At 63.1% G+C, this 56,683-nt stretch carries 49 protein-coding genes, 1 tRNA gene, 1 other RNA gene and 2 pseudogenes (1 of these 53 cut by a window edge); 31 read left to right on the top strand and 22 right to left on the bottom strand.

Annotated features, from left to right (window positions below):
• Complete coding sequence (locus F7R11_RS14055; protein WP_064804508.1) at positions 1-417, top strand: hypothetical protein; 417 nt, start codon at positions 1-3, stop codon at positions 415-417.
• A gap of 28 nt (positions 418-445) precedes the next feature.
• On the opposite strand, the gene F7R11_RS14050 is transcribed toward F7R11_RS14055, so the two are convergent.
• On the bottom strand, positions 446-1,342 hold the full coding sequence (locus F7R11_RS14050; RefSeq protein ID WP_064804505.1) for a LysR family transcriptional regulator: 897 nt from the start codon (positions 1,340-1,342) through the stop codon (positions 446-448).
• A gap of 130 nt (positions 1,343-1,472) precedes the next feature.
• Here F7R11_RS14050 and speB point away from each other — a divergent pair, with 130 nt between their 5' ends.
• The 4 genes from speB (at position 1,473) to F7R11_RS14030 (ending at position 5,594) form a co-directional block, all read left to right on the top strand.
• Positions 1,473-2,432, top strand: a complete 960-nt coding sequence (gene speB / locus F7R11_RS14045) for an agmatinase (RefSeq protein ID WP_064804503.1) — start codon at positions 1,473-1,475, stop codon at positions 2,430-2,432.
• Between the two features lie 54 nt (positions 2,433-2,486).
• Positions 2,487-3,791, top strand: a complete 1,305-nt coding sequence (locus F7R11_RS14040) for an MFS transporter (RefSeq protein WP_064804501.1) — start codon at positions 2,487-2,489, stop codon at positions 3,789-3,791.
• Positions 3,792-3,883: 92 nt separating this feature from the next.
• The gene (locus F7R11_RS14035; protein WP_064804499.1) at positions 3,884-4,297 is read left to right on the top strand and encodes an AAA family ATPase; all 414 of its coding nucleotides are present in this window, start codon (positions 3,884-3,886) and stop codon (positions 4,295-4,297) included.
• Positions 4,290-5,594: a replication-associated recombination protein A gene (locus F7R11_RS14030; RefSeq protein ID WP_064804497.1), complete on the top strand. Its 1,305-nt coding sequence runs from the start codon at positions 4,290-4,292 to the stop codon at positions 5,592-5,594. Before F7R11_RS14035 ends, F7R11_RS14030 begins: the two co-directional genes overlap by 8 nt.
• On the opposite strand, the gene F7R11_RS14025 is transcribed toward F7R11_RS14030, so the two are convergent.
• A complete protein-coding gene (locus tag F7R11_RS14025; RefSeq protein ID WP_390624422.1) occupies positions 5,533-6,396 on the bottom strand; it encodes a relaxase family protein in 864 nt (287 codons plus the stop codon). The two genes, F7R11_RS14030 and F7R11_RS14025, sit on opposite strands and share 62 nt — an antisense overlap.
• Before the next feature lie 241 nt (positions 6,397-6,637).
• Here F7R11_RS14025 and F7R11_RS27525 point away from each other — a divergent pair, with 241 nt between their 5' ends.
• The gene (locus F7R11_RS27525; protein WP_390624425.1) at positions 6,638-6,874 is read left to right on the top strand and encodes a type IIL restriction-modification enzyme MmeI; all 237 of its coding nucleotides are present in this window, start codon (positions 6,638-6,640) and stop codon (positions 6,872-6,874) included.
• On the opposite strand, the gene F7R11_RS14020 is transcribed toward F7R11_RS27525, so the two are convergent.
• Positions 6,760-7,083 (bottom strand): hypothetical protein, encoded by a 324-nt coding sequence (locus F7R11_RS14020; RefSeq protein WP_064804489.1) that lies wholly within the window; start codon positions 7,081-7,083, stop codon positions 6,760-6,762. The two genes, F7R11_RS27525 and F7R11_RS14020, sit on opposite strands and share 115 nt — an antisense overlap.
• 193 nt (positions 7,084-7,276) lie before the next feature.
• Here F7R11_RS14020 and F7R11_RS14015 point away from each other — a divergent pair.
• The 3 genes and pseudogenes from F7R11_RS14015 to F7R11_RS14005 form a co-directional block, all read left to right on the top strand.
• Positions 7,277-8,275: pseudogene (locus F7R11_RS14015) on the top strand (replication-associated recombination protein A); the annotation flags it as partial.
• 75 nt (positions 8,276-8,350) lie between these two features.
• Positions 8,351-9,667: a serine--tRNA ligase gene (serS, locus tag F7R11_RS14010; RefSeq protein WP_064804487.1), complete on the top strand. Its 1,317-nt coding sequence runs from the start codon at positions 8,351-8,353 to the stop codon at positions 9,665-9,667.
• A gap of 80 nt (positions 9,668-9,747) precedes the next feature.
• A tRNA-Ser gene (locus F7R11_RS14005) sits at positions 9,748-9,837 on the top strand.
• 119 nt (positions 9,838-9,956) lie between these two features.
• On the opposite strand, the gene F7R11_RS14000 is transcribed toward F7R11_RS14005, so the two are convergent.
• Positions 9,957-10,859 (bottom strand): LysR family transcriptional regulator, encoded by a 903-nt coding sequence (locus F7R11_RS14000; protein WP_064804485.1) that lies wholly within the window; start codon positions 10,857-10,859, stop codon positions 9,957-9,959.
• A 171-nt stretch (positions 10,860-11,030) separates the two neighbouring features.
• Between F7R11_RS14000 and F7R11_RS13995 the strand changes: the two genes are divergently transcribed.
• The 3 genes from F7R11_RS13995 to F7R11_RS13985 all read left to right on the top strand — a co-directional run bounded on the left by F7R11_RS13995 (position 11,031) and on the right by F7R11_RS13985 (position 14,902).
• A complete protein-coding gene (locus tag F7R11_RS13995) occupies positions 11,031-12,803 on the top strand; it encodes an adenine deaminase C-terminal domain-containing protein (protein WP_167317190.1) in 1,773 nt (590 codons plus the stop codon).
• Between the two features lie 139 nt (positions 12,804-12,942).
• On the top strand, positions 12,943-13,653 hold the full coding sequence (locus F7R11_RS13990) for a YczE/YyaS/YitT family protein (protein ID WP_064804483.1): 711 nt from the start codon (positions 12,943-12,945) through the stop codon (positions 13,651-13,653).
• Positions 13,654-13,822: 169 nt separating this feature from the next.
• The gene (locus F7R11_RS13985; protein WP_064804481.1) at positions 13,823-14,902 is read left to right on the top strand and encodes a porin; all 1,080 of its coding nucleotides are present in this window, start codon (positions 13,823-13,825) and stop codon (positions 14,900-14,902) included.
• Positions 14,903-15,273: 371 nt separating this feature from the next.
• On the opposite strand, the pseudogene F7R11_RS27305 reads toward F7R11_RS13985, so the two are convergent.
• The 3 genes and pseudogenes from F7R11_RS27305 to F7R11_RS13970 all read right to left on the bottom strand — a co-directional run.
• Positions 15,274-15,465 (bottom strand): annotated as a pseudogene (locus F7R11_RS27305) (hypothetical protein); the annotation flags it as partial.
• Between the two features lie 273 nt (positions 15,466-15,738).
• The gene (locus F7R11_RS13975) at positions 15,739-16,461 is read right to left on the bottom strand and encodes a haloacid dehalogenase type II (protein ID WP_064804479.1); all 723 of its coding nucleotides are present in this window, start codon (positions 16,459-16,461) and stop codon (positions 15,739-15,741) included.
• A gap of 31 nt (positions 16,462-16,492) precedes the next feature.
• Positions 16,493-17,287 carry a MipA/OmpV family protein gene (locus tag F7R11_RS13970; protein ID WP_064806384.1) on the bottom strand — a complete coding sequence of 265 codons (795 nt, stop codon included), beginning with the start codon at positions 17,285-17,287 and terminating at the stop codon, positions 16,493-16,495.
• A gap of 216 nt (positions 17,288-17,503) precedes the next feature.
• Between F7R11_RS13970 and F7R11_RS13965 the strand changes: the two genes are divergently transcribed.
• Positions 17,504-19,240: an alkaline phosphatase family protein gene (locus F7R11_RS13965; protein ID WP_064804477.1), complete on the top strand. Its 1,737-nt coding sequence runs from the start codon at positions 17,504-17,506 to the stop codon at positions 19,238-19,240.
• Positions 19,241-19,304: 64 nt separating this feature from the next.
• Here the strand turns inward: F7R11_RS13965 and F7R11_RS13960 are convergent, their stop codons facing one another.
• Positions 19,305-19,580, bottom strand: coding sequence for a hypothetical protein (locus F7R11_RS13960; RefSeq protein ID WP_021195584.1), 276 nt, complete (start codon positions 19,578-19,580; stop codon positions 19,305-19,307).
• Between the two features lie 394 nt (positions 19,581-19,974).
• On the opposite strand from F7R11_RS13960, the gene F7R11_RS13955 reads away from it, so the two are divergent.
• The 3 genes from F7R11_RS13955 to F7R11_RS13945 all read left to right on the top strand — a co-directional run bounded on the left by F7R11_RS13955 (position 19,975) and on the right by F7R11_RS13945 (position 21,282).
• Entirely contained in the window at positions 19,975-20,193 is a 219-nt protein-coding gene (locus F7R11_RS13955; protein WP_021195583.1) for a hypothetical protein, read from the top strand.
• Between the two features lie 143 nt (positions 20,194-20,336).
• Complete coding sequence (locus F7R11_RS13950; protein WP_064804474.1) at positions 20,337-20,867, top strand: MerR family transcriptional regulator; 531 nt, start codon at positions 20,337-20,339, stop codon at positions 20,865-20,867.
• Complete coding sequence (locus F7R11_RS13945) at positions 20,797-21,282, top strand: carboxymuconolactone decarboxylase family protein (protein WP_064804472.1); 486 nt, start codon at positions 20,797-20,799, stop codon at positions 21,280-21,282. Before F7R11_RS13950 ends, F7R11_RS13945 begins: the two co-directional genes overlap by 71 nt.
• On the opposite strand, the gene paeA is transcribed toward F7R11_RS13945, so the two are convergent.
• A complete protein-coding gene (gene paeA / locus F7R11_RS13940) occupies positions 21,222-22,538 on the bottom strand; it encodes a polyamine export protein PaeA (protein ID WP_064806382.1) in 1,317 nt (438 codons plus the stop codon). The two genes, F7R11_RS13945 and paeA, sit on opposite strands and share 61 nt — an antisense overlap.
• Before the next feature lie 501 nt (positions 22,539-23,039).
• Between paeA and F7R11_RS13935 the strand changes: the two genes are divergently transcribed.
• From F7R11_RS13935 to pelG, 7 genes are all read left to right on the top strand, one after another.
• Complete coding sequence (locus F7R11_RS13935) at positions 23,040-25,868, top strand: bifunctional glycoside hydrolase/polysaccharide deacetylase family protein (RefSeq protein WP_064804470.1); 2,829 nt, start codon at positions 23,040-23,042, stop codon at positions 25,866-25,868.
• Positions 25,855-29,877 (top strand): tetratricopeptide repeat protein, encoded by a 4,023-nt coding sequence (locus F7R11_RS13930; RefSeq protein WP_064804468.1) that lies wholly within the window; start codon positions 25,855-25,857, stop codon positions 29,875-29,877. Before F7R11_RS13935 ends, F7R11_RS13930 begins: the two co-directional genes overlap by 14 nt.
• 83 nt (positions 29,878-29,960) lie before the next feature.
• The gene (locus F7R11_RS13925) at positions 29,961-30,524 is read left to right on the top strand and encodes a hypothetical protein (RefSeq protein ID WP_064806380.1); all 564 of its coding nucleotides are present in this window, start codon (positions 29,961-29,963) and stop codon (positions 30,522-30,524) included.
• Positions 30,524-31,978, top strand: coding sequence for a PelD GGDEF domain-containing protein (locus tag F7R11_RS13920; RefSeq protein WP_064804466.1), 1,455 nt, complete (start codon positions 30,524-30,526; stop codon positions 31,976-31,978). The genes F7R11_RS13925 and F7R11_RS13920 overlap by 1 nt, the downstream gene beginning before the upstream one ends.
• A 17-nt stretch (positions 31,979-31,995) precedes the next feature.
• Positions 31,996-32,982, top strand: coding sequence for a tetratricopeptide repeat protein (locus F7R11_RS13915; protein ID WP_021195576.1), 987 nt, complete (start codon positions 31,996-31,998; stop codon positions 32,980-32,982).
• Entirely contained in the window at positions 32,979-34,586 is a 1,608-nt protein-coding gene (gene pelF, locus F7R11_RS13910; RefSeq protein WP_064804464.1) for a GT4 family glycosyltransferase PelF, read from the top strand. Before F7R11_RS13915 ends, pelF begins: the two co-directional genes overlap by 4 nt.
• Positions 34,586-35,956 (top strand): exopolysaccharide Pel transporter PelG, encoded by a 1,371-nt coding sequence (gene pelG / locus F7R11_RS13905; RefSeq protein WP_064804462.1) that lies wholly within the window; start codon positions 34,586-34,588, stop codon positions 35,954-35,956. Before pelF ends, pelG begins: the two co-directional genes overlap by 1 nt.
• 577 nt (positions 35,957-36,533) lie before the next feature.
• Here pelG and F7R11_RS13890 read toward each other — a convergent pair.
• The 3 genes from F7R11_RS13890 to F7R11_RS13880 all read right to left on the bottom strand — a co-directional run bounded on the left by F7R11_RS13890 (position 36,534) and on the right by F7R11_RS13880 (position 39,699).
• The gene (locus F7R11_RS13890; protein ID WP_064804458.1) at positions 36,534-37,283 is read right to left on the bottom strand and encodes a slipin family protein; all 750 of its coding nucleotides are present in this window, start codon (positions 37,281-37,283) and stop codon (positions 36,534-36,536) included.
• A gap of 20 nt (positions 37,284-37,303) precedes the next feature.
• Positions 37,304-38,704 carry an NfeD family protein gene (locus F7R11_RS13885; protein WP_064804451.1) on the bottom strand — a complete coding sequence of 467 codons (1,401 nt, stop codon included), beginning with the start codon at positions 38,702-38,704 and terminating at the stop codon, positions 37,304-37,306.
• Positions 38,705-38,778: 74 nt separating this feature from the next.
• Positions 38,779-39,699 (bottom strand): LysR family transcriptional regulator, encoded by a 921-nt coding sequence (locus tag F7R11_RS13880; RefSeq protein WP_064804449.1) that lies wholly within the window; start codon positions 39,697-39,699, stop codon positions 38,779-38,781.
• Positions 39,700-39,801: 102 nt separating this feature from the next.
• Between F7R11_RS13880 and F7R11_RS13875 the strand changes: the two genes are divergently transcribed.
• The 6 genes from F7R11_RS13875 (at position 39,802) to F7R11_RS13850 (ending at position 44,171) form a co-directional block, all read left to right on the top strand.
• On the top strand, positions 39,802-41,043 hold the full coding sequence (locus F7R11_RS13875) for a YbfB/YjiJ family MFS transporter (protein ID WP_064804447.1): 1,242 nt from the start codon (positions 39,802-39,804) through the stop codon (positions 41,041-41,043).
• 153 nt (positions 41,044-41,196) lie between these two features.
• Entirely contained in the window at positions 41,197-41,991 is a 795-nt protein-coding gene (locus F7R11_RS13870) for a class II aldolase/adducin family protein (RefSeq protein ID WP_064804445.1), read from the top strand.
• A gap of 41 nt (positions 41,992-42,032) precedes the next feature.
• A complete protein-coding gene (locus F7R11_RS13865; RefSeq protein WP_021195568.1) occupies positions 42,033-42,221 on the top strand; it encodes a 4-oxalocrotonate tautomerase in 189 nt (62 codons plus the stop codon).
• Between the two features lie 40 nt (positions 42,222-42,261).
• On the top strand, positions 42,262-43,299 hold the full coding sequence (locus tag F7R11_RS13860; RefSeq protein ID WP_064806378.1) for a threonine aldolase family protein: 1,038 nt from the start codon (positions 42,262-42,264) through the stop codon (positions 43,297-43,299).
• Positions 43,300-43,314: 15 nt separating this feature from the next.
• On the top strand, positions 43,315-43,896 hold the full coding sequence (locus tag F7R11_RS13855; protein WP_021195566.1) for an NUDIX hydrolase: 582 nt from the start codon (positions 43,315-43,317) through the stop codon (positions 43,894-43,896).
• Between the two features lie 47 nt (positions 43,897-43,943).
• The gene (locus tag F7R11_RS13850) at positions 43,944-44,171 is read left to right on the top strand and encodes a sulfurtransferase TusA family protein (protein WP_021195565.1); all 228 of its coding nucleotides are present in this window, start codon (positions 43,944-43,946) and stop codon (positions 44,169-44,171) included.
• 56 nt (positions 44,172-44,227) lie between these two features.
• Here the strand turns inward: F7R11_RS13850 and sorB are convergent, their stop codons facing one another.
• From sorB to F7R11_RS13830, 4 genes are all read right to left on the bottom strand, one after another.
• A complete protein-coding gene (sorB, locus tag F7R11_RS13845; protein ID WP_231973093.1) occupies positions 44,228-44,572 on the bottom strand; it encodes a SorB family sulfite dehydrogenase c-type cytochrome subunit in 345 nt (114 codons plus the stop codon).
• A gap of 10 nt (positions 44,573-44,582) precedes the next feature.
• Complete coding sequence (sorA, locus tag F7R11_RS13840; RefSeq protein WP_064804442.1) at positions 44,583-45,833, bottom strand: SorA family sulfite dehydrogenase catalytic subunit; 1,251 nt, start codon at positions 45,831-45,833, stop codon at positions 44,583-44,585.
• Positions 45,834-45,947: 114 nt separating this feature from the next.
• On the bottom strand, positions 45,948-46,580 hold the full coding sequence (locus F7R11_RS13835) for a LysE family translocator (RefSeq protein ID WP_064804440.1): 633 nt from the start codon (positions 46,578-46,580) through the stop codon (positions 45,948-45,950).
• A 117-nt stretch (positions 46,581-46,697) separates the two neighbouring features.
• On the bottom strand, positions 46,698-47,123 hold the full coding sequence (locus tag F7R11_RS13830) for a universal stress protein (RefSeq protein ID WP_021195561.1): 426 nt from the start codon (positions 47,121-47,123) through the stop codon (positions 46,698-46,700).
• A gap of 424 nt (positions 47,124-47,547) precedes the next feature.
• On the opposite strand from F7R11_RS13830, the gene F7R11_RS13825 reads away from it, so the two are divergent.
• Positions 47,548-47,895, top strand: coding sequence for an RcnB family protein (locus F7R11_RS13825; protein WP_064804438.1), 348 nt, complete (start codon positions 47,548-47,550; stop codon positions 47,893-47,895).
• Positions 47,896-48,491: 596 nt separating this feature from the next.
• On the opposite strand, the gene F7R11_RS13815 is transcribed toward F7R11_RS13825, so the two are convergent.
• The 5 genes from F7R11_RS13815 to ubiG form a co-directional block, all read right to left on the bottom strand.
• Positions 48,492-49,565, bottom strand: coding sequence for a porin (locus F7R11_RS13815; RefSeq protein ID WP_064804436.1), 1,074 nt, complete (start codon positions 49,563-49,565; stop codon positions 48,492-48,494).
• 325 nt (positions 49,566-49,890) lie between these two features.
• Positions 49,891-50,248, bottom strand: a transfer-messenger RNA (tmRNA) gene (gene ssrA / locus F7R11_RS13810).
• Positions 50,249-50,279: 31 nt separating this feature from the next.
• Positions 50,280-54,050 carry a DUF748 domain-containing protein gene (locus tag F7R11_RS13805; protein ID WP_064804434.1) on the bottom strand — a complete coding sequence of 1,257 codons (3,771 nt, stop codon included), beginning with the start codon at positions 54,048-54,050 and terminating at the stop codon, positions 50,280-50,282.
• A 113-nt stretch (positions 54,051-54,163) separates the two neighbouring features.
• Positions 54,164-54,853 carry an HAD-IA family hydrolase gene (locus tag F7R11_RS13800; protein ID WP_064804430.1) on the bottom strand — a complete coding sequence of 230 codons (690 nt, stop codon included), beginning with the start codon at positions 54,851-54,853 and terminating at the stop codon, positions 54,164-54,166.
• On the bottom strand, positions 54,850-55,566 hold the full coding sequence (gene ubiG, locus F7R11_RS13795) for a bifunctional 2-polyprenyl-6-hydroxyphenol methylase/3-demethylubiquinol 3-O-methyltransferase UbiG (RefSeq protein ID WP_064804428.1): 717 nt from the start codon (positions 55,564-55,566) through the stop codon (positions 54,850-54,852). The genes F7R11_RS13800 and ubiG overlap by 4 nt, the downstream gene beginning before the upstream one ends.
• A 162-nt stretch (positions 55,567-55,728) precedes the next feature.
• Here ubiG and F7R11_RS13790 point away from each other — a divergent pair, with 162 nt between their 5' ends.
• Complete coding sequence (locus tag F7R11_RS13790) at positions 55,729-56,220, top strand: outer membrane lipoprotein (protein WP_021195526.1); 492 nt, start codon at positions 55,729-55,731, stop codon at positions 56,218-56,220.
• Between the two features lie 182 nt (positions 56,221-56,402).
• Here F7R11_RS13790 and ompA read toward each other — a convergent pair whose 3' ends face one another.
• Positions 56,403-56,683, bottom strand: the 3' end of a protein-coding gene (gene ompA / locus F7R11_RS13785; protein WP_021195525.1) for an outer membrane protein OmpA. It continues 373 nt past the right edge of the window; the window shows 281 of its 654 coding nt (coding positions 374-654); its start codon lies off the right edge, out of view; its stop codon occupies positions 56,403-56,405.

The following is a 56,683-nucleotide window of genomic DNA, read 5'->3' as shown; positions in this document are numbered from 1 at the left end:
ATGCCTTTGCCGTCCGCCACATCGCTGCAGCGTGCAGCCGTTGTTGCCGCCACAGCGGTGGTGTTTGCGGGATGCGCCGCCACGGGTGCGTCCCGTTTTGACGTCGATTCGTTCCTGACCGCGCCCGACACGGTGCTGCCGGAGGTGCTGGTCAACAAGGATTTCCTGCGGGTCACGAAGCTATCGGATGCGGAGTGCGCCGCGTTGGTCAAGGGGCATGCCGCGCAGGTTGTCGCATTGCCCAATGCGCAAGACCCGCGTATTCCTGAGGCCGCCTTGCGTAAGCCGTTTGTGATTCAGCCACCGGGTAGCGAGAGCGTGTGGTTGCTGCTGCGCGAGGCAGACGGCACGCAGTCGTGCCACGGCCCGCTGCCCGCCAAGGAATTCATGGGACTGGCGCAGCGCGCGTCGAACTGAGCGCGCTGTCTGCCCACACGTCCATCCCTTATGCGTGTGCCGCCTTCATGTCCGCAATGAAGGCGGCCAGCAGATCGTTGCGCCGAGCGTCTCGGCGTACCACCATGTCGAACGGCACGTCGTAGCGCATCGCCTTCGGTGCAAGCGGGGCCAGCAGGCCCTGCGCCACATACGGTGCGGCAAAGTGCTCAGGCAGATAGCCGAGATGCCGACCTGACAGCACCAGCATCGCCACCGCTTCCATGTTGTCCGCCACCGCGGTCACCAGCCGCTCGGCCGGTGAGCCTGCCGCCTCGGGCAATGGATAGCTGCGCCACGCCCAGGCGTGGGTGAGCGTTTCTGCAGGTGACACGCCCCCAGCCCTGTTGAACAGCGGATGCCCACGTCCCACATACGCAAGCTGCGTCTCGTGAAAGACCGTCGTGTACTCCAGTGTCGGCATGCGATGCCAGAAATAGCCGATGGCCATGTGGATCTTGCTATCGAGCAGCAGCCCTTCCAGCTCGCCCGGCGGCCGCACCGACACCGTGAAATGCACCGATTCATCCCGTTGGCGAAAGCGCTCGATGGCCTGGCTGATGCGCGCATTGGCATTGACGGGCGCATGGCCGATCAGCCCCAGATTGAGCGTACCGACCAGCGTACGGCCGACCTTGCGCGCCTCTGCGCCGAACGTGTCCAGCGCGGCCAGCAGCTTGCGGGCCGAGTCCACGAACTGTTCGCCGCGTGCAGTCAGTCGGAAGCCGCTGCGCCCGCGCTCGCATAGGCGATAACCCAGGCGCGTTTCCAGCGTTGAGAGCTGCGTGCTGATGGTCGATTGGCCGACATTGAGCGTGGCCTGCGCAGGCGTCACTCCGCCCGCGTCCACCACGGCGAGGAAGACGCGGATCAGCCGCAAATCCAGATCAGAGGGTTGTCCAAGCACGGTCGATACATCGACAGAAATCGATGTTTGATTCGGAGATTTCGCATTCTATGTGCAGAGTTGATCAGCAAGAATGCACGCAACCTCCACAAATCGCATCGCTGTAACGCGATGTGACGAATCGACTGCCATGAACGACCACGCCGAACCCCTCCAGCCAATGTCCGGCAATGCCATGCCGCGCTTTGGCGGTATCGCCACCATGATGCGGCTGCCCGCTGCTGAATCGACCACCGGATTGGACGCCTGCTTTGTGGGCGTGCCGTTCGATCTGGGCACGTCCAACCGTAACGGCGCGCGCCTCGGGCCGCGCCAGATCCGTGCAGAATCCGTGCTCCTGCGCCCGTACAACATGGCCACGCGCGCGGCGCCGTTCGATTCGCTGCGCGTGGCGGATATCGGCGATGTGGCGACCAATCCGTACAACCTGCACGACTCCATTGATCGCATCGAGGCCGCGTACCGCGACATCATTGCCGGTGGCTGCCGGCCCATCGGCCTGGGCGGCGATCACACCGTCACGCTGCCGATTCTGCGCGCCATGCACGCCAAGTACGGCCGCATCGGGCTCATCCACATCGATGCCCACGCCGATGTGAACGACACCATGTTCGGCGAGAAGATCGCGCACGGCACGCCGTTCCGCCGAGCGGTGGAAGAGGGGCTGCTCGATTGCAACCGCGTCGTGCAGATCGGTCTGCGCGGCACCGGCTACGAGGCAGAGGATTTTGACTGGTGCCGCCAGCAGGGCTTCCGCGTGGTGACCGCCGAGGAATGCTGGCACCGTTCGCTTGTGCCGCTCATGGAAGAGGTGCGCGAGCGCGTGCAGGGCGGCCCCGTCTACATCAGCTTCGACATCGACGGCATCGACCCCGCCTATGCGCCCGGCACCGGCACGCCCGAGATCGGTGGGCTGACCGTGCCGCAGGCGCTGGAGATCGTGCGCGGCGCGCGTGGGCTCGACATCGTGGGGGCGGATCTCGTTGAAGTGTCGCCGCCGTATGACCCGTTCGGCACGACTGCACTGCTGGGGGCCAACCTTGCGTTCGAGCTGCTGTGTGTGTTGCCGGGCGTCGAATATCGCGCCTGACGTATCGACCAGATAGCACCCAGACAGCACCCATAACAACAACGAGGAGACATGATGGCCACCCCTCAATCCGTTGCCCAGCCACGCCGCGCCGCGATGGCATCCTTCATCGGCACCACCATCGAGTGGTACGACTTCTACAGCTACGCTACCGCCGCGGCGCTCGTATTCGGGCCGCTGTTCTTTCCCGGTGAGAACCGTCTGCTGGGTTTGCTCGCGTCGTTCGGCTCATTTGCCATCGGCTTTCTTGCAAGGCCGATCGGCGGCATGCTGTTTGGCCGCATCGGGGACCGCCTTGGCCGCAAGCGCGCGCTCATGGGCACACTCACCTTGATGGCGATTGCGACCGTGCTGATCGGCTGCCTGCCCACGTACGCGCAGGCCGGCTGGATCGCGCCGGTGGCGTTGGTGGTGCTGCGCGTCCTGCAAGGCATTGCCGTCGGCGGTGAATGGGGCGGGGCGGTGTTGCTGGCAGGCGAGCACGCGCCCAAGGGGCGCCGCACGTTCTTCGCGTCGTTCGCGCAACTGGGTAGCGCGGGTGGGCTGATTCTGTCGATGCTGGCGTTCTCCGCCGTCAGCCGGCTGGAGCCCGATGCCTTCATGGCGTGGGGCTGGCGTTTGCCGTTCCTGGCCAGTGCGGTGCTGCTGGCGGTGGGTTTCGTAATCCGCATGTCGGTCAATGAATCGCCGGAGTTCGAGGCGATGCAGGCGACGGGTGATGTTGCCAAGCAGCCGTTGGCCGAAGCGCTCAAAGTATGGCCGCTGATCGTGCTGGCCATTGGCGCCAACGTGTATGGCATCGCAGGCGTGTACTTCAGCAACATCTTCATGATCTCGTACGCCACGCAATACCTGCAGCTGGATCGCGCGATGATTCTCGACTGCATGTTCTGGGTGGCGGTGCTGCAGTTCTTCGTGCAGCTGGGTGCGGCATACCTGGCTGACTGCTTCGGTACGCGCCGCATGCTGACGATTCTCGCGGCCTTTGCCATCGTTGTGCCGTTCATCATGCTGCCGCTGGTGCGTATGGGGCAGCCGGGTACCGTGTTTGCAGGTGTTGCAATCGCCACGCTGGCTGAATCGGGCTACTACGCGATCATCGCGGGCTTTGTGACCGGAATGTTTGCGGCGCGCATCCGCTACACAGCGATCTCGCTGTCGTATCAGGTGTGCGGCGCATTTGCTGGCGGCCTGACGCCGCTGCTGGCGACCGTGCTGGCGGACCAGTTCTTCCCGCAGTGGTGGCCGATGGCGGTGTTCTATGCAGGGTTCGCGGCACTGTCGTTGGTGTGCGTTGTTTGGATTGGGCGGCGTCAGCCGGCGGTCACTGAGCCGCCCCTTGGCGTCCGTGCTGCCTGATTCAACGGGGTGGGTCCGGCGCCAGAGCGGTTTCTGCGACAATCCCTCGCATGAACGCTTCTGCTTCTCTCTTCCCGGACGCGCCCGCTCACATGCCGCTGGCCGAGCGCCTGCGCCCGCATACCGCTGACGATGTGATCGGCCAGCAGCATTTGCTGGGGCCGGGCAAGCCGCTGCGCGTGGCCTTTGCTTCCGGCGAGCCGCATTCGATGATCCTCTGGGGCCCGCCCGGCGTGGGTAAGACCACGCTGGCGCGGCTGATGGCGCACGCCTTTGATGCCGAGTTCATCGCGCTGTCCGCCGTGCTGTCGGGCGTGAAGGACATCCGCGAGGCCGTCGAGCGCGCAGAGCAGTTCCGCGCCAACGGCCGCCGCACGCTGGTGTTCGTCGACGAGGTCCATCGATTCAACAAAGCTGTCAAGTCATTTATAAATCAACGGCTTACAAGGCTCGTTGTGCAAATTTTTGGGCTTCCCCATTGTTCTGAGGGGGCAAGCCATGCCTGATCTGTTCGCACAAGAGCCCTCTGCACCACTGGCTGAAGCCCTTCGTCCCAAGACCTTGGACGAGGTCATTGGGCAGTCGCATCTGCTGGGTGAAGGCAAGCCGCTGAGACTCGCTTTCCAGTCGGGCAAGCCGCACTCCATGATCTTCTGGGGGCCTCCCGGTGTGGGCAAGACCACATTGGCACGCCTCACTGCCAGTGCCTTCAAGTGTGAGTTCATCGCTCTGTCTGCTGTCTTGTCTGGTGTCAAAGACATCAGAGAGGCAATGGAACAAGCAAGGCAATATCTTGCACAGGGCAAGAACACGATCTTGTTCGTAGACGAAATTCACAGGTTCAATAAGTCTCAACAAGATGCTCTGTTGCCTCATGTTGAATCAGGCTTGTTCACCTTCATTGGTGCTACGACTGAGAACCCTTCTTTTGAAGTGAACTCGGCTTTGTTGTCGCGGGCTCAGGTCTATGTCTTGAAGTCGCTGACAGATGAAGAATTGAAGCTGCTGCTCAAGCGGGCACAAGAGAAAGCTCTTGGTGATTTGGAGTTTGAAGAGAAAGCTGTAGATACCATTGTTGGCTATGCAGACGGTGATGCAAGAAGGTTCTTGAACCTGCTTGAACAATGCAAGACGGCTGCTGGTGCCGCTGGTGTTCAGAAGATTGATGCTGACTTCATACAGAACGCCTTGTCACTCAATGCAAGGCGTTTTGATAAAGGTGGCGACAACTTCTATGACCAGATCTCCGCCCTTCACAAGTCTGTTCGTGGCTCCCATCCTGATGCTGCCCTCTACTGGTTGACTCGCATGTTGGACGGTGGTGCTGATCCTCGGTATCTGTCCCGCCGCATTGTGCGCATGGCGTGGGAAGATATTGGCTTGGCTGATCCAAGAGCCATGCAGATAGCAAACGATGCAGCCCTAACTTACGAACGGCTAGGTAGTCCTGAAGGTGAGTTGGCCCTTGGTCAAGCGGTCATCTATCTGGCTGTAGCTGCCAAGAGCAATGCTGGATACATGGCCTATAACCAGGCTCGTGCTTTTGTGAAGCAGGACAAGAGCCGAGAGGTGCCGGTACATCTTCGCAATGCTCCGACAAAACTGATGAAGGAACTAGGTTATGGGCATGAATACCGTTATGCTCATGATGAACCTAATGCCTATGCGGCTGGTGAGTCTTACCTACCCGAAGGCATGCAAGAGCCCGGTTGGTATCAGCCTGTTCCCAGAGGTCTTGAGATCAAGATTGGTGAGAAGCTGGCTCTTCTGCGGAAGTGGGATGATGAAGCGGAGACAGAATGAGCAGCATAACGGATAAAACGATTTCTAGGCTGTTTGGTTTGGCTGCCGGGCGATGCAGTATGTGCAAGGAGCCAGTGGTAGAAAGAGACGTCACCGGCTTGACCTTCTGATCCTGTTCATCCTGGCGGCGTGCCACTCGGTGTGGGAGATTCGCAGTCGGTAGCTTGCTGGCACTATGAGTGCGTTTCGCGCCAGGCTTAGGGGTCAGGTAGCGGCGTTGATTGAAAACTGTTCTGGCGCGGATACCGACGATCAGCTTCTCCTGCTGATCCTTGGCTTCTGCCGGGGTTAGGAACTTCGAAATCTTGGACTGGTGGTGCTCTGCCACGAGTGCGGCGTAATCGCTGTCCTTGGAAAACAGAGGTCCCTTCAGACGGGTGTTCCTGCCAGCACCAGGTAGGCGAACGGTGACGAACTCGCTACCAACAGCCTGCACATCAAGCCCGTGGCGTTTCATGTAGCCGATCAACTGATTGCGGTTGCTGATGGCGCCATTGACGATCTCGCTATGAAGCACTTGGGCAAAGTCATTCTTTGCTTTCTTATCCTTCTTCCCATTGGGTGACTTGGCCTCAAACGGTTTCAAGGCGATCTTAAGTGGATCGGGGACCACCTGAGCAAAACCGAAGTTGTCATTCATGACCGCACTGAAAGCATTGAAAAAATCGATGTTCTTCTGGCCGGGGGGATGGATGTTCAGTTGCTGGCCGGTTTTCAACTCGGTATTTGCAACAAGGAAATGCAACTCAACGTTGGATTTGTCGCGGTGCAGAACCCAGAAGTCAGCGAAATTCTTGTCCACCTCAAGGCCTGGCATGAAGGTAGAGCGGAAGGTTTCGATCAGTGTGGTGATCTGTTCTGGTGTGACAGATTTGGATTCAACACCATCACGAAAGGCGATAACACCAGAGGTGTACTTGTGCTGCCTTTTCGTGGCATTGGCAATCTCTGTGAAGGTGGTTGGATCGCGGCCTGAAGGAGCCTTCTTCCAAACGAGTCAAGGACATCATTGAGTCCGACCTAATCCACGCCAGTGCCTATGGATTGAGGACGAGCAGCTTGAGCTTGCCAGGTCGATCCCTCCCATCAAAGCACGCATCGATGCGTGCTATGACTTCCGTGTGAAGTCCAAGGCAAAGACTACCAATGGCTATGCCAAGATCGCTCATAAGTTCGCCCAGCGTGTCCAGATTAAGGGCGGCTCCATCATCGTTCCTGCAACCTCTTCTGAGAGACGGGAATCCTTGAGAAGCTGCCGCATGTTCGGCATCTCAAGTTGATACTTCATGTCAAAAATGAGATTCTGAGGAACACCAGTGTTGATGCGGTGAAGTTCCTGCTCTTCCCATGACCTAGCGGTAGACTCTTCATCAAAGAGCTTGGAGATGTTCTCACCTCCCTTGCGAATCTGGACACGCCACTTGGTGACGCTGACCTTGCGGCCAGTCTCCTTGTTCAAAACTTTGTACTTGATTGGGTAGACCGACACAGTGACTCCTTTCTATTTTTGTGAGTCCCAAGCACCTAACTTTGGGCGAGTGTGCAGGCCCCGGCGGCCCCGTTCTGCACAATCAAAATCCGTGGTGCAAAAAATTGTGCATGAAAACGGGTTATTTGTGCGAAAAATCCGCAGGCATGCACGCCAAGCCATTGATTTAAAACGGCTGCAAAGGATCGTACTTGTCTTCAACAAGAGCCAGCAGGACGCCTTTCTGCCGCACGTGGAAAGCGGGCTGTTTACCTTCATTGGTGCGACCACCGAGAACCCGTCGTTCGAGGTGAACGGCGCGTTGTTGTCACGTGCCGCGGTGTACGTGCTCAAGAGCCTGTCGGACGACGAGCTCAAGCAGTTGGCCGAACGCGCACGCCAGGAGCTGGGCGGCCTGGAATGGACGCCCGCCGCACTCGACGCCATCGTCGCTTCTGCCGATGGCGATGGCCGCAAGCTACTCAACAACGTCGAGATCGTGACGCGCGCGGCGCGCGCGCAGGCCGACGGCGATACCGCCCCGGTGATCGACGAGGCGCTGCTGGCGTCTGCGCTGTCGGAAAACCTGCGCCGCTTCGATAAGGGTGGCGATGCCTTCTACGATCAGATCAGCGCGCTGCACAAGTCTGTGCGCGGCTCCGATCCGGACGGGGCGCTGTACTGGTTCTGCCGCATGCTCGACGGTGGTGCCGACCCGCGCTACCTTGCTCGCCGCATCGTGCGCATGGCGTGGGAAGACATCGGCCTGGCCGACCCGCGCGCGGGGCGCATCACGCTGGATGCCGCCGAGACGTATGAGCGCCTCGGCTCACCGGAAGGGGAGTTGGCGCTGGCCCAGGCGGTGATCTACCTGGCCATCGCGCCCAAGTCCAACGCCGGCTACAACGCCTACAACGCGGCGCGCGCGTTCGTGAGTCAGGACAAGTCGCGCACCGTGCCCGTGCACCTGCGCAACGCCCCAACCAAGCTCATGAAAGAGCTCGGTTACGGCCATGCCTACCGCTACGCCCACGACGAGCCCGAAGCCTACGCGGCCGGCGAAACCTACTTCCCCGACGATCTGCCCGCGCAGAACTGGTACGTGCCGACGCCGCGCGGCCTGGAGGGCAAGATCGGCGACAAGCTGCGGCACCTGCGTGAGCTGGATGCGCAGTGGCACGCCGAGCAGGACAAATCCTCCCGCAACAAATAAGACCCACGGGCCGGTGCGATAAAATCGGTCTTTTCGATCCTCCGGATCGTTCGTTCCCACAGTTTTCTCCCCACCATGCTTGATATCCAACTGCTGCGCAAAGACATCGACGCCGTCGCCGCGCGCCTCAAAGACCGCGGCTACGTCCTCGACGTGGCAGGCTTTGCCGCGCTCGAGGCCGAACGCAAGGCCATCCAGACCCGCACCGAAGAGCTGCAGGCGCGCCGCAACAGCCTGTCCAAGCAGATCGGCATGCTCAAGGGCAAGGGCGAGGACGCATCGGCGGTGATGGCCGAGGTGTCCGGCATTGGCGATGAGTTGAAGGCATCTGCCGCGCAGCTCGACGTGGTGCAGACCAAGCTGCAGGACCTGATGCTGTCGATCCCGAACGTGCCGCACGAAAGCGTGCCGACCGGCCGCGACGAAACGCAGAACGTGGAAGTGCGCCGTGAAGGCACGCCGCGCGCGTTTGACTTCCCGGTCAAGGATCACGTGGATCTGGGCAGCGCGCTGGGGCTGGATTTCGACGCCGGTGCCAAGCTGTCGGGCGCGCGCTTCACCGTGCTCAAGGGCCAAGTGGCGCGTCTGCATCGTGCGCTCGCGCAGTTCATGCTCGACACGCACACGCTGGAGCATGGCTACACCGAGGCGTACGTGCCGTACATCGTCAATGCTGCGTCGATGCGTGGTACCGGCCAGTTGCCGAAGTTCGAGGAAGACCTGTTCCGCGTGCCGCGCAAGATGGGGCACGGCGCGGAAGGAGAGACCGGCGAGCACGTCGAGAACTTCTACCTGATCCCGACGGCCGAGGTGCCGCTCACGAACCTCGTACGCGACGAGATCGTTGCCGGTGATGCGCTGCCGATGATGTTTGCCGCGCATTCGCCGTGCTTCCGTTCCGAAGCCGGCTCGTATGGCAAGGACACACGCGGCATGATCCGCCAGCACCAGTTCGACAAGGTCGAGATGGTGCAGATCGTGCAGCCCGAAACCTCGTTCGCCGCGCTGGACGCCATGACCAACTGCGCCGAGAACATCCTGCGCAAGCTGGAGCTGCCGTTCCGCACCGTCGTGCTGTGTACGGGCGACATGGGCTTCGGCAGCACCAAGACCTACGACATCGAGGTGTGGATTCCGGCGCAGAGCACGTACCGCGAAATTAGCTCGTGCTCGAACATGGGCGACTTCCAGGCACGCCGCATGCAGGCCCGCTTCCGCAACGCGCAGGGCAAGCCGGAGCTGGTGCACACGCTCAACGGCTCGGGTCTCGCTGTGGGCCGCACGCTGGTGGCCGTGCTGGAGAACTACCAGAACGCAGATGGTTCGGTTACGGTGCCGACGGCGCTGCGCCCGTACCTGGGCGGCCAGGAAGTGCTGAAACCGGCAGTTTGATGGAGTTGAGCCGACCCTCTTGATCCGGCCGGCAAAATTCTGTTATAGTCGCGGTTTCGCGATTCAGCGACCCAGTTACCGGAGAGGTGGCAGAGTGGTCGAATGTACCTGACTCGAAATCAGGCGTACCGGCGACGGTACCGTGGGTTCGAATCCCACCCTCTCCGCCAGCAAGTCCAGCGCCCCGGTCAAACGGAGCCTGGTTCGAACAAAGCCCCGCCACTGGCGGGGCTTTGTCGTTTACGCGCCATGGCGGCGCCATCGGATGATGTGTTGGCAATCCACCAACTCACCCGCTCATCGCCCCCAACACGCTCATGATTTCCTCAGCGAGCAACAAGCTCGCAAGCCCATGCCCGTGCTTCTCGCGGCGGACCAGTGACAGGGCGTTCTTGCTGAAGGCCCGGTCGCGAATCTGCCGGTAGGTCAGCAGTTCCTGGCGGTGCTCCTCGGCAATGTCGAATCGGCTGAGAAACGCGATGCCCTCGCTCGCGGCAGCCAGGCGCTTCATCGTCTCGATCGAGTTGGTTCGGAAGGCCGGCTCGACATCCAGCCCCGCCTCCGCGAACGTATCCGCAACGATGCCGTGCATCAGCATGGAGCGGTCCGCGAAGATCAGCGGATACGAAGTGCAGAAGGCGAGCGGTATCGACTCCATACGCGCCAATGCGTGTTTAGTTGAGACCACGGCCCCGAGGCTCGTGTCCATTTCCCACAAGCTCTCGAGTTGCGGCGAAGGCGGCAGGTTAAAGCCGAGCCCCAGGTCAGCCTCGCCGCTGATGAGCGCATCAGCGATTTCGCGGGTGGACATCACCCGGATCGAAATCTGGATGTGCGGGTGGCTCGCACAGAAGTTCGTTGCGGAGGTGGAGGCAATACCGCTGGCCAGACCGGTCACCGTGGCAATGATGACTTCGCCTTTCTGCAGCGTTTTCAGGTCACGTATCTCGGCTTCGACCTGGCGATATTCGAGGATGGTCTTGCGCACATGGGCAAGGAGGATTTCTCCTGCCGGCGTGGGCCGCAGCCCGCGCGGCAAGCGCTCGAACAGCGGCTCGCCGATCTCCTCCTCAAGCAACAGCAGATGCTTGTTGATCGCCGATGGGGCGATGTGCAGTTTTTCGCCCGCGGCACGGATTGAGCCGGACCGTGCGATCTCGTCGATGTACCGCAGCAACCGTGAATGCAGCATATGAGCCCGCTCCTAGATTCGGATTGAGCGTACTCGAAAAGTGCACACTCTGTGCGAAAAACGCTTCTTTTTGGAAACGCTGACTTCGGTCTTAATGGCACCAGTCGCAGCCGCAAGAGTTCGTTGCAGTGCGGCACGGACAAGTCAAAACCAATTGAGGAAGCGTCAATCATGTACCAAGAAGTCAGCGGACGAGGCATCACGGCGGCGGACACAACGCAGAGCGAGGTCGATGCCCACTACGATCAGGTGAAAGCAATCTTTGATGTGCTCAACGGCAAGAAGGAGGCCGATCTTCTCCTGAAGAACCTGAACATCCTCGATGTGCATAGCGAGTCGGTGTATCAAGGGTCCATCCTTGTCTACAACAAGCGCATCGTTGCGTTGAACCCGGACGAGACGGCCATCAAGGTGCGCCAAGTGTTCGACGGCGAAGGCCTGTACGCCATTCCGGGCCTGATCGACGCGCACGTTCACTTCGAAGCCCAGTTGGCGCATCCGGCTGCGTTTGCTGAAGCGATCGTCCCCTGCGGCACGACCACCATCTTCTCCGAGTGCCTCGACTTTGTGAGCGCGGCAGGTGACGAAGCGGTGCAGGCCACCGAGCAACTGTTCAGGCACCACGAGCGCTTGCCGTACCGGGTGTTTGCGTTTGCGCCGGGCAAGAAGACGTCGGTGGAAGTCACCGATGCGTTGCTGAAGATGGATCCGGTGATCGGCCTGGGCGAACTGGCGCATTTGACCTACAGCGTGGGCAACGACGACGACTTCCGAAAATCGGCCCTGGGCCGCGCGAAGGGCGGATTCATGAACACGCACTGGGGCGTGACGACGCTGTCGGACATGATGCTGAACTACATGCCCGCCATCGGCGCCTTCGCCAACCACGATGTGTGGAAAGAGGACGACATCGAGAAAAGCGTGCGCTATGGCCTGCAGACGCAGATCAAGTTTGGCGTGGGCAGCCCGGAAGTGATCAAGATCATGCTGCGCTCCATCGTCAAGCGGAAATGGCCCGCCGAGAACTTCCAGCTCTGCGCCGACAACATCTCGGTCGACCGGTTGCTGACCAAGGGCCACATGGACTGGATCGTCTCGTTGTGTGCGGAGATGGGCATCGAGCCGATCAAGGCGATCAAGATGGCCACGCTCTACACGGCACGCGCATTCCGCATGGACAACAAGTTCGGCTCGCTCACGCCGGGCCGCTTCGCCGATATCGTGCTGACTGACAGTCTGTCGAAGATCAACCCGCGCTTCGTCTTCAAGGATGGCGAACTGGTGGCGAAGGATCGCAAGCTGCTCAAGCAGGCCGACATCGACTATTCCGGCATGGTGAAGAAGGCGGTGCCGGGTCTGGCTGACTTGACGCCGGAACAACTGGATCTGGTGCCGATGGAAATCTCGGCGGACGGCCAGCAGGCGAAGGTATACCTGTTCGACGTCTACGGCCGCGGCCACGAAAAGTTCTTCCAGGAAGTGTGGGTGCCGTACCGCGATGGCAAGGTCGTGCCGGAATTCGGTGGCGTCAATCTCAACCGCATTTCGGTTGTGCAGCGTTACGCCAACGGCAAGCGCCACGTCGTCAACGGCCTGTTCAAGGGCGTGCATATCGATCGCGGCGCGGTGGCGACCTTCTGGCCGGCACCTAAGGCGTACTTCGTTGCAGTGGGGCAGGACAGTGCGGAGATGTGCCACTGCCTGAAGGAGGTCGACGGTTATGCGGGCGGCTGTGCGGTCACCGAGAACAAACAGGTGAAGGCCTCGCTGCCGCTGGAGATCTACGGTGTCCAGGCCAACATGAACCTCGACGAACTGCTGAAGGCCACCCGCGACATTGACGCGGCGCTGGCGGCGATGGGCAACCACAACGAAGGCGAGCCCGTGGTGAACAAGTTGCTGACGCTGTTCATCTCGCTCGACCGCTTCGGTTTCATGGTTTGATGAGGCGCCGATAGAAGGCGCGTATCTGCCGGGGGCTCAGGCCCCCGGCGGCCTGGGGAGCTAAGAACAAGAAGCGGCGACCGTCGTCGACAGTCACGAACGGCACCGCACAAGGCAGGCAGACAACGGAGGGACAACCATGGCACACCACGCAAGGGAAGCGGAAGTCATTGATACCGGCAGCCTGACACGGCGCTGGATTACATACGTCGTTGGCATTTACATACTGACCCTGGGGATCAGCCTGGCCATCCGAGCCGGCATCGGCATCTCGCCGCAAAGCAGTCTGACCCGCACCATGACGCTGGTGTATCCGCCGCTCAGCCAGGGCACCTACAACTTCATGCTCGAATTGTTGATGTTGCTCCTCACGTACCTGGTCGCGCGCAAGGACTTCACAGTGAAGAACTTTGCGGCGTTGATTCCCGCCTTTGTGCTGGCGAGCTGCCTGGACCTGAACCTGCTGCTGACGAAGTCGATCGGGTTCCAGGACTACTACATGAAGTTCCTGCTGTTGGTGTTTGCCGATGCGTTGCTCGGGTTCGGCCTGTTCCTGATGATCCGCGCCAACCTGGTGCTCATGCCGATCGACATGTTCGTCAACACGCTGTTCAAGCGGACGGGCTTCAAGTGGGGCGATATCAAGACCAGTTTCGATTGCGCGCTTCTGGTAATCAGCGCGGCAATTGGCTTTGCGCTGCTAGGCGGTCCCAAGTTCATTCGTGAAGGCACCTTCATGAACGCGATCCTGGTGGGGCAGTACATCAAGCTCTATTTCTTCCTGTTCCAGAAGGCCAAAGTCGCGGTGTCTTCCTATCAGCAGCGATCGCTGGAACATCGAAGTTACTGACCTCATCCCACGGGCTACGTGATCAGCCGCGCATCGCTGTAGGCGTCTAGCGGTACCTGATCTGCGGCAGTACGACCGGCATTGCCGCCCCTTTCCATGATTCCGATTTCGAGGCGTCGACCCAGACGTCGGCGTTCACTCGTCCTTTGAAAAGAGAAGAGACCTCACCATGCTCAAGCAACGCGCATTGATCACGCTGAAAAACATCTGCCGAGTTGCCACACCCCTTGCGCTCATGACGATGGGAACCCAGGCAATCGCGCAATCCAGCGTGCAGTTGTATGGCATCGTCGACACCTGGGTCGGCGTTCAGCGGTACCCCGGAAAATCCGCCGTCTGGCAAGAGGGTAGCGGCGGCATGTCGACGTCGTTCTGGGGGTTTGGCGGTAAGGAGGATCTGGGCGGCGGCAACAAGGCCATCTTCGCGATCGAGGGATTTTTCCGCGCCGATACCGGTGCCTCCGGTTCCTTCAACGGCGATCCGATGTTCTCGCGCAATGCCTATGTCGGGCTCTCGACTCTGGCTGGCACGATCACGCTCGGGCGGCAAAGCAGCCTGCTGTATCTGCAGGCGTGTCAGTTCAACCCGTTCTACGCGTCGTTCACGTTCTCGCCGACCATCGTCCAGATGTACGCCGGGCTGGGGACGTATCCGGCGTACAAGACGGACCAGGGGATTGTTGGCGGAACCGCCTGGAGCAATGCAGTGCAGTACGCCACGCCCGACTTGCACGGTTTGACCGGTCGCGTCATGTACGCGTTCGGCGAGGGCAGCACGGGCAATGGAAGCAAGCAGTATTCGGCGCAGCTTTCTTACCAGAACGGTGGCTTCGCAGCCGGTGGCGTTTATCAATACGCGAACTTCAATTCGGCAGCGGGTGATCTGAATGGGTTGATCAATGGACTGCACAGCCAGTCAGTGGCCCAGTTGGCTGCGTCGTATGAATGGTCGGTCGCCAAGTTCTATGGCGAATACACGTACACGAACAACAACGTGATCAACAAGAACTTCCACGTGAACATGTTCGAGGGTGGGGTGACGATAGCGCTTGGCACCGGAAAGGTGCTTGCGGCCTACGCGTATTCACGCGATTCCGGTGGACTCAACCAGACGCGCCGGACCGCCTCGCTCGGATATGACTACCCGCTTTCCAAGCGCACCGATCTCTATGCGGTGTATATGGTCGATCGGTTTTCCGGGCTGTCGACGGGTGAGACCGCGGGCGTCGGGATTCGCGCCCGGTTTTGAGTGAGCGCTACCGTCGGCAGTAGAAAAAGCCCCTTGGCTTTGAGACCAAGGGGCTTGTGTTGATCCGGTGTTTCGACGGGGCAGGCGGGGCAGCGCTACAGCTTCTCAGAAGCGACGTGCTTGGCCTGCGGTAACGGGTTGCTGTCGAAATGCGAGCCCGCGGCAAGCTCCGAGAGGTGATGAATCTTCGGGTCTCGGTGCGTGTCGGGCCCGTCCTGCGGATCGAGGAACGACATTGCCGTGCGCCGCCGCAGCAGATGTGAATCGCGCGACTGCGCTTGCGACTCACGCCACAGTTCGGCCGTGAACTTGAGACCGGCGCGCAGCGCGTGCGCGCTTTCCTGCTTGCCCTTGCGTTGATCGGAGACGCGCTCAATGCCTTTCTTGACGACCTCTTCCAGGAAGGTGATGCGCGCGCGGTAGTAGTCCGCATGCATCTGCGCGTCCATCACGCGCTGTTCCGCGTGATACAGCTCCATGCGCAGCTCGTTCAGCGCACGTTCTGCCTGCTTCTCCGGAGACGGAGCATGGTTCATCGCCCAGTGTGCAATCCATCGCAACATGGTGAGGCCCTCCTGCCTTGCAAGTGTTCATCCACTTGTTTGAAGACATCGGTCGCTGTCCGCGCGCGTTGATCGGAAGCGATTGTCTGCCTGCAAAACAGACTACCAAAAAAATTGGCGACGGTTGAGGGTGATTGCAAACACGCCTGTTGCGAAAAGGAGGCATGGTCCTTTTGGGGGAGAGGCGCGTGGCTGGTGTTCTGGTCTGATAGGTGTTTGTCTCATGCCGAAGCCGCTGCCACGGCAGGTTCGGCGCTAATGCAACCGATTGCGCTAGGCGCCAAGCCGGGTTGCGAGTTCTTCCATGTCAGCCACGTTACAGTCGAACGTCGGATCTGGCGTGATATCGACGGCAACACCGGGCCCAAACTCCAGCGGCCGCGCGATGAATGCCGTCCGAAAACCCTGTGCACGGGCCGCCACCAGATCGTATTTGTGTGATGCGACCATCATGATTTCGTGGGGTGCCACACCGAGCGACCGGACGGCGAGGGCATAGACCTTCGGGTCGGGTTTGAACGACTGCACAAGTTCGCCCGTGAGGATGGCGTCGAAGGGCAGGGCGCCATGCCGCGCAATGCGGATCACCGAAGCCATGCTGCCGTTCGATAGCGCTGCCGTCAGATAACGCGAGCGCAACCGGCTGAGGCCGCGCTGGGTATCCGGCCAGGGGCGCAAGCGGCTCCAGGTTGTGTTGAGCGCATCGCGGTCTTCCGCGCTGACCTGCTGGGCCCACGGGTAGTTGGCCAGCAGCGTATCCAGCGCTTCGCGATAGATCGTGTCGGTGGAGATCCAGGCGCGCTGTCCGGCCAAGAACGCGTCCATGCCGGCGCGGTAGCCGGCGCGCCAGCGCGTGATGACTTCCGGCCAGTCGGCGACGAATCCACGCTGCGTCGCCAATGCTTCACCGGCTTCGATGAGCGGCGTGGTGAAGTCGACCAGCGTGCCTTGCACGTCAAAGCACAGCGCTTTCAACGAGGATGGGTCGAAGGTCATGCGTGGCTCCCTGGAAACACGCGCGGCAGGGTTAACGGAACCGGTACGTGAGTGATGCCATGGCGGTGGTCTGCTGGCGGCGCTGCGTGATCGGGCTGTCGGCGGCATCACCGCGCAGACGCGCCACGGTGACGGAGCCGTTGGCGGTCCAGCGGTCATCCAGCTTGCACGTGACGATGGCGTTGAAGTGGATGTCGCGCACACCGGCGTGCGTGGCGAACACCGGCAGACCCGACGCCGCGCTTTGGCCGCCGTCCACGCCAAAGAAGGTGCGCATGTACTGGCCGTTGGTCCACGACACGCCAGAGCCAAGGCTGAAGAGCCAGCGGCCGAGCGGGGCGCTGGCGTACACGTCGGCATTGGCGATCAGGCCCTGGCGGTTGCCCAGGATGTCCTGCTCGGCGTCGGTGGACAGCGTCAGGAACGACACCGTGTATTGCGCGAAGGCCTTGGCGCGCACCGTGGCGTTGACATTGCCGAGACCATTCAAGCGCGCGTCGTCATGTGCGTGGCGCCAGGTCGGATCGAATTGGAAGTTGCCGCCCACCTGCCATGTGTCGTCGTTGGCGAGGTAGGCGCCCAGGAAGTCCATGCCCTTCGAGAAATACCGGTGCTTGTACTCGATCTCCTGATCGATCCACGGGAACACAAAGCTCGACTTCGCGCCCGGATACTTCGGTGCCACATAGATGGACGGGCCGACGGCGACGCTCCAGTCGCCGGGTTCCGCGCTCGCGGCGGGCGTGGTCTGGGCCCTGGCAATGGAGCCGGTCAGGGCCAGCAGGCAGGCAAGCGCGAAGCAGGGCAGGGCACGCGAAGAGAGCATGGAATCGAGCAAGTGAGCATCAAGGAAAAAGCGATGGGCACGCCATTCTAGAGGAATCATCCGTACGGCCGATGACAGTGCAAACGTTGGCTCAACCGGGTGGTGGAGGCGACGTTACATTTGTCACCGGGTCGACATACGCGGGTCGCTGCACAGACATACGGTGGGCATAGCGTGACCGGGCCGCCTCATGGCGGTATCCCAGAGGAGAATCCCGTGTCCCCCAAGAAATACCTCGCGCTCGCTGTACTCTCCACGCTTGCATGCGGTCTGTCTGCGCATGTGTATGCCGATGACGATGATGCGCATGATGTGCGGCAGGCGCACGCCAAGCATGTCCTGCTGATCTCGGTCGATGGTCTGCATCAGTCCGATCTCGACTGGTATGTCGGCAACCATCCGGGCTCCACGCTCGCGCGCCTTGTGCACCAGGGCGTGAGCTATCGCAACGCCCGTACGCCGTTTCCGTCCGACTCGTTTCCCGGCATGGTCGGCCAGGTGACCGGCGGCAATCCCAAGACCACCGGCATCTACTACGACGACGCGTACAGCCGGAGCCTGCTGCCGGCCGGTACGACGGCCGCCAACTGCCACACCACCAAGCCGGGCGCCGAGGTGTTCTACGCCGAGGTCATTGCCAAGGATCTGAACCGCCTCGACAGCGGCCAGGGCATCCCCGGCCTCTATGCTGATCTCTCGAAGATCTCGCAATTGACCGGCCATGCGCAGGACCTGATCGACCCGGCCTTCCTGCCGGTCTCGCCCATCACGTGCGCGCCGGTCTATCCGCATCAGTACCTGAAGGTGAACACCGTGTTTGAAGTCGCGCGCAAGCACGGTCTGCACACGGCCTGGTCGGACAAGCACGCGGCATATGAAATCCTCAACGGCCCGAGCGGGCAGGGCATTGATGACTTGTTCGCGCCCGAGATCAACAGCTCGGTGACCGACCCGTCGCGGCCTGGTGGCCCCGGCCCGGACTGGACCAAGGACAACACCGACACACAGCGCTACGACAGCTTCAAGGTGCTGGCCGTGCTGAACTGGCTCAAGGGCCACGACCACGCCGGCAACGGTACGCCGGGTGTGCCGGCCATCCTGGGCATGAACTTCCAGGCCGTGTCGACTGCGCAGAAGCTGAACAAATCAGCGTACTACCCGGACCCGTCCAACACCGCCAACAAGGTGAAGGGCGGCCTGGGCGGCTACACCAACAACGGCACGGTGCCGGGGCCGGTGCTGCAGAGCGCGCTCACCTTCGTCGACAACAAGTTGGGCGAGTTGGTCAAGGCGACGGACCCGTCCAACACGGTCGTGATCGTGTCGGCCAAGCATGGTCAATCGCCCAACAGCCGCGCAGACCTGACCATCGTCAACGACGGCGACATGATCGACGCGCTCAACTGCGCGTGGGAAAAGTACGCCGCCACCTGCAAGGATGCGACCAAGCCGCACCTTGTCGCGCATGCAATGGATGACGACGGCATCCTGCTATGGCTGAACGACCGCTCGCCAGCCGCGCTGCGGTTCGCCAAGCAGTTCCTGCTGGGCTATTCGGGCACGGGCGTGGGTTCGGATGCGGCGGGCAATGCAACCGCCAAGCCATTCACGCAGGCCGGCGCGAGCCGCTTCGTGATCGGTGAGGAGGTGGCCGACTTCTTTGGTGTGAAGCCCAGCGACGATCGCTTCCCCGATGTGGTCGGCATCGCGCAGCAGGGCACGGTGTGGGCGGGCAGCAAGCTGTCGAAGATCGCCGAACATGGTGGCTTCCGTCCGGAGAACCGCCACGTGCCGATCGTGGTGTGGGGCGCAGGCATCGGCTCCGATGTGGTGGACGAGCATGTCGACACCAACCAGATCGCACCGACGATCTTGAGCGTGCTGGGGCTCAAGCCGCATGAGCTGCAAGCCGTGCAGATCGAAGGTACGAAGCGTCTGCCGCACCTGCATTGATGCGGTTTAAGCAGGCATAAAAAAACGCCGGGGAATTCCCGGCGTTTTTCACTGCACGATCGCCTTATTGCTTGGCGGGTTCAGCGGCCTTCGGTGCCGAAGCGGCATCTGTCTTGGCTTCCGACTTGGCTGCAGCCTTGTGCGCCTTCTTGTGGGCGTGGTGCTTCTTCTCGTGCTTGGCTTCGGCCTTCGGAGCGGAAGCGGCATCGGTGGCAGTCGCCGCAGCGGCCGGTGCCGGTGCGGGAGCAGCAGCCGGTGCGGACGCGGTGCCAGCTGCGAACACGGGGGCGGCAAAGGCACCAGCAACGATCAGAGCGGCCAGGGATTGAGCGACTTTCATGTGAGACTCCTTGAGGATATAGCGGGACTTCAGATACATGGATCTCGTCCAATGTGCGATCCATGCCTCCAAAAACGCTTCATATCGTGAGGCCGTGTACCGCTGTTTGTAAGCGTTCTTCCCACGATGTAAGCGCGCGTAACAATGTAGAAAGTGTGTCACGCAATATTTGTCAATTTTTGTTGAGACGTATCAACGTGCCGATCTGCACATCGGCGTATCGTCAGGCTTCAGGTGGACATTGGCCAGCGCCTGCACCACACTGCCCGGTGATGCGCGGGTCATCCCGATGCTGGGGTCGCGCGTTGAATGGCAGTGGCGAGGGACGCATTGGGTCACGTTCCATCCTGTTACCGGGTGCGCCGCATCTCCGTATTTTCATAAGGACAACACGATGAACAAGCTTCTGGCTGCCCTCGTGGCAGCAGTCTTCAGCGCCGGCGCATTTGCGCAGGCTTCCGCCCCGGCCGCTCCGGCTGCACCCGCCGCTGCCCCGGCACCCGCCGCAGCCCCGGCAGCAGGCGAGAAGAAGGCGCACCACCACAAGAAGAAAAAGAAGCATGACCACCGTCCGAAGGTGGCGAGCCCGAGCGAGTTCGGCAAGGGCGGCTAACCGGTTTCCCGGTTTTTCTGCACACCAAAACGCCGGCCCTCGAAAGGGGCCGGCGTTTTGTTTTGGGGCTGCCCGTCAGGCTGGTGCAAACCTGCGCTAAAGTCGCTTGACTTAGAGTGCGCTCTAACTTCTAAGCTCCGTTCATGACCACTTTCCTGACCATCGCCCAAGTTGCAGAAGCCACCGGCCTGTCGACGCATACGCTGCGCTACTACGAGCGCATCGGCCTGCTCGACAGCGTGCAGCGGCGCGATAACGGCCACCGCGTCTTCCGTGCGGAAGACATGACGTGGCTCGCGTTCCTGCTGCGCTTGCGCGACACCGGCATGCCGATTGCGCAGATGCTGCAGTACGCAGCGCTGCGGCGGCAGGGCGACAGTCTGGAGAGTGTGTCAGCGCGCCAACGCTTGCTGGAGTTGCATGCCGCGGCGCTGGAGGCGGAGCAGCGCGCGCGGGCCGAAACACTGGCCGTGCTGCGCGAGAAGATCGTCAACTACGACGGCATCCGGGCCCGGATTGCCGCCGCAGAAAGCGCGCTGGGTTCCGCTTCCTCATCTCGCAAATCGAAACAACAGCCGAAACGCCAATCGAACGAGGACGCACATGACGCAGATCGCACAAACCGCACCGCAAGCCGCAAACCACGCCAACCTGCAGGACGCCCCGAATCGTGATCGCTACGCCCGGGGCTGGCAAAAACTCAAGGAAGTCGATGACGTGGCCGGCGAACGCGTGGTCGAGGCCTTGGCCGACATCTCGCCCGACCTCGGTCGTTACATCGTCGAATTTGGGTTTGGCGATGTCTACAGCCGCCCAGGTCTGACGCTGCGCGAGCGTGAGATCGCCACCATTGCCGCGCTTACGGCCCTGGGCAATGCGGTACCGCAACTGAAGGTGCATATCGCCGCGGGGCTCAACGTGGGGCTCACCCGCCACGAGATTACCGAGACGATCCTGCAGATGGCGCTATACGCGGGCTTTCCGGCGGCACTCAACGGCATGTTTGCCGCCAAGGACGTGTTTGCCGCTCACGATGCGGAGGAAACGGGCGAGGCAGCCGGATCGATGCGCCGCGACACCAGCAACTGATCGATGCGGTGGTTGTCGATGTCGAGCACCTCGATGTGCAGCGGCCCGATGTCGATGCTTTCGCTCTTCTTGGGGATGCGCTTGAGCGCGTAGATGACCAGCCCGGCGATGGTTTCGATGTGGTGCTCGCCGGGCAGGTCGTCCAGGTCGAAGGCGCGCTTGACGTCGCCGATGGGCGTGACGCCATCGATCAGGCAGGAGCCGTCATCGCGGCGCACGATCTGCTCGTCTTCGCCCAGGTAGAGGATGTCACCCATCACCGCGCCGACGATGTCGTCAAGCGTGACGATGCCCACCACCAGCCCATACTCGTTGACCACCGCGCCAAAGCTCTGGTGCATCTCGCGAAAGCGCGTGAGCGCCTGCGACAGGTTGAGCGTGTCAGGCAGCACCAGCAGGTTCTTGTCAAAGTGCTTGGCCAGGTTGCGGATCACAGTGGCGGATTCCTCCGACAGGATCTGCTTCAGGATGTCCTTCGAGGCGATGAAGCCGAGCACCGAGTCGATATCGTCGCGGCAGACGAGGTATTCGGCATGCGGCTGGGCGATGATCTTCAGCTTGATCGATTCCAGCGGCTCGTCGGTCGTGAAGTAGACAACCTCGTCGCGCACGGTCATGACCGAGGTGATGGTGCGCGATTCCAGCTCGAACACGTTCTCGATCATGGCCAGCTCGTGCTTGCGCAGCACGCCTGCCTCGGCGCCAGCGCCCACCATGGCGGTGATGTCTTCGGTGGTGATCTGCTCAACGCGGTGCGTGGGCACGCCAAACAGCTTCAGGAATAGGTCAGCCGCGCCGTTGAATAGCCAGACCACTGGCCGCAGCACGCGCAGGCAGGTCTGGATCGGGCCGATGACGCCCAGCGCGCAGCGCTCGGGGTAGAGCACCGCCAGGCGCTTGGGCAGCAGGTCGGCAAACAGAATGAAGAGCCCCGTCACGATGATGAAACCGGCGATGCTGGCGATGCGCTCGGCACGGGCGGCTGGCAGCCAGTCGCCCAGCCACGTGGCCAACGGCCCCGAGATCTGGCTGTCGCCGATGACACCGGCCAGGATCGCCACCGCATTCACGCCGATCTGCACCACGGTGAAGAAGTTGCCGGGCGTGTCCTTGAGCTGCAGCACGCGCAGGGCGCGGGTGTCGCCATCGTCGGCCAGCGTTTGCAGGCGGGTGCGACGCGAGGCAGTGAGCGCGATCTCGGAAGCAGAAAAGAAGGCGCTGATCAGGATGAGCGCGACAAGGATGAAGGCGGACATGGTGGCGGGGCGGGCGTGCCGTTGCGCTGCAAGGCCGCTCGGAATGTGGCTGCGGACGATCATGGTGCAGCCGGGATCGCTTTGTCAAACCACAGCGCGGATCACGCATGTCGGGGCCCACGTTAAACAATTGTCTATGTCCCGGTGTGGTGCATAGCCATCGAAAAGTGGTTTGCCGCGTACCCACACCATGGGTGATACTTGCAGCCTGGGAACATATTGCCTCGGTTTGCCTTGCGGGGCCTGCGTTTGCGGGGGGCATTCCGGAGAAAGGGCAAATGTTCCGTTTGGCGTAAGTATTGGCGCCGCTATTTCAGTGCCGGCGCAGATCGGCCCAATGTGGCACGGAGTTGTGTGCACACAGTTGCATAGGAGTGGTAGGTCATGTGGATTCTCAGCCGCGTACAGTGGCGCACCGGGGGGAAACGGGGGAATACGGCAGGGACGATCGGACGGGTTGTGTCCGGGTTTGCAGCCTGGGTTGCGGCCGCACTCGTGTCGATGCCTTGTGTGACGCTTGCTCAACAGGCGTCTGCCACCACCGGGCCCGGTGCATCAGGGGTCACGTCTTCAAGCTCGGCCAACGCGCCAAATATTGCCTGGTACTACGGCGACAAGCCGCCCGTGGCACAGCTGCGTGCCTTTGACGCGGTCGTCATCGAGCCGGACCACGGCTTTGATCCGTCGCAGTTCAAGACACCCAAGACACAGTGGTACGCCTACGTGAGCGTGGGCGAGGTCACGCCCGAGCGCAACTGGTACAAGGATCTGCCCAAGGCCTGGCTGTCTGGCCGCAACGCGGCATGGGCGTCGCGCGTGGTGGACCAGGCCCAGCCAGACTGGCCGGCCTTCTATGTCGATCACGTCATCAAACCGCTGTGGGACAAGGGCTATCGCGGCTTCTTCCTCGATACGCTCGACTCGTACCAGCTTGTCGCCAAGGACGATGCGGCGCGCGCGGCGCAAGAAGCCGGCATGGTGCGCGTGATCCGGGCGATCAAGGCGCGTTATCCGGATGCCAAGCTGATCTTCAACCGTGGCTTTGAGATCCTGCCGCAGGTGCATGACCTCGCCTATGCGGTGGCGTTTGAATCGCTGTACCGCGGTTGGGATCAAGGCAGCAAGCAGTACAAGGAAGTCAGCGATGCCGACCGCGAATGGCTGATGGGCCAGGTGCGCAAGATTCGCGACGAGTACCACCTGCCCGTGATCGCCATCGACTATTGCCCGCCGGCCGACCGCGCCTGCGCGCGCGAGACGGCCAAGCGCATCAAGGCGCAGGGGCTGGTGCCGTACGTGACGGATCCAGATCTGTCGACGATTGGCGTGGGGCGCATCGAGGTGCTGCCGCGCAAGGTGCTGATCCTGCAAGACCGCGACCCACGCACCACCATCGACACCAGCGAGGGCGTGCGCTTCATTGCCACGCCGCTCAACTTTCTCGGCTACGACGTCGAGTACGCCGACATCAACAAGCCGCTGCCCGCATCTGTACCGCCCGACCGCTATGCCGGCGTGGTGGTGTGGGTGAACACCAGCCCGATCAAGCAGGTGGCAGCGCTGTCGTCGTGGGTGCGGCAGCGCATTCATGACGGCGTGCACATCGCCTTCATGAACCAGTTCGGCCTGCCGGTGGACGGCAGCATGGCCGACATGTTCAAGCTGCAGTTGGTGCGCGGGCGCGCTAGCGGACCGCTGTCGGTGGTGTCGCAAGACAAGATCATCGGTTTCGAGATGGCGCCGCAGCCCGAGCGCCGCGAGGCCCAGCCGATTCGGGTGGGCGACCACGGACAGTCGCTGCTGCGTCTGAAATCGGGCAATTTCGAATTTGACGCCGCCGCCATCACCGATTGGGGCGGCTACGTGCTGAATCCGTACGCGGTGTTCTCGATGGACACCGTTGAGCAGGCGCGCTGGGTGGTGCAACCGATCGAATTCCTGCGTCGCGCGCTGGCGCTTCCCAACATGCCGATCCCGGATGTGACGTCGGAAAACGGCCGCCGCCTCATGCTGGTGCACGTGGATGGCGACGGTTTTGCCTCGCGCGCCGAGTTTCCCGGCCCGGAGTATTCCGGCGAGGTGCTGCTGCAGGACGTGTGGGATAAGTACCGCATCCCGACCACGCTGTCGGTCATCGAAGGAGAGGTGGGCTCCAGCGGCCTGTATCCCAAGCTGACACCCCGCCTGGAGGCGATTGCCCGCAAGATGTTCGCGTTGCCGTACGTGGAGCTGGGCACGCACACTTATTCGCACCCGTTTGACTGGAGCCGCACGGTCCAGAGCCCTGCAACGAAAGAGGGGCCGGGTAAGGATGCAGGCGGTGGCGATACGGCCTTCGCGCTGACCATTCCCGGCTACAAATTCAGTCTGGACCGCGAAATCTCGGGTTCCATCAACTACATCAACGAGCGTCTGGCACCGCCGGGCAAGCGCGTGAAGATCCTGCAGTGGTCGGGCGACTGCCAGCCGCCTGAGCTTGCCGTGCGCATGACCTGGGATGCGGGCGTGCTCAACCTCAACGGTGGCGATACCACCATTACGCGCAGCTCGCCGTCGTGGACGGAGATCGCGCCGCTGGGTATCGACAAGGGCCCGGGGGCTTACCAGGTGTTTGCACCCAACCAGAACGAAAACGTCTATACCAATGACTGGACCGGGCCTTTCTACGGTTTCGATCGCCTGATTGAAACGCTGCAGATGACCGACACGCCGTATCGCTTCAAGCCCATCAACATCTACTACCACATGTATTCGGGCACCAAGCTTGCGTCGCTCAAGGCCTTGAAGAAGGTCTACGACTACGCGCTCTCGCAGCCGGTGTTCCCGATCTATTCCACCGAATACGTGGTCAAGGTGCTGGATTTCCGCAACATGGCCGTTGCCCGTGATGTCGATGACGGCAACACCTGGGTCGTGCGCGGTGATGGCGATCTGCGCGAACTGCGCTGGATGGCGCCCGGCACACCGCGGCTGGCCGATGCACAGGGCGTGGTTGGCTATGACAAGGCAGCCGGCGGCATCTATATTCACCTCGACGAGGGGGCAGCACGTTTTACCGTCGCACCGGAGGCAGAATCGAACAAGCCGACATACATTGCGGAAGCCGCAGCCTTCGTGCGCAACTTCGCGCGTAGCGGCAACGAGATGAGTTTCGAGGCGGGCGGTTATTACAAGCCGTTCGTTCGTCTGGCCAACGCGGGCGCCTGTCGCGTGAAGGTCAACGGCAACCCCGCCCGCACCGCCCGTGCACAGGACAACACCGTGCGCGTTGACCTGACTGGAACTGCTGCTCAAACCGTGACCTATCAACGTGTCGATGTGGTCTGCTGACCTGACCCCGCGTGAACGGCTGCTGCCTGCCTGGCTGATCGGCACGCTTGGCGCGCTGATCGGGCTGGCGCTCGCCTTGATGTTCCCGCGCGAGCGCCTGGAGGCCCGCCTGTTGGAAGGTGGCAAGGTCGATGCGCTGTCGGTGGCCTATCTGGAAGCCTGGCTGCGCGTGCGCCCGAACGATGGGGAATTCCTCAGCGTGCTGGCCGCCCAGTACGTGCGCACCGGCCGGCTGGAAGAGGCCGAAGCCATGGTCGCCCGCATGCGTGCACTGCATGACAAGTCGCTCGACCGTGAAGCGTTGCTGCTCGATATCGCCATCCGCGAGCAACGCGCCTATGCGCTGCAACCGAATGATCCACAGCGTGCGGCCATGCTGGTCGACCTGCGTGGTCTGCTCAAACAAGCCCTCGACTACCGGTGGACCGCACCCGAGCTGGAAATTCTTGCGGCCAAGTCCCGTGGGCTGGATCAGGGCGCGATTGCCATGCAGTTCTACCAGCGCCTGGCCAAGCAGGACGTGGCCCGCGCCGCGCAGTGGCAGGCGCGTACCGCCGAAATCGCGCTGGGCGTGGGTGAATACCGCGCCGCCGCCGCTGCCAACTTTGCCGCGCAGGACACCGCCAAGTCGCTCGATGAGCAGCGCCGCTATTTCATCGCCGGCCTCAAGGCATTGCAGGGCGGCAACCTGCTCGACGATGCCATGACCGAGGCGCAGCGCCGCGTCGGCCCGCTGATCGACGATACCGAAACGCTGCGCTTCCTTACGCGCCTGGCTCAGGCATGCAATCGCCCCGATCTGGCCGACCAGTACGCGCGTCGCCTGCTGCATCTGTCGTGGCGCCAGACGAACGCGGGGATTGCCTTGGCGTCGGGTGCAGTGCGTCATGACTGGGCATTCGCTGGCCGGCCCGAACCGCTGCCGAGTCCGACCGACGTGGTGTTCATGGACGGCCCAGAGGGCCTGGCCCGCCGCCAGCGTCATGCCGCACGCATCCGCCACGTGGCGGACAAAGCCAACGATGCCGAATCGTCTTCGCAACCGAAGGGCGCTCAGGCCATCGTACGCGGCATCGCGCCTTTCAATGCGGATGACTACGACCTCGCTTTCCAGGTCTTCATGGGCAGCGGCAACCTGAACGACGCCATGCGCGTGGCCGAGGCCGCTGTGCGTCAGCGCCCCGACCTGAAGATCTGGACCGAGCGCGCCGCCCAGGTGGCTGAGTGGAACCGCCAGCCGATGGTCGCGTTGAACTACTGGCTGTCGTACGCGCAATCCACCGGCGACGATGCTGCCTGGCAGCACGTGCTGCGTCTGGCCCCCGCACTCAACGAAGACCACGCCTATCTGGCCGGACTGCGCTACCAGGCCAGCCGCCAGCCGGGCGACATGAAGCTGCTCGACCAGATCATCGCCGCGTATGAGCGGTTGGGCGAGCCGGTAGAGGGGCTGGCGTATCTGAATAGCATTGCGCGTGGCGCGCACCGGCAGGCGGTGCTGGAGCGCTATGCCAACCTGGCTGAGCGTGCCGGCAAGGACGACCAGGCTTACGACACGTACGTGCGCCTGCAGAAGGAATTTGGCCCCAACGCGCAATACGCGCTCAAGCTGGCGAACATCCTGTACGTACGCGGGCAGTTCGAGCAGGCGCTCATGGCCATGCAGGCCGCGGAGAAGGCCGCTTCGCCCACGGACGATCTCTACTGGCGCACCTTCGCGCAGCTCGCGCGTCTGAACCAGCGCGATGATCTGTCACGCAAGGCGTATCGCCAACTGCTGATTGGTGGCAAGGCAGAGCCGGACGATCTCACCACGATGATCGACTTCTACGACGCCAGCCCCATCGACGCCGGCCGCCTGTCTGAACTGGCCTTCCGCAAGGACGGCACGATGGTCCACCTGCAGCAGGCCATCTACTACTACACGCGGGCGCGTGCCTTCCGCCGCATCGAAGGGCTGCTCGCCTCGCTCACACCGGAGCAACGCAAAGCCGCCGAGCAATCCGCCGGTGTGCTCGGCGCGCGTGCCGAGTACTTCCGCCAGAGCGGCCAATGGGATGCGGCCATGCGTGATTTGCGCCGCGCTGTCTCGCTGCCCGATGCCGGCAGCGATGTGAAGGCCGCCTTCCTGTGGGGCCTGCTCGACTCCGGCCAGAATGCCGAACTCAAACGCGCCCTGGCCCTGTGGCGCGGCGAGGCCGAGAACGATTCCGCCTATTGGGGCGCCTACGCTGCGGCCGGGCTGCAACTGTTCGACGCCAACCTCGCGCTGCGCTTCCTGGGCCGCCAGGGCAAGTCGATGCAGACCGATCCGCTCTGGCTGCTGGCCTATGCCGATGCGCGCGAGATGGCCGGTCAGGCTGATGCTGCCTGGGGCTTGCGTCGCGAAGCGTGGTGGCTGCTGTGGCGTGCCGAAGACAAGGTCGGAGGCGACAAAACCAAGGCGCCCACGGGCCGCCGTGTCGGTACACGCGTCACGGTGGGCGATGATGATGCGGTACCGCTCGAAGAGGATTCCCGTACTGAACTGCGCGCCCGACGCGTCGCGCTGGCCCAAACGTTCGGGTCCGGTGACCTGTCGCAGCGCCTGCTCATCGAGTTGTTGCGCGATGATCGCCGCGCCACGAAGCAGGCACGCGAGGGCGGTCGGTCGGCCATGGACAAGTCCGAGCTGGGCGACATCGACACGTTGCCGCCCGAGCCGCCAGAAGCGCCGACTGACAAACGCAAACAGGCCCGCGTGAGCGATCAACTCGTCTCCGCCGTGGCCAAGGAAGCCGCGCTGGGCTGGGCGCTGTCGCAGGAAGCGAATGACCTGGCACGTGCCTGGCTACTGCAGCAGTACGCGCGCCGCATGACGCGCCCGGCCTATGCCGAGATCTCCATCGCTCTGGCTGAGCGCGACCTGCAGACGCTCAACCGCCTGCTGGACGACACGCCCGACCGCATCCCGCTCTACAACCGCATCGACGCCAACGTGATGACGGACCGCCTGGGCGAGGCACAGCGCCTGTCGTTCGAGGGGCTGACCACCGCGCCCGACGATGAGCAGATACACGAGCGCGTGCAGGAGACGCTGCTGACCAACGCACAGGCATTGGAGCCGCGCGAGACGTGGTTCAAGCAGGCGCCGCTTACGTATTTCGAGACCAGCGCCGCGGCCGGCATGCGCCTGACCGACCACACCAGCATGCTGCTGCGCGCCACCCAGCGGAACCAGCGCTCGATCGACGACACGCAGCTCACCGGTGTGCCGGCGCAGGATCGCAGCGTCGACTGGATATCTCAGTACCAGACGCAGAACACGCAGTGGAAGGGCACCGTGGGCTGGCGCCAGGGGCTGGCATCGTTCTATGCATTCCGGCTGGATGGGCTGCTGGGACAGGTGGGGCCGCTGGGCACCGAGCTGTCGATTGGCCGCAACCAGCCTGCCAACGAAACGCCGCAACTGCGCGTGGGCGGTGTGAAGGATCTGTTCTCGATCGGCAACAACTGGCGCCTGACCCAAAACGAGTACGTGCGCGCAAGGGTGGAGGGCGACCGCTTCTATGGGCAGGACCGCTCGTTCCTGGGCAGCGGCATGGTGGTTGACGGCGAGATCGGCCACCGTTTCCGCGTGGAATATCCTGACTACACCATCCGCGTGGTCGGCACGGTGGCGCGCTACAACGCATCAGGTACCGTCAGCCCGCTGATGGCGCGCCTGCTGCCGGGCGACGGTACGCCAGACGTCAACCAGATCATGCCGCGTTCGTTTGCACAGTTCGGCATGCTGTTTGGCTTCGGCACGGACTATCTGGACCGCTACACCCGCGCCTGGCGGCCGTTCATGGATGTCGGCATGCTGCACGACAATCGCGAAGGGTGGGGCGTGCAGGCGCAGCTTGGGGTGGCGGGCAGCGTGTTCGGCAACGACCATCTGGCGCTGTACATCGAACACCAATCGATCACGCGGTCGGGCACATCGCCGCTGACGGAAATCGGCTTGCGATACCGATGGCTCTATTGATGCGCAAGCGACGAACAAACAACGAACAAGCAGAACGGGAAAACACCAGCATGAAGAACAACGGAAGCATCCAGGAGAAAGCGATGACACCCTTGCTCGACAAGATGAAAGCCGGCCGCCGCCGCCGCTGGCTGGCCGCCGCTGCAGGCGTTGGCGTGGCGCTTGCGCTGTCTGCGTGTGCCGTGGTCGACAGCGGCCGCGCACCGGCCACCAGCGCGTCTGACGCATGGGTCGTGCTGCCCATCGTCAACTACACCGAAACCCCGCAGGCCGGGCTGCGTGCCGAGACCATCGCCACCAGCATCCTGAAGGCGCGCGGCTTTACCAACCTCAAGCAATATCCGGCCAATTTGAACAGCGAATCGTTGTTCGAACCCGCCGAGCGCGAGGCCGTGGCCCGCGCGCTGGATTGGGCGCGCGGCGAGAAGGCTCGCTATGCCCTGACCGGCGCCGTGGACGAGTGGCGCTACAAGGTGGGCGTGGATGGCGAGCCCGCCGTCGGCATCACGCTGCAGGTGATCGACGTGCAGAGCGGCAACGTGATCTGGAGCGCGGCCGGTAGCCGCACCGGCTGGAGCCGCGATGCCGTCTCGGCGGTGGCGCAGAAGCTGCTGCGCGAGTTGCTCTCGCCGCTGGGCCGAGGCTGATGAAAACCGAAGCGGCGCAGGGTTCGCGGCAGAGCGCGCAGTCCGCCGCAGCCGAGGCGCGCGGGCGCGATCGTCGGCGCAATGCGCAGGGCATCGGCGCATCGTCGTGGTATGGGCGTTTGATCGCGCCGGCCGTGTCGAGCCCGAGCGCGGTGCTGGAAACGCTGGGCGCCACGATCGTTGCCATCGGCATCGTCTGGCTGTTCGTGCCGGACAATCCGCTGCTGCTCGGCTACGGGTTCCCGTGGATCTGGCTGGTGCCGCTCATCCTGGCGCTGCGCTACGGCACGCTGCTAGGCGCGGCCGCTGCGCTGGTGGTGTTGGGTGCGTGGTGGCTGTTCTACGGGCAGGCCGCGGCGGCCGGCGCCTTCCCCCGCATGTACTTTCTGGGCGGGCTGATGTTCGTGCTGATCGGCGGGCAGTTCGGTGATATCTGGGGCGCGCGGCTCTCGCGTGCGCGCACCGTCAACGGTTACCTGAACGACCGCCTGGCCGCGCTGACCAAGAACCACTTCCTGCTGCGTCTTTCACACGAGCGGCTGGAGAACGATCTGCTGGCCAAGCCGACTACGCTGCGCGACACGCTCACGCAACTGCGTAACCTGGCGCTGGCCGCACGCGAACACTGCGACGGTACCAACCAGCCCGACGTGGCACAACTGCCGGGTGCCGTGCAGTTCCTGCAATGGACGGCGCAGGCCTGCCAACTGGAAGTGGCGGCGATGGTGCGTGTGACGGGCAACCAAGTCGACACTGACCCCGTGGCCCGCGTCGGCACACCGTTCGACATCGTCGCTGACGACCCGCTGATCCGCCATTGCATCGACACTCACACGCTGGGCCACCCGCAGGCGCCCGAGCTGCGCCATGAAGACAGCTCGCGCTACGTCGCCTGCGCGCCGGTGCTGTCAGGTGCTGACGAGTTGATCGGCATCGTGGTCGTGCAGCAGATGCCGTTCCTCTCGCTGTCGTACGAGAACCTGCAGTTCCTGTTGGTGTTGCTGGGCTACTACGCCGATGGCGTGCGCCACCTCACCGTCAGCTCCGAGATTCTCGACCTCGTGCCCGATGCGCCGTACGACTTTGCACTCGACCTCGGCCGCCTGGCGCGCCTGCATCGCGATACCGGCATCGACTCGTCGGTGGTGGCGCTCATCTTTGACCAGGACGAGGCCAGCGATGCGCTGTTCGAGCAGGTGGTGCGCAGCCGCCGTGCGCTGGACGTGGTCTGGCAGGCGCGCGGCAAGGCCCGTCGTGCCATCGTCACGCTGATGCCGCTGTCGGACGCGGGTGCCGTGTCAGCCTACCTTGTGCGCATTGAAGACAGCCTGCGCGCCCAGTTCGGCGTCGATTTCGAGCAGTCGCACATTGGCGTCCAGACGTTGCACGTGACGGGCGAGCACCCTGGTGAGGCGCTGGTGCGCTTCATCGCACGCTGCCACCTCGACGGCTGAAGCGAGGGCACGCGACCATGTTCAAGCTCACGCTCGCCGGTATCTCGGCCCAGATTGCAGCGGTGGTGATGGTGCTGCACGCCGGCAACAGCCTGGCACTGCTGCTGTCGTGCCTGCTGCTGCAAGGGACCGCCGCCGCGCTGATCGGGCTGGCCGCCTGGCGCCTGCTGCCGCGCCGTTATCGCGTGCCGTTTGTCTGGACGTATGGCTACCTCGTCGCCCTGTGCTTCTTCGTGCCGGTGGCGGGGTGTCTGCTGGTGCTGGGCAGTCTGCTGCTTGGCAAGTTGTTCCCCAAGCCGGAGGGCGACAAGGACATCGCCGACGTGGGCTTGCCGGTGTTTGTTGCGCATTTGATTTCGCGCGTGACGCACGGCGGTGGGGCGCGGCTGCGCGCCCAGCTCAGCAACGAGCGCGCACCCGTGCAAAGCCGCATGACCGCGCTGGTGGCCATGCAGTCGATGCCGACCCGCACGGCCAGCCCCGTACTGCGTGACCTGCTGGCCGACCCGGTGGACGACATCCGCCTGCTGGCCTACGGCATGCTCGACAACGCCGAGAAGGTGTTGATGCAGAAGATCCTGGCTGAGTTGCCGCGCCTGGAAGAAGCCACCACGCCCGAGGCCCGCTATGACATCAACAAGCGCCTGGCCGATCTGTACTGGGAGCTGATCTACCAGAACCTGGTGCAAGGCGATGTGTACCGCTACACCGCTGAACAGGTGGAGCGCTACGCCAGCGCGGCGCTGGATATCCAGCCGGACAACGCGGCGCTGTGGTACATGCGCGGCCGGCTGGCCCTGTCGCGCCGCGAGCCCGATGTGGCCGAATCGCACCTGCGCGAAGCCGAGCGGCTCGGCTTTCCGCGTGACCGCCTGCTGCCGCCGCTGGCCGAGGCCTGCTACCTGCGCCGCGACTACGCTGGCGCACGCGCCGCGCTGGCGCAATTCTCCAACCGCTCGCCGCTGCCATTGCTGCGTCCGCTGCTGCGCTACTGGACATCATGAGCGACCAATTTCCACGCGCCCAGTCCGCCGACGTCGCGCTGCTGCTCGAAGGGACGTTTCCCTACGTGAGCGGCGGGGTGTCGAGCTGGGTCAACCAGATGATCCGGGCGTTTCCGGACATCCGCTTTGCCGTCGTCTTTATCGGCAGCCGCCGCGAGGACTACGGCAAGCCCGTCTACGCCATCCCCGACAACGTGGTGCACGTGGAGTGCCACTACCTGTACGACTTCCCGGCGCCGCCCCTGGTGCAGGCCAGCGGCGGTGACCCGGCCGCCTTCGAGCGCTCGCGCAAGCTGCACGAAGCGCTGCGCAATCCTGCGCACAAGGAAGAGACGGCCGACCTGATTCGCGCGTCCATTGCCGACCTGCGCGACGACGGCCCGCTGGCTGAGGAGCAATTCCTCTACAGCCACCGCGCCTGGGACATGATGACGGACTACTACCGGCGCTACTGCACCGATCCGTCGTTCACCGATTACTTCTGGACCGTACGCATCATGCACAAGCCGCTTTGGCAGCTGGTGCGCATTGCCGAAAACCTGATCCCGGTGAAGGTGTTCCACACCATCTCGACCGGCTATGCGGGTTTCCTGGGGGCGCTGCTGCGCTACAAGCGCGGGCGTCCGCTGCTGGTGTCGGAGCACGGCATCTACACCAAGGAACGCAAGATCGACCTGTTCCAGAGCCAGTGGATTCGCGACAACCGCAGCATCTTCGAGAAGGACATCGCGCAGATCAGCTACTTCCGTGATCTGTGGGTGCGCTTCTTTGAAACCATGGGCCGTGTCTGCTATGACGCCGCCGAAGAGATCACGGCGCTGTACGAGGGCAACCGGCTGCGGCAGGTGATCGACGGCGCGCCGGCCGAGAAGACGCGCAGCATCCCCAATGGCATCAACCTGCCGCGCCTGGCTGCATTGCGCGACAAGCGCCCGGCCAAGGTGCCGCGCGTGATGTGCCTGATCGGGCGGGTGGTGCCGATCAAGGACGTGAAGACGTTCATCCGCGCCATGCTGACCATCACGCGCGAGATGCCCGACGCCGAAGGCTGGATTGCCGGCCCGGAAGATGAGGACCCGGAATACGCGCACGAATGCCATAGCCTGGCCGAAAGCCTGGGCCTGGGCGACCGCATCAAGTTTCTCGGCTTCCAGAAGATCGACGACATCCTGCCCAAAGTGGGCGTGCTGGTGCTGAGTTCGATCAGCGAGGCGCTGCCGCTGGTGGTGCTCGAAGGGTTTGCTGCCGGTGTGCCTTCGGTCACCACCGATGTGGGTTCATGCCGCCAGCTGCTGTTTGGCCTGGAAGGCGACGATGCAGCGTTGGGCGCCGCTGGCGCCGTGGTGCGTATTGCCGACCCGGCCGCGCTGGCCGGCGAGGTGCTCACGCTGCTGCGTGATGAATCGCGCTGGTACGACGCACAGGCCGCCGGCATCGCTCGCGTGGAGCGCTACTACACGCAGGAGATGATGGTCGGCGCCTATCGCGAGCTATACGACCGCCTGCGCTCGCTGCCGGATCTGAGCACGGAAGCGGGTGCCAAGACTGCAGCTGCGGCCTGCCCGCATCATGCTCACCCGAATCACAAGCAGGGAGCACACTGATGGCCGGCATCGGGTTCGAGCTCCGCAAGATGCTCAAGCGCGACAGCCTGCTCGGGCTGCTGCGCGCCTACACCTACGCCGGCATCATCAGCTCCGGGCCGTGGATTCTGTCCATCGTCGGGATTCTGCTGATCGGTATTCTGAGCCTGCCGTTCGTGATTCCCGGCTCGCTCATCACGCAGTTCCAGGTGTCCGTTACCTACCTGATTGCGGTGAGTCTGATATTGACGGGGCCGCTGCAGCTCGCCTTCACGCGTTTCACGTCCGACCGGTTGTTCGAGAAGCGCGACGACCTCGTCCTGCCCAACTACCACGCCGTGTCGTTGGTTATGACGCTGGTGGCGGGCGGTCTGGGGCTGCTCGTTGTGCTGTTCGCGTTTCCGCAGCAGTCGGCCATCTACCGGGTGCTGATGCTGGCGGGCTTCGTGGTCATGGCCAACATCTGGATCGCGGTGATCTTCTTGTCGGGCATGAAGCAGTACAAGGCGATCGTGTGGATCTTCCTGATCGGCTACACGCTCACGGTGCTGCTGGCGCTGCTGTTCAACCGCGTGGGGCTGGAGGGGCTGCTGCTGGGTTTCGTGCTGGGGCAGCTGTGTCTGCTGATCGGCATGGCGGGGCTGATTTACCGCAACTTCAGCGGACGGCGTTTCCTGTCGTTCGAGGTGTTCGACAAGCGGTTTGCGTATCCGTCGCTGATGCTGATCGGGCTGCTGTACAACCTCGGCATCTGGCTCGACAAGTTCATGTTCTGGTATGCGCCGGGCACGGGGCAGCAGGTGATCGGGCCGCTGCATGCGTCGGTCATCTATGACATTCCGGTGTTTCTGGCGTACTTGGGGATCATCCCCGGCATGGCGGTGTTCCTGGTGCGCATCGAGACGGATTTCGTTGAGTACTACGACGCGTTTTACGACGCTGTGCGGGGTGGGGCATCGCTGGAGCACATCGAAGACATGCGCAACACAATGGTGCAGACCATCCGCGCGGGCCTGTACGAGATCGTGAAGATCCAGGCGATGGCGGCGCTGGTGCTGTTTGCCGTGGGGGCTTCGGTGCTGCGGGTGCTGCAGATTTCTGAGCTGTATCTGCCGCTGCTGTATGTCGACACCATTGCTGCGAGCTTGCAGGTGGTGTTTCTGGGTGTGCTGAATATCTTCTTCTACCTGGACCGGCGGCGCGTGGTGCTGGGGCTGACGGCTGCGTTTGTCGTGCTCAACGGTGTGCTGACGTGGATCACGCTGCAGCTTGGGCCGGCCTGGTATGGGTATGGGTTTGCCGTGTCGCTGCTGCTGGTGGTGATGGCGAGTCTGGTGATTCTGGATCGGAAGTTGGATCGGTTGGAGTACGAGACGTTTATGTTGCAGTGACATGCTGACGGGAAGGGGCGGTTGGTTTTGGTCTTGGTGGTCCACCTCCCTTTCGTGCCCTGTCGGGCCCGACTCACTTTCTTTGTCTTGCCAAAGAAAGTAAGCAAAGAAAGGCGCGCCCGAGATGGCGACCCCCTCCTTGGATTTTTGTCGCGGGGAGGGAAGGGAGGCAAACTCGCTTCGCTCAGACAGGCCTCCCTTCTTTATCCTCCCCGCAACAAAAATCCAAGGCGCCATCAAGGGCTCAACGTCAAAAGAAAAAGGCCAACCCGTCGCGAGGTTGGCCTTTGTCGTTCTGGCTGACGTCCAGATGGTTTGGCTGTTTGCCTTTGACTTTCCCTGCTCTATGCGGCGCCTTGAATTTCTGTTGCAAGGAGGAAAAAGGAAGGGAAACTGCCTGAGCGCAGCGAGTTTTTCCCTTCCCCTCCTTGCGACATAAATTCAAGGAGTCTTTCGCCGCATCGGGCGCGCCTTTCTTTGCTTACTTTCTTTGGCAAGACAAAGAAAGTGAGTCAGCCCCGGCAGGGGATGAAACAGGGGATGCACCAACAACATCCATAGCGTGCCAACCGTGCCGCTAAGCCTTCTTCAACGCCCCCAACACCTCCATCGGCAACGGAAACACAATCGTCGAACTCTTGTCGCCAGCAATCTGCGTAAGCGTTTGCAGGTAGCGCAATTGGATGGCCTCAGGCTGCTGCGACAGCATGCGTGCGGCTTCCAGCAGTTTCTCCGACGCCTGCAATTCCCCCTCTGCGTGAATGACCTTGGCACGTCGTTCGCGCTCGGCCTCAGCCTGACGCGCAATCGCACGGATCATCGATTCATTCAGGTCGACGTGCTTGATCTCCACGTTGGCGATCTTGATGCCCCACGGGTCGGTCTGGATGTCGAGCACCTTCTGGATGTCGAGGTTGAGCTTTTCGCGTTCGGCCAGCATTTCGTCCAGTTCGTGCTTGCCGAGAATGGCCCGCAGCGTGGTCTGCGCCAACTGACTGGTCGCCTCCAGAAAGTTGGCCACCTGGATGATGGCGCGCTCCGGGTCCACCACCCGGAAGTACACCACCGCGTTGACCTTGACCGATACGTTGTCGTGCGAGATCACATCCTGCGGCGGCACATCCATCACCACGGTGCGCAGGTCCACACGCACCATCTGCTGGATGGCCGGGATGATGAGCACCAGCCCCGGCCCTTTCACACGCCAGAAGCGCCCAAGCAGGAACACCACGCCGCGCTCGTACTCGCGCAGCACGCGGAACGACGAGATGATCAGCAGCACGGCCAGAAAGATCAGGCCGCCTGCGCTGAAGAATCCATAGAGCATTTTTCTTCTCCTTAGGATGGCTAACCCGCAGGCACGACGTCGAGCGTGAGCCCACGTCGCGCCGTCACGCGTACACGATCACCCCGTGTCAGACGGCCGGTGCAATGCACGCGCCAGCGCTCACCGTGTACCTGTGCCCAGCCGGCAGCGGGGTCGTTGGGGTCGGTCGGGTCCAGCTCCAGCAATTCGCCTGTCATGCCAATCAGGGTGTCGCCGCCGGCCACTTTGGGCCGACGCCGTGCGCGCATGGCCATGCTGGAGAGCAGCAGGATTACCGTCAGGCTCACGAAGGCCATCGATACGATCAACGGTAGTGGCACGCCAAAGCCCGGTGTCTGCGTATCGATCAGCATCACCGCGCCCAGGATGAACGCCACGATGCCGCCCACCCCCAGCGCACCGAAGGTCGGCAGGAAGGCCTCGGCCACCATGCAACCCAGGCCCAGCGAAATCAACGCCAGCCCCGCGTAGTTGATCGGCAGCATCTGCAGCCCATACAGCGCCACCAGAATGCACACCGCGCCGAGGATGCCCGGCACCACCATGCCCGGTGTGGAGAACTCGAAGATCAGTGCATACACGCCCACCGTCAGCAGCAATAGCGCGAGGCTCGGATCGGTGATCACGGCGAGGAAGTGGTTGCGCCAGCCGGGCTCCAGCGTGACCGTCTCCGCCCCTGCGGTGTGCAGCGTGACGAGGCCCGTGGTGGTGCGCAGCGCGCGGCCATCCACTTGCTTGAGCAGGTCGGGCACATCGCTGGCGATGAGGTCGATCACGCGCTGGCTGGCCGCCTCCGATGCGTCCAGGCTCACGGCTTCGCGGACGGCACGTTCACCCCATTCAGCGTTGCGGCCGCGCAGTTGTGCCAGGCCCCGGATGTACGCCGCAGCATCGTGCATCTGCTTGCGGGCAAGGGTGTCCTCGTTGCTTGAAGACAGTGCGGGGGCGCTGGCCGGTTTGGCGGCATCCCCCGGATTGGCAGGGTTTGGCGTGGGGCCGGACGGCGCATGCCCACCGATGCCGATCGCCACCGGCGACGCCGCCCCCAGGTTGGTGGCCGGCGCCATCGCGGCAATATGGCAGGCATAGAGGATGTAGGTACCGGCACTGGCCGCGCGTGCACCGCCCGGCGCGACATAGCCTGCCACCGGCACCGGAGAGGCGAGGATGGCCTGGATGATCTGCCGCATCGATGCGTCCAGCCCACCCGGTGTATCCATCTGCAGCACCACGAGCTGCGCGCCTTGCTTGCGCGCCTCTTCCAACCCATGCACGACATAAGCAGCGCTGGCTGGTCCGATGGCACCCGTGAGCGGCAGTACCACGACGGGCGCAGCGGCGAGCGCCAGGCAACTCCACGCGGCGGTCAGCACGCCCGCCATCCACGCCATGCACTGTGCTGCACGAGACGACCGTCGCATGACAGCCTCCGTTGGTGACCGCCTTTGCTGTTAGACCGGCGGCGGGGTCTTTGTATTCAGCCAATTAGTCCAGTTTAGGCGGCGATGGCTTCACCGGCGGCGGGGGTGGTCAATACGTCCGCCGTGGCATGTGGTTCGCTCAGCACCTGCACGAGTGCTTGCAGCGCCGGCCCAGCCATGTCGCGATGCCACGCCAGGATGGTGTCGACGCGGCCGGGTTTGTTGAGCGCGTGGATGCTGATGTCCGGCGCGTTCGAGTACAGCTCCAGCACCGAGCGCGGCACCAGCGCCACGCCAATCCCCGCCGCCGCGCACGCGATGATGGCGTGATACGAGCCCAGTTCCAGCACGCGCGACGGCACCACGCCGTCGGCCTCAAACCAGTCCTCGATCAGTTGCCGATAGGCGCAGCCGGCCTCGAAGGCGAGCAGGGCGGGCGTCTGCACGTCAGTGGCGCGGCAGATAGGCGGATGCGCGCGGTGGGCGATCAGCACCAGCTCTTCTGCAAAGGCGGGCAGTGTTGTGAGTGCGGCGCGCGTATTGACCAGACAGGCGGTTTCCGCAACGAAGGCGCAGTCGACTTCAAAATTCGACAGCGCTTGGATCGACTGGCGCGTCGGCATGGTCACCAGCTCAAGCTGCACGCGCGGCCAGCGCTGGTGCAACGTGGCGAGCAGGCCGGGCAGGCGGCTGGCAGCGGTGCTTTCCATCGAGGCGATGCGTAGGCGCCCGTGCGGCTCGCGTGGCTGGACGGCCTGCCGGGCTTCGGCGGCCAGGCGGAGGATGTCGTCCGCATAGGTCAGCAACGTCTGGCCGGCGGGCGTGAGCACCATGCGCTTGCCCTCACGCACAAACAGCTGCACCCCCAGTGACGTTTCCAGCTGGCGGATACGCGTGGTCACGTTCGACTGCACGCGGTGCAACTGCTGGGCCGCCCGTGTGACGCCGCCTTCGCGCACGACGGTCCGGAAGATTTCAAGCGAGGCCAGATCCATGATGCATCTCGAATGCTAATAGATTCGTTCAATATAATTCATTTTTCGGAATGCACCGCGTTGCGTACGATGAGGTACCGATCTCCCCGTCCGGGCATCCTCATGCAATCCGCGCTGTCGTCCTCGTCCACGTCTTCCTCCTCTTCGTTGCCCGCTGCACATGACACACGTGGTGCGGCTTGGCGCGTGGCAATTGCTGGCATGGTCGCGCTGTCTGTGGCGATGGGTATCGGCCGCTTTGCCTTCACCCCGATCCTGCCGATGATGCTGCACGACGGCAGCCTGTCGCTGGCGCAGGGCAGCTGGCTGGCCACGGGCAACTATCTGGGCTATTTCCTTGGTGCGCTGGCCTGCATGGCGGTGCGCGGTGATGCGGCGCGGCTGATTCGCGCTGGCCTGATTGCCACGGTGCTGCTCACGGCGGGGATGGGGCTGCTGCAAGGTCAGCCGGCGTGGTTCGTGCTGCGCTTTGCTGCCGGCATGGCAAGCGCACTGGTGTTCGTGTTCACGGCGGGCTGGTGCCTGCACAAGCTGACGGAGCTGGGGCATGCGGCGCTGGGTGGCATCATCTTCTGCGGGCCGGGGCTGGGCATTGCCATTCCGGGTCTGGCAGCCAGCGGTATGGTGGCGCTGGGTTGGCATGCAACATCAGCGTGGATCGCGTTTGGCGTGTTGTCGGCGCTGCTGACGGTGGCGGTGTGGTCGACCATCCGCCCAGAATTGCACGCCCATGCGGCTTCGCCCGCTGCGGCTGCAACCGCTGCAGCGCCGCGTTTGGACGCACCCACCACCGCCATCACATTGGCGTACGGCCTGGCCGGTTTCGGCTACATCATCACCGCCACCTTCCTGCCGGTGATCGCGCGCAAGGTGCTGCCGGCCGGCTCGATCTGGCCCGATCTGTTCTGGCCGATGTTCGGTGTGGGCGTGGCGCTGGGCGCTTTTCTCTCCACACGGATCAGCCTGGCGCGCGATAACCGTTCGCTGCTCGCCACGGCGTATGCCATGCAGGCGGTTGCCGTGGCAGTCAGCATCGTCTGGCCAACGGTGGCGGGGCTGACGCTCTCCAGCACGCTGCTTGGCCTGCCGTTTACGGCGATCACGCTGTTTGCCATGCGCGAGGCACGCCGGCTCTGGCCACATGCGGCGCCACGGCTGATGGGGCTGATGACATCTGCCTATGGCATTGGCCAGATTGCGGGGCCGCCGCTGGCCAATCGGCTGTTTGCCGCTACGGGCGGCTTCAGCGCATCGCTGGCGGTGGCGGTGGCATCGCTGGTGGTGGGCGTGGCCATCTTTGTTGCGGTCAAGCGTGCTTCGCCCCTCTCGCCCGTACGTGCGTGATGGACAGCGATGAGGGACAGCGATGAGGGACAGCGATGAAGGACGGCGATGAGGGACAGCGATAAAGGACCGCGATGAAGGACAGCATGTCGCGCAGGTCACCGCGCGATTTGCGCGCACGTTCTAGAATGCCTCCTCCATTGGAGGAGCCCCATGTCTTTTGCCCTGCGCCCCGGCGCCGTTGTGCCCGGGGGCGAGATCAGCGAAGCCGAGCGCGCCGTGCGCGTCGACTTGGCCGCCGCCTATCGCCTGGCCGCGCTCAACGGCTGGGATGACCTGATCTACACCCATCTGTCGGCCACCGTTCCGGGTGAGCCGGACCACTTCCTCATCAACGCCTTCGGCCTGGCCTTCGACGAGATCACCGCGTCCAACCTGGTGAAGATCAACGGTGCGGGCCAGCTCGTCGGCGATTGGCCTGACGCTGCAGCACGGCCGTCGGTGAACGTCACGGGCTTTGCGCTGCACGCGGCTGTGCATGCGGCGCGCGCCGATGCGCATTGCGTGATCCACCTGCACAACACGGCGGGCATTGCCGTGTCGGCGCAGAAGCACGGGCTGCTGCCGCTGTCGCAGCATGCACTGCGCTTTCACAAGCGCATCGCGTATCACGACTACGAGGGCTTGGCCTTCTCGCCGGAAGAGGGCGCACGTCTGACCGCATCGCTTGGGGCCCAGTTCGCCATGCTGCTGCGCAATCACGGCACGCTCACGATCGGCCGCACCGTAGCCGAAGCGCATGTGCTAATGGCGACGCTCATTAAGGCATGCGAGATCCAGATCCAGGCGCTGACGGGCATGACCGGCGATGGGGTGGTCTCGCCCGCGCCGCACGTGGCCGACCGCGCTGCCGAACAGCTGGAAGACGGCGGCGCCATCGAAGGTGTGATGGAGTGGCCGGCCCTGCTGCGCAAACTGGATAAAATTGACGCTTCATACCGCGGTTAACTAAGCGATTGAACACGCGAATCCCCAACACCGGAGACACCATGCCGACTTTCCATATCGAGATGTTTGAAGGCCGTACTGTTGAGCAGAAAAAGAAGCTCGTCGAAGAAGTGACGCGCGTCACCTGCGAAACCCTGGGCTGTGTGCCGGGCGCGGTCGACATCATCATCAACGACGTCAAGCGCGAGAACTGGGCGACCGGCGGCGTGCTCTGGTCGGAACAGAAGTAACGCCTTCCCTCAATCACGCCGCCGGCCCGCGATGCAGCCCATGCAACATTTCGCCTCTGACAACTACGCGGGCTTCTGCCCGGAATCGCTGAAGTACTTCCTGGAAGCCAACGGCAGTGGCCACGAACCCGCGTATGGCGATGATTCCTGGACGCAGCGCGTGTGCGATCGCATTCGTGACCTGTTCGAGACCGACTGCGAAGTCTTCTTCGTCTTCAACGGCACGGCGGCCAATTCGCTGGCGCTGTCATCGCTGTGCCAGTCGTATCACTCGGTCATCTGCCACGAGCTGGCGCATATCGAGACGGACGAGTGCGGCGGCCCGGAGTTCTTCTCCAACGGCTCCAAATTGCTGACCGCCAAGGGCGAAAACGGCAAGCTCACGCCCGATGCGGTGGAGGCGCTGGTCACGCGCCGCTCCGATATCCACTACCCGAAGCCCAAGGTCGTCTCGCTCACGCAGTCGACGGAGGTGGGCACGGTCTACACGGTGGAAGAGGTGCGTGCGATTGCCGCCATCGCCAAGCGCCGCCAGTTGCGTGTGCATATGGATGGCGCGCGCTTTGCCAACGCGGTGGCGTCGCTCGGCGTGCATCCGTCAGAGGTCACCTGGCGCGCGGGCGTGGACGTGCTGTGCTTTGGCGGCACGAAGAATGGCCTGCCGGTGGGCGAGGCCGTCGTCTTCTTCGATCGCCGACTCGCCGAGGACTTCGCGTATCGCGTGAAGCAGGCGGGGCAACTGGCATCGAAGATGCGCTTCATCTCCGCACCGTGGCTGGGCTTGCTGGAGAACGACGTGTGGCTGCGCAATGCGCGCCACGGCAACGCGATGGCGCAACTGCTGCATTCGCGCATCGTTGATGTGCCTGGCGTGCGCATCATGTTCCCCACCGAATCGAACGCCGTGTTTGCCGAGCTGCCGTTGCCGGCCATCGAAGCGCTGCGCGCACGTGGTTGGAAGTTCTACACGTTCATCGGTGCAGGCGGCTGCCGCCTGATGTGCTCGTGGGATGTGCTGCCCGAAACGGTGGAAGCCTTTGCCGCCGACATCCGCCTCGCTTGCGAACACGCCGCATAACTTGACCTCATCACCATGAGCTTCGACTACCGCTTCTGCCCGCAATGCGCCACGCCGCTCGTCGAGCAGCACAACGCCGGACGCCTGCGCATCGCATGCCCGGCGCCGGATTGTGGCTTTGTCCACTGGAACAACCCGCTGCCGGTGCTGGCAGCGGTGGTCGAATATCGCGGGCAGATGTTCCTGGCGCGCAATGCGTTGTGGCCCGAAGGCATGTTCGCGCTCGTCACCGGTTTCATGGAGCGCGACGAAACGCCCGAAGAGGGCATCGCACGCGAGCTGAAGGAAGAGACCAATCTCGACGCGCAATCGATCTCGCTGATCGGCGTGTACGAGTTCATCCGCAAGAACGAGCTGATCATTGCCTACCACGTGGTGGCCGATGGCGAGATCGCGCTGTCGGAAGAACTGGTCGAATACCGCCTGAAACCGTTTGAGAAAGTGCGCCCGTGGACGGCTGGCACCGGCTATGCGGTGGCTGATTTCCTGGCGGCACGCGGCTTGCCTGTGAGCTATATCGACATCCGCACCGGCGAGCCCGCCGAGCCGCCGCCGCGCCAGTGGCAACCCACGCGGCTCGTTACAATAGCGGAATGACTTACGCGAGCAGTGCCAAGCTGTTCGCTCGCAACCTAGAGGAAGACATGGAGTTCCAGAAGGAAGTTGACGCACGCGGCCTGAACTGCCCGCTGCCCATCCTGCGCACGAAGAAGGCGCTTGCCGATATGCAGAGCGGCGACGTGCTCAAGATTCTCGCCACCGACCCTGGCGCCACGCGCGACTTCCAGGCGTTTGCCAAGCAGACCGGCAACGAACTGCTGGAGCACAGCGAGCACGACAAGGTCTTCACGTTCTACATGCGCCGTCGCTGATCCGGCCGCGTGTTCAAACAAGCGGGGCGATCCGGTTTAGCCGGATCGCCCCGTTGTCATTTGGCGGGACTGGCTTGCGGGCGTTCGGCGCCGTAGGTCTTCACCAGGTAGTCGACCATCGCTGGGATGTCTTCCTCGGGAAATGGCGCGCCGAACGGCACCTTCATCTTCTTGACGGTGGCCTCCCAGTAGCTGCGCGGGAGCGTGGGCGGCTGCGTCTGCACGTACTGCGCGGCGTGGCAGATCATGCAGTTCTGCAGCACAAGCCGGTAGCCGGGCAGGTCGCTCGGCTTGTATTGCGCGGTTTCGGGCGGCAGCGTGACGTCCAACGCGTGCGTTGTCGTCGCGCCCACTAGCGTTGCCAGCGCGAGGCAGGTGCGCAGTGTCTTGCGATTGAGCATGGTGGCCTCCTCACGCAGCGGTCACGCGCGTGGTTTCCACCACGTTGCGCATGTAGCCTGGCGGGTTCCACAGTGCCGTCATCGGCTGGCTCTGGCCGATGCGGTTGACTGCACGCACCTTGAGTTCGTACGCGCCGCGCCGAGTGGGTTTGAACGGCGCACGCCATTCGCGGAACGAGTATTTGCCCAGGTCTTCACCCAACTGCGCTTCCACCCATGTGCGCCCGCCATCTGCGGAGAAGGCCACCTCGGTGATGCCGTAGCCGCCATCAAAGGCGATGCCACGTACGATGTGTTCACGCCCGGCCGCAACGGTCGCGCCATCGGCCAGGCTGGTGATGAACGAGCGCACGTTGAAGCGGCCGATCGGCACGGTCTTGGCAGGAGTGGTGCCGGGCGCCACGCAGGCGCAGGTGTTATCAGGAATCCGGTAGGCCGTGCGCATCCAGAACCCGTCGAATGGTTTGTCGACGACCTGGATGTTCGTGAGGTGCTTGACCCAGTACGTGCCATAGTGGCCCGGCACGATCAGGCGGATCGGGTAGCCATTGAGCAGGGGCAGGTCGGCGCCGTTCATGGCCCAGGCGATCATCACCTCGCCATCGAGCGCATGGTCGATCTCCAGCGCCTTGATGAAATCGGGGCTCTTGGCGTCGGCCAGCGGCGGGTGGTCCAGGCCATCGAATACTACCTGCACGCTGCCCGCGCGCACGCCGGCCTTCTCCAGCACCTGTTTGAGCGGCACGCCTGTCCAGCGTGCATTGCCCATCGCCCCGTTGGAAAGCTGCCCGCCGCCCACACGCGGTTGGAAGTACCCGCGCCCATTGCCTGAGCACTGGTTGACGGCAACGATTTCGCGCGCCTCACCCAGCGCCTTCAGGTCTGCCAGCGACAGATCGAGCGGCGTGTTGACGTTGCCGCCCACCTGCAGGCGGTATGTTGCCGGGTCGATCGAGGTGGGGATGCCGGCCCAGTGGTAGCGCACGAAGAACGCATCGTTGGGCGTGATGGTGCCGTCATTGAACACCGCGAATGGTGTTTCGAGTTGCGGCGGACGGCTGGTCAGCAGGATCAGCGGGCGCTTCTGGGGAAAGGCCACCAGCTCGCGTTCGCCGTTGTCGAAGGGCAGGGTCACGCTGCCTGCGGTGGCAGCCAGCGCGGTCAGTGCCGGGTGGCTGAGCGCAGTGCCGGCACCGAGCGTGCCAAGCGCCTTGAGTACGCCGCGCCGCCGGGCGCGTTGCTGTGGATCGTCTGGGTGCATGCCGTCATCTCCTTGGGGTCACCTCACGGTATCCAAGGACATGGCGGCACCCGTGTCAATGAGGATTGTCGACGGTGAGGACGGTGCGCCGCAGTGACGGTGCAGCGGCAGAGCTTACTTGCGTGCTTCCATCGCCATGCGCAGCGCCAGGCTGGTCAGCACCGTCCCCATCAAATAGCGCTGGATCGACAGCCAACTCGGCTTGCGCGACAGGAATGCCGCAATGCTGCCGGCGGTGGCCGCAATCATCGAATTGACGGTCACGCTCACGCAGATCTGTGTGACGCCCAGGCAGACCGATTGGACCAGCACGCTGCCATGCGACGGCTCGATGAACTGCGGCAGCAGCGACAGATAGAGCACCGCCACCTTTGGGTTCAGCATGCTGGTCAGCAAACCCATCGTGTACAGCTTGCGCGGGCTATCCACCGGCAGTTCACGTACCTGGAACGGCGCGCGGCCGCCCGGGCGCACCGCCTGCCAGGCGAGGTACAACAAGTAGATCGCCCCGCCAAAGCGCAGCGCATCGTAGGCAAACGGCACCGCCATCAACAGCGCCGTGATGCCAAATGCTGCGCACAGCATGTAGAAGACGAACCCGGTGGCAATGCCCATCAGCGAGATCAGCCCCGCATTGCGCCCCTGGCAGATCGAACGTGAGATCAAATAGATCATGTTCGGGCCGGGCGTCAGCACCATGCCGAGCGCGACCAGGGCAAAGGTGAGCAGGTTGGTGAGGGTGGGCATGATGAAGCCTGCGAGCGGAGAAAAGATGAGCTTGCAGGCTAGCACCCGGTGGGAATGGCCCAACAGGTACAGAAGTCCTAGAAATTGACGGATTCTGTATTGGTCCGGCAGAACGCGTTACCGCACCAGCGTCACCGGAATCGACGACAGGCGGATCAACCGGTTGGACAGCCGGCTCGACATGAGCGAACCGACGGCGGTGCGCCCGGCTGTGCCCATCACGATCATGTCGCATTGGTTGGCGGCGGCCATTTGCGCAATGGTTTCAGCGACGCGCCCGATCTTGACCTGCGCGGTGTAGTTGGCGCCGGCATCATCCAGGATGCTGCGTGCCGGGCGAAGTGCCTCTTCCCCGCTTTGTTCTTCGAGTTTGCGCAGCATCTCCAGCGGGTGGTAGGCGCTGGCGCGGCCGCCCTCGATCGGCTCCTGCACGTTGAGCAGCACGATGTCGGACGCGCAGCGATCCCGATACAGGAAGGCTGCATGGCGCACGGCATCCAGCGCATGCCGGGAGCCATTGACGGGGACGAGGAGTTTGAGCATTGCGCGTTCCTTACACGTTGAGCGGGCGGCGGCAGGCTGGGTCGGGTTCGCCTGTGGTGGCCGGGCAGGGCCGCTGTCAGGGCATGCGGCCTGATTTCGTTATACGGATCGCGCCGCAAAGATGGTGTAAAGAGATCGCCCGCGGTGTAAAGAACGCGTAAACAGGGGGAGCACGCCGTGTGGCGCGTGCAGATATGGCGTGAGGTACTCAAACAGGATGAAGTGCCCGCCGCACCAGCACGAACGCCAGCGGCAACACCGGCACCCTGATCCCCACGAAGACCGCGCCACTGCGAGCCGATGAGTGACGCCCAATAATCTTCCGTTACATCCTTAACCGTGTTCGTCACAGCCTTAAGGCACCCTCAAGCCTAGACTGCAAGCAAGGTCCGGCGCTGACCGGACGTTCCATAGGAGAAGGTCGATGCAGAAAGCCAAGATTTTGACTTCCTTGATGCTGGCGGTCTCTGCGCTGGTGCCGCTTGCGAGCCACGCACAAGGCCATGACCGCGATCACGATCGCCGCTGGGATCGCGACCGCCACGAAGAGCGTGTGGATGTCGACCGCCGTGCCGACCGCGAGATGGCTCACCGCTGGAACCGTGGCGAACGGATTCCGCCCGAGTACCGCGATCGCCAGTACATCGTCGATGATTGGCGTGACCACCACCTGGCGCCGCCGCCGCGCGGGGCTCACTGGATTGGCGTCAACGGCGGCTACTATCTCGTGCAACCGAGTGGTGTTGTCCTCAACGTGACCATCGGCGGATAACACGCACCTTCGTTGATCAACAAAAAACCCGCGACTGCGAAAGTGTCGCGGGTTTTTCTTTGAGCCGTAGCAACGTCAATCGCGTGTGTGGCGGGCGGGGGGCTTCTGGCCACTTCGTCCACCTCACCTGAACGCACTGTTTGCACAACGTGGGTGGGCTGGTCGCACTGATCGGTTTGACTTCTGTTCTCGGCCCTGCCTGGGTTGCTGCACTACGCTGGGTTCTCCGCCATCAACCACGGCCTCGCCATGCTGGCGCTACTGCCGCTGTTGTGTTGGCCGCCCTCATGAGCCGAAGCCGACGTGAGGCGCCAGCCCAACTGCGCCAGCGACACACTGACTGCGCTTCGATACGGTGGGCTGCTCGATGTCGTGCTGCGTTAGGCGTTAGCGGCGCACGAGGTTGCCCGCTTGTATCGGATCGCAGGGGAGATGTGCAGAAACAAAAAGAGGCCGATCCAAGCATGAAGAATCGGCCCAACGAGCCCTGCAAGGAGGCAAGGTCGATATGAACGTGGTGTCGTCACGCCGCGGCCTCGTAAGGGAGGTGCAGGTGACGACGATTTGATGATGCGCCGTCCTCCGGCGCGTACGGCTTAGAAGCGGTGACGCAGGCCGATCGTGGCGCCGGTCTGGTTCTCGCCCGCAGCAACGAAGGTCGAGCCCGAGCCGCTCAGGCCCTGTGTCGAACCGTTCTTGTTCTTCGCGTAGCCGATGTTCAGGTAGACATCGGTGCGCTTGGAGAAAGAGTAGTCAGCCGACAGCACGAACAACCACGGATCCGCGCTCGAGTTGCGGTTGTCCGTGTAGTACGCAGCACCCGTCAGCACCAGGGCCGGCATGACGCGGTACTGGCCGCCCAGCCAGTAGACATTGGTGCGCGTGATGGTGGCCGTGGCGCTGGCCGTACCGTCGTCACGCAGCCAGCGGAAGCCGCCGAACACCTTGGCATCGCCAAAGGCATACGAAGCCCCGATCGCGGCGCGCTTGGCGCTGCGATCCTGCAGCGCCACGGTGGCACCCTGGTACTGGTCATACGCGGTACCGATCGAGAGATTGCCTGCGGCATAGGCGAAGCCCAGGCCGTAGTTGCGAGCCACCTTCGGTGCGCCCGGCACTTCGCCGTTGTTGTCGCGGCCGAAGCTGTAGAAGCCGATGGCGGTCAGCCCGCCAAACTTGCCGGTGTACTTGATGGCGTTGTCAGCGCGGCCATTGAATGCCGAGTCGACGGCAGCCAGCGAGTAGCGCGGGTTTGCGCCCATCGGGTCATAGGCGCCGAACAGGTCGTACAGCGCGGTCTGCTGACGGCCCAGCGTGACGGCACCAAAGTCGCCCTGCAGGCCAGCGTAAGCCTGGCGGCCGAACAGGCGGCCACCCTGGGCCGACATGCCGGTGTCGAGGTCGAAGCCGCTTTCGAGCGTGAAGATCGCCTTCAGGCCGTTGCCGAGATCTTCCGTGCCACGCAGGCCCCAGCGCGAACCGCTCAGGTTGCCGGCGTTCATGCGGACAGCGGTGTTGCCGCCGGCGCTGTTGCCCGGCACGTGATTGATGGCTTCGATGCCAATGTCGGCCAGGCCGTACAGCGTGACGCCAGATGCGGTTTGGGCGAGTGCCCCGGAAGCGCCACAGGCTGCGGCGATGGCGGTCATTGCGAGGAAAGCTTTTTTCACTGTCTATCTCAACGTATGTTCGGGTGAAAGGATGTCGCCGCCATCGACCAAGCGCGCATGGCATGAGCGCATTCGCCCCCCCTGGTGTAGCGGCAGGACGCAGGCTATTGATGGCACGTGAAATTTCGTTGGCGTACTACTAGCAATTCGTAAGCGACTCGCAAGCGCCGTCCGCATTGCGTCAACAGTAGGAGGGCAGGGAGATGGCTGGCCACGCCTGATGCGGGCAGAGATGTTAGCTGCGGGCTGGGCAACAAAAAACCCCGCAGAGCCAAGCCCAGCGGGGTTTCATTGCCAAACGTCGAAGACGTTTGAGTGCGGTGTTTGGTGGAGCCGGCGGGAATCGAACCCGCGTCCGCAAGCCCTCCACAGAGAGTTCTACATACTTAGTTCTGTCATTTGATTTAACCGCCGCATCGCGGACGAACACGCTCTACGACGGCGATTCACTAGGTTTTCGTCTCTAGGCCCGTGACTCACCTAAAGCTTATCTGACGTAAATGACCTCGCTAGTCTTGCGACCCTAGCCCGTCAGCGAGCCAGTGCGAGGACGGCGGCCCTTAGGCTGCCAGTGCGTAACGTTCGTCGTTAGCAGTTATTGCATTCCCATTGATTAACGAGGTGACGGGTCCTCGGTATGCCCTCCACTGCTTCGCAACCCACGTCGAAACCAGGTCGGCCCCAGAGAAGAAGATGGATTATCCCATAGATGGGCTACTTCAGCGCGAAATCAACCCGGGTGGTCTTGCCTTTGTCCTTGATGCCCTCGGCGCTGAGCTTGGGCGCCACCACAAAGAGGCGCCCCGGATCCACGCGTTCGGCCAGCGCCACATGCACGGCGTTGGCGCGGCGCTGGGCAAGTTCACGCAGGTCCGCATCGGTCACTTGCACGTTGGTCTCCATCAGCTTGCGCATTTCTTCCGGCGGCAGCGATTTCGCCAGGCCGATCATGTTGCGCGGCTTCGGAAACTTGGCGGCCTTGTAGGCGCGCTCCAGGTATTTGTTCTCTTCTTCGGGCTTGACGGTGGTGTCGGCCTCGGCGGCGTCACCGGCATCCTTGAGCTTCTGCTCGCGGATCTGGCGGTTCACGGCTTCGCGGCGCAGGCCGTCGCGGTCGAATTCCGGGTCGACGCGGCCGATGATGTCCACCTTCAGTGCCGGGCGGTCTTTGAGCGCGGTGGCCAGCTTGTCCATCTTGGCGACCGACGCCTGGCTGATGGTGGACGTGCCCGGATCAAACTCGATATAGCCGAGCTCTTCACCGCCGCTGCCGCCAAATGCGCTGGCGAGCAGCGAGAACGGGGCCGTCACCGCACGCACGATCAGGTTGACGAGTGCGCGTACGACGATGCCGCCGACGCTGAACTGCGGATCATCGAGCGAGCCCGAGACCGGCAGGCGCACGTCGATCTCACCGCGTGAGTTCTTGAGTAGCGCTACCGCCAGCCGCACGGGCAGGTTGGTCGCGTCCTTGCTCTCCACGCGATCGCCGAAGGTGAGCTGGTCGATGAAGATATGGTTGTCGGCGGTCAGCTTTTTCTGGTCCAGCAGGTAGTGCAGGTCCATCGTCAGCTTGCCCTTGGTGATCGGGTAGCCAGCGTATTTGGCGGAGTAGGGCGTCAGGTTGGTCAGCTCCACGCCGTCGGCCTTGGCTGACAGGTCCACAAAAGCGGTGGGGGCGAGCGGGTTGATCTTGCCGTGGATGTCCACCGGCGCGGTGCCGTCGACACTGCCGCGCAATGTCACGTCGGCCGGCGTCTGGTTGGCGGCGGTGCTGATCGTGCCCACCGAGCCGCCAATGGCCGTCAGGTTGGCGGTGTAGTTGGGTTTGACGAAGTTGTCGGTAAAGCGGATGTTGCCGTCTTGCAGTGTGATGGCATCGATGCGCAAGTCGGCGCTGCCGGCCTTGGGCGCCGTGGCTGCAACTGCCGATGCGGGTGCGGCCGCCGGTGCTGAGGCCGCAGCTACGGCCACTGGCGCACTGGCGACGGGGGCGGTAGCTGGGGCAGAAGCCGCGGCCGGCTGCGCTTGCGTGAGCGAGCGGCGCTCCTCATCCGATTGCACGCGAATGTCCTGCAGGTTCAGGCGTCCGTTCGGGTTGATGATGATCCGCGCATAGAACGTCGACAGCGCCACCGCGCCCACGCGCACACGCGGCGTGTTGCCGTCGTAGTTGGCCTGGATACGGTTGAGCGCGAGCGAGCGCCAGCGCAGGAAGTCGTCAGAGGTCACGCGGTCTTGCAGGCGCACGTTGCCCAGCGTGGCGTTGCCCTGATAGCTGACCGTCAGTGCCTTGCCCTGGTTGAGCACCAGGCGACCATCCATCGTCAGCAGCGCGCTGGTGATGGCGGCGTTCAGCGCCTTGTCGAGGTACGGGTCGAAGCCCGCCAGCGACAGGTTCTGCGTGTTCACGCGCAGATCGGCCTTGAGCGGCTGCGGCACCACGTCGCCGCGCACATCCAGCTTGCCCTTGCTGCCCAGCCCGGCGCCAATCTGTACGTTGACAGGCTTGCCGAGATCGGTCGATGCGTTCTGCACGACGACGTTCAGCGGTTCAACGCGCACCTTCACCGGGTGCGCGTTGGTCTGGTCCTCAAAGCCGACGGCGCTGTTGTCCAGCTTGAACGTCTGCACGGTCACGGCCCAGGGTTTCTCGGCCGATGCGTTTGCCTTGGGTTTGGCCGGAGCGGCAGCGGGTTTGGCAGCAGCGTTGGGGGCGCCGTCGAGCAACGTCAGCGTGGTCGTCCCGTCTTTTTTGCGCAGCGCATCGAGCTGCAAGCCATCGGCACGCACTTCGTTCAGTGCGATCGTGCGGGCGGCCAGGTCGAAGCTCTTTACGTCGGCACGCAGCAGCTTGGCGCGCAGGGCCGTGTCCTTGCCCGTAGGTGACGCCATCGCCAGCTCTGTCAGGCTGGCCGTCAGCGGTTCGGCGCGCACGTTGAATTTGTCGGCACCGAAGTCGAGCGCGACCTTGCCGTCTGCCGACAGCGCACCGTTCTGCAGTTGCGGCGCACCCGCCTGGCGCAGATACGGCCCGATGCCGGCCAGCTTCACGCTGTCGAGCTTCAGCTCGAGCTCGCCATTGTTCTTCTCCAGCGATGTGTTGCCCTTGACGTTGAGCGTGCCGCCTTGGGACAGCTTGGTCCCCACGTCAAACGTGATCGGGCCACCCAGCGTGCGCACGGCTACGTCGCCGTGCAGGTCTTCCAGCGTGAGGTCCGCCGCCGGCTGCGTGGTGGCATCGCGCCAGTGCACGGTGCTGTTGGCCAACTGTAGTTTGCTGACGACGACGTCCAGCGGTTTCGGTTTGGCGGTGGGCTCCGGTGCGGCAGGCTTGGCCTCCGCCGGTGCCGGCTTGCCACCCAGTTGTGCGAAGTTGATCGACCCATCGGCGGCGCGCACGGCATCCACACGTACGCCGTCGAGCGTCAGGGCATCCAGGTGGAATACGTTGTCGAGCGGGCGCACGTCGGCCAGTGTTGCACGCACTTGCTTGGCGGCTACGAGCGGCGCCTTCTTGGCGTCGGTCACTTCCAGGTTGTCCAGGCCGGCCGTGCCGTGCACGCGCAGCACTGGGGCGCCCGTCTTCGGCTTCTGGAAGTCGATCGTCAGGTCAGTCGTCAGCTTGCCCTGTGGCACGGCCACCGGCAGCGGGCCGGGTACGTAGCCGAGGTAGCGGGGCAGTTCCAGACCGTCGAGCTTAATGTTCAGGTTCGATTCCAGTGAATCGGAAAATGGCTTGGTCTGGCCCGCAAAATGGAGCGGGGCGCCGTCAATGCGCGCGGCCAGCAGGGGCTGCACGAAGATATTCACGTCAGCCGGCAGGCTCGCCAGGAAGGGCACGCCGATCTGCAGGTTGTCGACCTTGTGCTGTGCGCCCAGCGGTTGATCGACAAACTCGATCGCGCCGTTGGTCAACTGCAGGTTGGCAAATACGAAGCGCGCCGGTTCGGTCGACTTGGGCTTGGGCGGGTTCTCCGGTGCAGAGAGCCTGTCGACGATGTCGGAGAAGTTGAAGCGCTGCTCGGCGGTGCGCACGATATGCACGCGCGGCGCATCGATGCGCAACTCTTCAATGACGGGGGCACGGCGGAAGATCGAACTCCACGAGGCATTCACGTGGAGGTGGCCGACGTCGACGAATGGCGCCTTGCCGTCGCGCTCCGCAATGTGGAGCTGGTCAACGTCGAGTCGCAGTGTGTACGGGTTGATGCTGATCTTGCCGACTGTGACCGGTCGCTCCAGAACCTTGCTCAACTGCGTCTCGGCCAGGTGGTGCAGCAGCGGTGGTCCACCCAGAGCGCCCAGCAGGCCGAACACCACCAGGAACATCAGAACACCCAATCCGATGCGCTTGGTGCGCCGCGACGTGCCCACCTGCGCGGCGCGTTGCCACCCAGCTGTGCCGCGCACACGCTCAAGCTGCGCACGCCAGCCGTTGGACTTCGATTGCAGGTCGGGACGCGAATCGGGGGAGGTGCTCATGCTGGTGTCGGTCCGGCCACGGTGTGGCGTACTTCGTCAGTCGGTCGACCGCCGCGTCCCATGTGGAAGGCGGCGGTCCTGAATAGTGCTGGGCGTTGGCCCTGGCACCGTGCTCAAGCGCGTTGGGACGCGAGCAGCAGCGGAATCAGCTCGGCGGCGTTGGCGATCAACGCATCTGCGCGCCATTCCGAGGGCGGCGGCCCATTACCACAATAGCCGTAACTGGCGGCAATGGTAGGCATGCCGGCGGCACGGCCGGCTTCGATGTCGCGCACGTCGTCGCCCACATAGACGATCTGACGGGCATCCACGCCAATAGATTCGGCCGCATGCAGTAGCGGGGCGGGGTGGGGTTTCGCGTGCGGCGTGGTGTCACCTGCAACGACGCAGGCCGGCGGCACCGGAAACGTCAACTGAGCGACCAGCGGCACGGTCAGCCTGCCTGACTTGTTGGTGACGATGCCCCACGGAATGCCTACGCGGCCGAGTTCGGCCAGCACGTCTGCCATGCCGGGGAACAGCGTTGTGCGCACGCAGATTTCCGCCTCGTAGTTGGCGAGGAATGCCAACCGCAGCGATTCGAATTCCGCATCCTCCGGCCCGATGCCGAAGGCCACGCCGAGCAGTCCGCGCGCACCGTGTGAAGCGACGGGGCGCAGCGCTTCATAGGTCAGCGGATCCAGGCCGCGGTCGGTGCGTACTTTGTTGGCCGCAGCCGCCAAGTCTGGCGCAGTGTCGGCCAGCGTGCCGTCCAGGTCGAACAGCACCGCGCCCAGCGGAGCCGGAAATTTGGCTGCCGTCATGCGTTGCCCGGACGGCGCGTGGCCATCAGATAGTTGACGCTAGTGTCCTGCTTGAGGGCGTAGCGTCCGGTGATCGGGTTGTATTCGAGCCCGCGCATCTGCTCCGGCTGCAAACCTGCTTGGCGTGTGAACGAGGCAAGCTCCGACGGGCGGATGAACTTAGCATAGTCGTGCGTGCCGCGCGGCAGCATGTTCAGCACATATTCCGCACCGATCACCGCCAGCAGATACGCCTTGGCGTTGCGATGGATGGTCGAGAAGAACACGTGGCCGCCCGGTTTGACCAGGGTCGCGCAAGCGCGCACAACCGACGCCGGATCGGGCACATGTTCGAGCATCTCCATGCAAGTCACGACGTCGTAGCTGTCGGGTTCACGTGCCGCGAGCGCTTCTGCCGCGATCTCTTCGTAATCGACGGCAACGCCCACTTCCAGGCTGTGCAGATCGGCAACCCGCAATGCTTTGCGTGATAGATCGATGCCTTTGACGCTGGCCCCGACACGCGCCATGCTCTCGGAGAGGATGCCGCCGCCGCAACCGATGTCGACAACGCGCTTGCCCGCCAGCGGCGCGATGGATTGAATCCAGTCGAGGCGCAGCGGATTGATTTCGTGCAGGGGTTTGAACTCGCTGTTCGGGTCCCACCAACGGTGAGCGAGTTCGCTGAATTTTTCGAGTTCGCCGGGATCGGCGTTCGCGTGAGTGGTCGTCATGTTGCGCTGCGCCTGGGTATAACGGCTAGGTGAGGAAATGTACCAAAAAGCGCCGCCCCAACCAAATCGAGCGCGCCGGGAAAAAAGGTTTCACATTGAAACAAAGGTGAACGAACGCGCATGCGTTTTCTCCAACCGTCACCTTCCCTCAAGGAGAGATCAATGAAATCCAAACAGATACTGGTGGGACTCGGCGTTGCGGGCCTGACGGTGCTGGCGGGCTGTGCCGCACCGGGGTACGGTGGCGGTTACGGTGGCGGTGGGTATGCTCCGCCTCCCGCCTATGGCGGTCAGCCGCAACAGCAGCCGGGCGCGTTGTACGGCCGGGTCGAATCGATCCAGCCGATGCAGGCGCCAGTTAACAGCCCAGGTATTCTGGGCACGATCATTGGTGGTGTGGCGGGCGGTATCCTGGGTCACCAAGTTGGCGGTGGCACAGGTAACACGGTCGCCACAATTGGCGGCGCAGCGCTCGGCGCTTATGCTGGCAATCAAGTGGAGCAACGTGCTGGCGCGGGCGGGCAAACGGTATACCGCATCAGTGTGCGGCTGGACGATGGCCGCGTAGCAACCGTTACGCAGAAGAACCCGAATAACCTGCGCGTGGGTGACCGCGCCATGGTCGCCAACGATCAGGCGACGCCGTCTTACTAATAGAGAAGGACGAATGGGGTTACAGACCCCAGAGAGCCAAACAGCGGTGGCGCATGGGCGTCACCACTTTTTTGTTGCCTTGGCCGTTCGCGAATCGATAAGCCAACCAAGCCGTAACGCTAGGCGTGCAGGCAAAAAAAAAGCCCAGCTTTCGCTGGGCTTTTTCTTCGGTGGAAACCGAATTACTTCTTGGTGCCGACCACTTCAACGTCAACACGACGGTTCGGTTGCTGGCAGGCGATTTGTGCCTTGCGAGCGCCCTTGCACGACTTCGGATCAACCTTCAGCTGGCGCTTGCCCTTGCCTTCCGTGTAGACACGGTTGGCTTCGATGCCCTTGCTGACCAGGTAGCCCTTGACGGCTTCAGCACGACGGACCGACAGGCGGTCGTTGTACTTGTCCGAACCGAACGAGTCGGTGTGGCCAACGGCGATCACGACTTCCAGGTTGATGCCTTGCAGCT

This window comes from Ralstonia insidiosa, from assembly GCF_008801405.1.
Lineage (GTDB): Bacteria > Pseudomonadota > Gammaproteobacteria > Burkholderiales > Burkholderiaceae > Ralstonia > Ralstonia insidiosa.
The sequence above is the reverse complement of the archived record's forward strand: the minus strand, read 5'-3'. Positions and strand labels throughout refer to the sequence as shown.

Bases quoted from the DNA above. Each gene is read 5' to 3' on its own strand.
- F7R11_RS13805 (WP_064804434.1), bottom strand. From the start codon at position 54,050: ATGAGCACCTCCCCCGATTCGCGTCCCGACCTGCAATCGAAGTCCAAC.
- F7R11_RS13915 (WP_021195576.1), top strand. From the start codon at position 31,996: ATGTTCAAGCTCACGCTCGCCGGTATCTCGGCCCAGATTGCAGCGGTG.
- F7R11_RS13970 (WP_064806384.1), bottom strand. From the start codon at position 17,287: ATGCTCTCTTCGCGTGCCCTGCCCTGCTTCGCGCTTGCCTGCCTGCTG.
- F7R11_RS13930 (WP_064804468.1), top strand. From the start codon at position 25,855: ATGTGGTCTGCTGACCTGACCCCGCGTGAACGGCTGCTGCCTGCCTGG.
- F7R11_RS14035 (WP_064804499.1), top strand. From the start codon at position 3,884: ATGCCGCTGGCCGAGCGCCTGCGCCCGCATACCGCTGACGATGTGATC.
- F7R11_RS13800 (WP_064804430.1), bottom strand. From the start codon at position 54,853: ATGACGGCAGCCAAATTTCCGGCTCCGCTGGGCGCGGTGCTGTTCGAC.
- pelF (WP_064804464.1), top strand. From the start codon at position 32,979: ATGAGCGACCAATTTCCACGCGCCCAGTCCGCCGACGTCGCGCTGCTG.
- F7R11_RS13835 (WP_064804440.1), bottom strand. From the start codon at position 46,580: ATGCCCACCCTCACCAACCTGCTCACCTTTGCCCTGGTCGCGCTCGGC.
- F7R11_RS13790 (WP_021195526.1), top strand. From the start codon at position 55,729: ATGAAATCCAAACAGATACTGGTGGGACTCGGCGTTGCGGGCCTGACG.
- serS (WP_064804487.1), top strand. From the start codon at position 8,351: ATGCTTGATATCCAACTGCTGCGCAAAGACATCGACGCCGTCGCCGCG.
- F7R11_RS13890 (WP_064804458.1), bottom strand. From the start codon at position 37,283: ATGCTCTATGGATTCTTCAGCGCAGGCGGCCTGATCTTTCTGGCCGTG.
- F7R11_RS13955 (WP_021195583.1), top strand. From the start codon at position 19,975: ATGAACAAGCTTCTGGCTGCCCTCGTGGCAGCAGTCTTCAGCGCCGGC.
- F7R11_RS13990 (WP_064804483.1), top strand. From the start codon at position 12,943: ATGGCACACCACGCAAGGGAAGCGGAAGTCATTGATACCGGCAGCCTG.
- F7R11_RS13950 (WP_064804474.1), top strand. From the start codon at position 20,337: ATGACCACTTTCCTGACCATCGCCCAAGTTGCAGAAGCCACCGGCCTG.
- F7R11_RS13860 (WP_064806378.1), top strand. From the start codon at position 42,262: ATGCAACATTTCGCCTCTGACAACTACGCGGGCTTCTGCCCGGAATCG.
- F7R11_RS13875 (WP_064804447.1), top strand. From the start codon at position 39,802: ATGCAATCCGCGCTGTCGTCCTCGTCCACGTCTTCCTCCTCTTCGTTG.
- F7R11_RS13880 (WP_064804449.1), bottom strand. From the start codon at position 39,699: ATGGATCTGGCCTCGCTTGAAATCTTCCGGACCGTCGTGCGCGAAGGC.
- F7R11_RS13995 (WP_167317190.1), top strand. From the start codon at position 11,031: ATGTACCAAGAAGTCAGCGGACGAGGCATCACGGCGGCGGACACAACG.
- speB (WP_064804503.1), top strand. From the start codon at position 1,473: ATGAACGACCACGCCGAACCCCTCCAGCCAATGTCCGGCAATGCCATG.
- F7R11_RS14055 (WP_064804508.1), top strand. From the start codon at position 1: ATGCCTTTGCCGTCCGCCACATCGCTGCAGCGTGCAGCCGTTGTTGCC.
- ubiG (WP_064804428.1), bottom strand. From the start codon at position 55,566: ATGACGACCACTCACGCGAACGCCGATCCCGGCGAACTCGAAAAATTC.
- F7R11_RS14000 (WP_064804485.1), bottom strand. From the start codon at position 10,859: ATGCTGCATTCACGGTTGCTGCGGTACATCGACGAGATCGCACGGTCC.
- sorA (WP_064804442.1), bottom strand. From the start codon at position 45,833: ATGCACCCAGACGATCCACAGCAACGCGCCCGGCGGCGCGGCGTACTC.
- F7R11_RS13985 (WP_064804481.1), top strand. From the start codon at position 13,823: ATGCTCAAGCAACGCGCATTGATCACGCTGAAAAACATCTGCCGAGTT.
- F7R11_RS13935 (WP_064804470.1), top strand. From the start codon at position 23,040: ATGCCTTGTGTGACGCTTGCTCAACAGGCGTCTGCCACCACCGGGCCC.
- paeA (WP_064806382.1), bottom strand. From the start codon at position 22,538: ATGTCCGCCTTCATCCTTGTCGCGCTCATCCTGATCAGCGCCTTCTTT.
- sorB (WP_231973093.1), bottom strand. From the start codon at position 44,572: ATGCTCAATCGCAAGACACTGCGCACCTGCCTCGCGCTGGCAACGCTA.
- F7R11_RS13870 (WP_064804445.1), top strand. From the start codon at position 41,197: ATGTCTTTTGCCCTGCGCCCCGGCGCCGTTGTGCCCGGGGGCGAGATC.
- F7R11_RS13885 (WP_064804451.1), bottom strand. From the start codon at position 38,704: ATGCGACGGTCGTCTCGTGCAGCACAGTGCATGGCGTGGATGGCGGGC.
- F7R11_RS14030 (WP_064804497.1), top strand. From the start codon at position 4,290: ATGCCTGATCTGTTCGCACAAGAGCCCTCTGCACCACTGGCTGAAGCC.
- F7R11_RS13920 (WP_064804466.1), top strand. From the start codon at position 30,524: ATGAAAACCGAAGCGGCGCAGGGTTCGCGGCAGAGCGCGCAGTCCGCC.
- F7R11_RS14040 (WP_064804501.1), top strand. From the start codon at position 2,487: ATGGCCACCCCTCAATCCGTTGCCCAGCCACGCCGCGCCGCGATGGCA.
- F7R11_RS13830 (WP_021195561.1), bottom strand. From the start codon at position 47,123: ATGCTCAAACTCCTCGTCCCCGTCAATGGCTCCCGGCATGCGCTGGAT.
- F7R11_RS13960 (WP_021195584.1), bottom strand. From the start codon at position 19,580: ATGAAAGTCGCTCAATCCCTGGCCGCTCTGATCGTTGCTGGTGCCTTT.
- F7R11_RS13945 (WP_064804472.1), top strand. From the start codon at position 20,797: ATGACGCAGATCGCACAAACCGCACCGCAAGCCGCAAACCACGCCAAC.
- F7R11_RS13865 (WP_021195568.1), top strand. From the start codon at position 42,033: ATGCCGACTTTCCATATCGAGATGTTTGAAGGCCGTACTGTTGAGCAG.
- F7R11_RS13855 (WP_021195566.1), top strand. From the start codon at position 43,315: ATGAGCTTCGACTACCGCTTCTGCCCGCAATGCGCCACGCCGCTCGTC.
- F7R11_RS13975 (WP_064804479.1), bottom strand. From the start codon at position 16,461: ATGACCTTCGACCCATCCTCGTTGAAAGCGCTGTGCTTTGACGTGCAA.
- F7R11_RS13925 (WP_064806380.1), top strand. From the start codon at position 29,961: ATGACACCCTTGCTCGACAAGATGAAAGCCGGCCGCCGCCGCCGCTGG.
- F7R11_RS13825 (WP_064804438.1), top strand. From the start codon at position 47,548: ATGCAGAAAGCCAAGATTTTGACTTCCTTGATGCTGGCGGTCTCTGCG.
- F7R11_RS13850 (WP_021195565.1), top strand. From the start codon at position 43,944: ATGGAGTTCCAGAAGGAAGTTGACGCACGCGGCCTGAACTGCCCGCTG.
- pelG (WP_064804462.1), top strand. From the start codon at position 34,586: ATGGCCGGCATCGGGTTCGAGCTCCGCAAGATGCTCAAGCGCGACAGC.